General features: G+C 34.6%; 41 protein-coding genes and 4 tRNA genes. 9 read left to right on the forward strand and 36 right to left on the reverse strand.

From position 1 onward, the window contains the following. The first annotated feature begins 128 nt into the window (after nucleotides 1-128). Nucleotides 129-314: a hypothetical protein gene (locus ACNQGB_RS14695; protein WP_417948151.1), complete on the forward strand. Its 186-nt coding sequence runs from the start codon at nucleotides 129-131 to the stop codon at nucleotides 312-314. Between the two features lie 797 nt (nucleotides 315-1111). Continuing rightward, nucleotides 1112-1978, forward strand: a complete 867-nt coding sequence (locus ACNQGB_RS14700; RefSeq protein ID WP_472777132.1) for an NAD(P)-dependent oxidoreductase — start codon at nucleotides 1112-1114, stop codon at nucleotides 1976-1978. A gap of 117 nt (nucleotides 1979-2095) precedes the next feature. Here ACNQGB_RS14700 and ACNQGB_RS14705 read toward each other — a convergent pair whose 3' ends face one another. Then, nucleotides 2096-2323, reverse strand: coding sequence for a CDGSH iron-sulfur domain-containing protein (locus ACNQGB_RS14705; protein ID WP_166138710.1), 228 nt, complete (start codon nucleotides 2321-2323; stop codon nucleotides 2096-2098). A 381-nt stretch (nucleotides 2324-2704) separates the two neighbouring features. Between ACNQGB_RS14705 and ACNQGB_RS14710 the strand changes: the two genes are divergently transcribed. Both ACNQGB_RS14710 and ACNQGB_RS14715 read left to right on the forward strand, forming a co-directional pair. Then, nucleotides 2705-3772 (forward strand): glycosyltransferase family 9 protein, encoded by a 1068-nt coding sequence (locus tag ACNQGB_RS14710; RefSeq protein WP_417947230.1) that lies wholly within the window; start codon nucleotides 2705-2707, stop codon nucleotides 3770-3772. 379 nt (nucleotides 3773-4151) lie between these two features. Beyond that, on the forward strand, nucleotides 4152-4661 hold the full coding sequence (locus ACNQGB_RS14715; RefSeq protein ID WP_417947228.1) for a pyridoxamine 5'-phosphate oxidase family protein: 510 nt from the start codon (nucleotides 4152-4154) through the stop codon (nucleotides 4659-4661). Nucleotides 4662-4724: 63 nt separating this feature from the next. On the opposite strand, the gene ACNQGB_RS14720 is transcribed toward ACNQGB_RS14715, so the two are convergent. The 5 genes from ACNQGB_RS14720 to ACNQGB_RS14740 form a co-directional block, all read right to left on the reverse strand. Further along, complete coding sequence (locus ACNQGB_RS14720) at nucleotides 4725-6179, reverse strand: LysM peptidoglycan-binding domain-containing protein (protein WP_417947226.1); 1455 nt, start codon at nucleotides 6177-6179, stop codon at nucleotides 4725-4727. Nucleotides 6180-6888: 709 nt separating this feature from the next. Next, nucleotides 6889-9156 carry an aconitate hydratase gene (locus ACNQGB_RS14725; protein ID WP_472777133.1) on the reverse strand — a complete coding sequence of 756 codons (2268 nt, stop codon included), beginning with the start codon at nucleotides 9154-9156 and terminating at the stop codon, nucleotides 6889-6891. A 141-nt stretch (nucleotides 9157-9297) separates the two neighbouring features. Continuing rightward, nucleotides 9298-12069, reverse strand: a complete 2772-nt coding sequence (locus ACNQGB_RS14730; RefSeq protein ID WP_417946883.1) for a bifunctional aconitate hydratase 2/2-methylisocitrate dehydratase — start codon at nucleotides 12067-12069, stop codon at nucleotides 9298-9300. A 328-nt stretch (nucleotides 12070-12397) separates the two neighbouring features. Then, nucleotides 12398-13351, reverse strand: coding sequence for an AAA family ATPase (locus ACNQGB_RS14735; RefSeq protein WP_309759348.1), 954 nt, complete (start codon nucleotides 13349-13351; stop codon nucleotides 12398-12400). Between the two features lie 119 nt (nucleotides 13352-13470). Continuing rightward, nucleotides 13471-14880 (reverse strand): peptidylprolyl isomerase, encoded by a 1410-nt coding sequence (locus ACNQGB_RS14740; RefSeq protein WP_417946882.1) that lies wholly within the window; start codon nucleotides 14878-14880, stop codon nucleotides 13471-13473. 582 nt (nucleotides 14881-15462) lie between these two features. Here ACNQGB_RS14740 and ACNQGB_RS14745 point away from each other — a divergent pair. Continuing rightward, on the forward strand, nucleotides 15463-17052 hold the full coding sequence (locus ACNQGB_RS14745) for a peptide chain release factor 3 (RefSeq protein WP_417946887.1): 1590 nt from the start codon (nucleotides 15463-15465) through the stop codon (nucleotides 17050-17052). A gap of 85 nt (nucleotides 17053-17137) precedes the next feature. Here the strand turns inward: ACNQGB_RS14745 and ACNQGB_RS14750 are convergent, their stop codons facing one another. The 18 genes from ACNQGB_RS14750 to rpsU form a co-directional block, all read right to left on the reverse strand. Then, nucleotides 17138-17500, reverse strand: a complete 363-nt coding sequence (locus tag ACNQGB_RS14750) for a hypothetical protein (RefSeq protein WP_417946880.1) — start codon at nucleotides 17498-17500, stop codon at nucleotides 17138-17140. A 354-nt stretch (nucleotides 17501-17854) separates the two neighbouring features. Continuing rightward, the gene (locus tag ACNQGB_RS14755) at nucleotides 17855-18166 is read right to left on the reverse strand and encodes a DUF3467 domain-containing protein (RefSeq protein WP_417946878.1); all 312 of its coding nucleotides are present in this window, start codon (nucleotides 18164-18166) and stop codon (nucleotides 17855-17857) included. Nucleotides 18167-18169: 3 nt separating this feature from the next. Continuing rightward, complete coding sequence (rpoC, locus tag ACNQGB_RS14760) at nucleotides 18170-22483, reverse strand: DNA-directed RNA polymerase subunit beta' (RefSeq protein ID WP_417946876.1); 4314 nt, start codon at nucleotides 22481-22483, stop codon at nucleotides 18170-18172. 302 nt (nucleotides 22484-22785) lie between these two features. Continuing rightward, entirely contained in the window at nucleotides 22786-26598 is a 3813-nt protein-coding gene (rpoB, locus tag ACNQGB_RS14765) for a DNA-directed RNA polymerase subunit beta (RefSeq protein WP_417946904.1), read from the reverse strand. 273 nt (nucleotides 26599-26871) lie between these two features. Then, entirely contained in the window at nucleotides 26872-27240 is a 369-nt protein-coding gene (rplL, locus tag ACNQGB_RS14770) for a 50S ribosomal protein L7/L12 (protein WP_035670434.1), read from the reverse strand. A 90-nt stretch (nucleotides 27241-27330) separates the two neighbouring features. Continuing rightward, the gene (gene rplJ, locus ACNQGB_RS14775; protein ID WP_417946902.1) at nucleotides 27331-27843 is read right to left on the reverse strand and encodes a 50S ribosomal protein L10; all 513 of its coding nucleotides are present in this window, start codon (nucleotides 27841-27843) and stop codon (nucleotides 27331-27333) included. A 22-nt stretch (nucleotides 27844-27865) separates the two neighbouring features. Further along, the gene (rplA, locus tag ACNQGB_RS14780; protein WP_039111376.1) at nucleotides 27866-28555 is read right to left on the reverse strand and encodes a 50S ribosomal protein L1; all 690 of its coding nucleotides are present in this window, start codon (nucleotides 28553-28555) and stop codon (nucleotides 27866-27868) included. Between the two features lie 13 nt (nucleotides 28556-28568). Continuing rightward, the gene (gene rplK / locus ACNQGB_RS14785) at nucleotides 28569-29006 is read right to left on the reverse strand and encodes a 50S ribosomal protein L11 (RefSeq protein WP_035639405.1); all 438 of its coding nucleotides are present in this window, start codon (nucleotides 29004-29006) and stop codon (nucleotides 28569-28571) included. Nucleotides 29007-29074: 68 nt separating this feature from the next. Further along, the gene (gene nusG / locus ACNQGB_RS14790; protein WP_417946899.1) at nucleotides 29075-29626 is read right to left on the reverse strand and encodes a transcription termination/antitermination protein NusG; all 552 of its coding nucleotides are present in this window, start codon (nucleotides 29624-29626) and stop codon (nucleotides 29075-29077) included. A gap of 10 nt (nucleotides 29627-29636) precedes the next feature. Further along, nucleotides 29637-29834 carry a preprotein translocase subunit SecE gene (gene secE / locus ACNQGB_RS14795; RefSeq protein WP_417946898.1) on the reverse strand — a complete coding sequence of 66 codons (198 nt, stop codon included), beginning with the start codon at nucleotides 29832-29834 and terminating at the stop codon, nucleotides 29637-29639. 17 nt (nucleotides 29835-29851) lie between these two features. Next, nucleotides 29852-29922: transfer RNA gene (locus tag ACNQGB_RS14800), tRNA-Trp, on the reverse strand. Nucleotides 29923-29980: 58 nt separating this feature from the next. Then, nucleotides 29981-31168 (reverse strand): elongation factor Tu, encoded by a 1188-nt coding sequence (tuf, locus tag ACNQGB_RS14805; protein ID WP_417946896.1) that lies wholly within the window; start codon nucleotides 31166-31168, stop codon nucleotides 29981-29983. Between the two features lie 54 nt (nucleotides 31169-31222). Beyond that, nucleotides 31223-31294: transfer RNA gene (locus ACNQGB_RS14810), tRNA-Thr, on the reverse strand. A gap of 74 nt (nucleotides 31295-31368) precedes the next feature. Then, a tRNA-Tyr gene (locus ACNQGB_RS14815) sits at nucleotides 31369-31449 on the reverse strand. Nucleotides 31450-31481: 32 nt separating this feature from the next. Continuing rightward, a tRNA-Thr gene (locus ACNQGB_RS14820) sits at nucleotides 31482-31555 on the reverse strand. A gap of 90 nt (nucleotides 31556-31645) precedes the next feature. Further along, complete coding sequence (gene hpf, locus ACNQGB_RS14825) at nucleotides 31646-31948, reverse strand: ribosome hibernation-promoting factor, HPF/YfiA family (RefSeq protein WP_309757925.1); 303 nt, start codon at nucleotides 31946-31948, stop codon at nucleotides 31646-31648. A 34-nt stretch (nucleotides 31949-31982) separates the two neighbouring features. Beyond that, the gene (locus tag ACNQGB_RS14830) at nucleotides 31983-32879 is read right to left on the reverse strand and encodes a tyrosine-type recombinase/integrase (RefSeq protein WP_417946894.1); all 897 of its coding nucleotides are present in this window, start codon (nucleotides 32877-32879) and stop codon (nucleotides 31983-31985) included. 72 nt (nucleotides 32880-32951) lie between these two features. After that, on the reverse strand, nucleotides 32952-33146 hold the full coding sequence (gene rpsU, locus ACNQGB_RS14835) for a 30S ribosomal protein S21 (RefSeq protein ID WP_035670421.1): 195 nt from the start codon (nucleotides 33144-33146) through the stop codon (nucleotides 32952-32954). Nucleotides 33147-33248: 102 nt separating this feature from the next. On the opposite strand from rpsU, the gene ACNQGB_RS14840 reads away from it, so the two are divergent. Further along, the gene (locus tag ACNQGB_RS14840) at nucleotides 33249-34316 is read left to right on the forward strand and encodes an endonuclease/exonuclease/phosphatase family protein (RefSeq protein WP_417946892.1); all 1068 of its coding nucleotides are present in this window, start codon (nucleotides 33249-33251) and stop codon (nucleotides 34314-34316) included. A gap of 85 nt (nucleotides 34317-34401) precedes the next feature. Here the strand turns inward: ACNQGB_RS14840 and ACNQGB_RS14845 are convergent, their stop codons facing one another. Both ACNQGB_RS14845 and ACNQGB_RS14850 read right to left on the reverse strand, forming a co-directional pair. After that, a complete protein-coding gene (locus ACNQGB_RS14845) occupies nucleotides 34402-35571 on the reverse strand; it encodes an acyl-CoA dehydrogenase family protein (RefSeq protein WP_417946890.1) in 1170 nt (389 codons plus the stop codon). Nucleotides 35572-35749: 178 nt separating this feature from the next. Further along, nucleotides 35750-36637 (reverse strand): ComEA family DNA-binding protein, encoded by an 888-nt coding sequence (locus ACNQGB_RS14850; RefSeq protein ID WP_417946889.1) that lies wholly within the window; start codon nucleotides 36635-36637, stop codon nucleotides 35750-35752. A 249-nt stretch (nucleotides 36638-36886) separates the two neighbouring features. On the opposite strand from ACNQGB_RS14850, the gene ACNQGB_RS14855 reads away from it, so the two are divergent. Beyond that, entirely contained in the window at nucleotides 36887-38338 is a 1452-nt protein-coding gene (locus ACNQGB_RS14855; protein WP_417946796.1) for an amino acid permease, read from the forward strand. A 74-nt stretch (nucleotides 38339-38412) separates the two neighbouring features. On the opposite strand, the gene ACNQGB_RS14860 is transcribed toward ACNQGB_RS14855, so the two are convergent. The 7 genes from ACNQGB_RS14860 to ACNQGB_RS14890 form a co-directional block, all read right to left on the reverse strand. Continuing rightward, nucleotides 38413-38640 carry a PspC domain-containing protein gene (locus ACNQGB_RS14860; protein WP_309757950.1) on the reverse strand — a complete coding sequence of 76 codons (228 nt, stop codon included), beginning with the start codon at nucleotides 38638-38640 and terminating at the stop codon, nucleotides 38413-38415. Between the two features lie 56 nt (nucleotides 38641-38696). Beyond that, entirely contained in the window at nucleotides 38697-39977 is a 1281-nt protein-coding gene (locus tag ACNQGB_RS14865) for a DUF2851 family protein (RefSeq protein ID WP_417946797.1), read from the reverse strand. A 119-nt stretch (nucleotides 39978-40096) separates the two neighbouring features. After that, nucleotides 40097-40579, reverse strand: coding sequence for a 3'-5' exonuclease (locus ACNQGB_RS14870; RefSeq protein WP_417946799.1), 483 nt, complete (start codon nucleotides 40577-40579; stop codon nucleotides 40097-40099). 125 nt (nucleotides 40580-40704) lie between these two features. Beyond that, on the reverse strand, nucleotides 40705-42066 hold the full coding sequence (locus ACNQGB_RS14875) for a pyridoxal-phosphate dependent enzyme (protein ID WP_417946801.1): 1362 nt from the start codon (nucleotides 42064-42066) through the stop codon (nucleotides 40705-40707). A gap of 204 nt (nucleotides 42067-42270) precedes the next feature. Further along, nucleotides 42271-44229: a putative porin gene (locus ACNQGB_RS14880; protein ID WP_417946802.1), complete on the reverse strand. Its 1959-nt coding sequence runs from the start codon at nucleotides 44227-44229 to the stop codon at nucleotides 42271-42273. Between the two features lie 105 nt (nucleotides 44230-44334). Next, a complete protein-coding gene (locus ACNQGB_RS14885) occupies nucleotides 44335-45729 on the reverse strand; it encodes a RagB/SusD family nutrient uptake outer membrane protein (protein WP_417946803.1) in 1395 nt (464 codons plus the stop codon). 13 nt (nucleotides 45730-45742) lie between these two features. After that, nucleotides 45743-48700: a SusC/RagA family TonB-linked outer membrane protein gene (locus tag ACNQGB_RS14890; protein ID WP_417946804.1), complete on the reverse strand. Its 2958-nt coding sequence runs from the start codon at nucleotides 48698-48700 to the stop codon at nucleotides 45743-45745. Between the two features lie 196 nt (nucleotides 48701-48896). Here ACNQGB_RS14890 and ACNQGB_RS14895 point away from each other — a divergent pair, with 196 nt between their 5' ends. After that, entirely contained in the window at nucleotides 48897-49556 is a 660-nt protein-coding gene (locus ACNQGB_RS14895; protein WP_417946806.1) for a ribonuclease HII, read from the forward strand. 21 nt (nucleotides 49557-49577) lie between these two features. On the opposite strand, the gene lipB is transcribed toward ACNQGB_RS14895, so the two are convergent. The 3 genes from lipB to ACNQGB_RS14910 form a co-directional block, all read right to left on the reverse strand. Continuing rightward, nucleotides 49578-50282 carry a lipoyl(octanoyl) transferase LipB gene (gene lipB, locus ACNQGB_RS14900; RefSeq protein WP_417946807.1) on the reverse strand — a complete coding sequence of 235 codons (705 nt, stop codon included), beginning with the start codon at nucleotides 50280-50282 and terminating at the stop codon, nucleotides 49578-49580. Between the two features lie 277 nt (nucleotides 50283-50559). Further along, entirely contained in the window at nucleotides 50560-51714 is a 1155-nt protein-coding gene (locus ACNQGB_RS14905) for a glutathione-independent formaldehyde dehydrogenase (RefSeq protein ID WP_417946809.1), read from the reverse strand. Nucleotides 51715-51931: 217 nt separating this feature from the next. Beyond that, nucleotides 51932-52729 carry a hypothetical protein gene (locus tag ACNQGB_RS14910; protein WP_417946811.1) on the reverse strand — a complete coding sequence of 266 codons (798 nt, stop codon included), beginning with the start codon at nucleotides 52727-52729 and terminating at the stop codon, nucleotides 51932-51934. Between the two features lie 256 nt (nucleotides 52730-52985). Between ACNQGB_RS14910 and lysS the strand changes: the two genes are divergently transcribed. After that, nucleotides 52986-54695: a lysine--tRNA ligase gene (gene lysS, locus ACNQGB_RS14915; protein WP_417946813.1), complete on the forward strand. Its 1710-nt coding sequence runs from the start codon at nucleotides 52986-52988 to the stop codon at nucleotides 54693-54695. Nucleotides 54696-54816 lie beyond the last annotated feature (121 nt).

Here is a 54816-nt window from a genome sequence, read left to right on the forward strand (position 1 = left end):
AAACAAGTAGAATTATCAATTAATAACAGACCCATTAGAAAATTCAATTACCTTAGTCCTATTGAAACTCTAAATAATAAGTTTGTTGCACTTATGAGTTGAACACAGCTAATTCTTAAAAGAAGAAAATGAAAAAAATAATAAATAGAAAATCAGTAATTCTAATGTCAAGTGGAATATTCATAATTGCAGTTTCGCAAATCTTTTCTCATTTTGTCGAATTACCTGATTTTACAAAAGGTTTATTTTTTGGAATTGGAATTGGAATATTATTATTGGCAATAATTTTTGGCAAATATAGAACTGCTCAATAAAATTAAGTTTAAATCCAAAGTTAAAATATGAAAATAATATTGTGAGAGCGAAAGAAAATGGATCGAAGCAAAAAGTAAGAACGAACAACAGCGGTTTGCCTCAATGGCTTAATTCTGTGATTCTTTAGAAAACAAACTGATAACGCAAAATCTGGTTTATATTTATGATTGTTTGGTGAGAGGACGCCACTGAGACAAGCTACAGAACGTCAGGCTGTGAAAAAACTATTTAAAAAAAAATTAAAAATATGCAAAAAGAAGAACACTCGAACAAAACGGACAAACAGTTAAAATCTACCTCTAGTTTGTATTACGGACTTTTGATTTTAACTGTTGTGTTACCAATTATTCTTACAATATCTGGTTACTTTTTGACTGGAAAGACCTATTTTAATACTATTATTCACTTTGTTGTCATAATGATATTTCTTTTGCTCTCAAAGAAAAGATTTAATAATTATAACGACTAAACGATATAAAATACAAGTTAAAATCTCAGTGATTGTACACTGCTGAAAAGATAAAGAAGTTAAGTCTCTTATTTTAAAATTACCCACTGGCGCTCGTTTTCCACGAGTGCCAATTTTAATTTAGAGCATAATCGTAGCGTTTGCATCGTGATTATTATATCTTTTAGCATTAATTCCCCACAAATAGGAGAAAATAAAAAAACTAAATGCGATTGCTTCGTTCCTCGCAATGACTTCGATACCGACAGCGCTGATATACAACAATTGGTAGCGCATTTTTGCAAACTGTACCCTTAATGAACAAATAATATAAACAACACAAAAATCATGAATACATTAAAATTAGGATGGACAGGTCTTGGCAATATGGGAAATCCAATGGTGATGAACCTACTCCAAGCAGGTTTTGAAGTATCGGTTTTCAATCGTACTAAAGATAAAGAAGCACCTTTACTGGCTGCAGGAGCAAAATCAGCAAGCAGTTTACAAGAGCTAATGGAAACCTGTGATGTTGTTTTGACCATGTTATCTAATGACGCAGCTGTCAAAGAAGTTTTTGAGGGACCAAAAGGTTTATTGTCTGCAGCATCTGCTGGAAAAACCATTATCAATATGAGTACGGTTGCACCGGAAACCTCGCGTTATTTAAACACCATTTGCAACCAACATCACGTTCATTTCATAGACGCTCCCGTATCTGGAAGCGTAAAACCGGCACAAGACGGAACTTTGGTTATTCTTGTGGGCGCTTCAAATGAAGATTTTGAAGTAGCAAAACCCATATTTGACGTTTTGGGTAAAATTGCCATTCACGTTGGCGAACCAGGTGTGGCAAGTTCGGCTAAATTAGCCATCAATTACTTACTTGGACTAAATCTTCAAGGAATAGCTGAGACGGTTTTATTTGCCGAGAAAAACGGCGTGAGCAAGGAAGACATGCTCAACATCATCAACCAAGGCGCTTGCGGAAACGGAATCACGAATATCAAAACACCTTCTATTTTAAACGATTCTTTCCCTGCCGCATTTGCTTTGAAACATTTAGTGAAAGATTTAAGACTGGCCAAAGAAGCCGGTCTCGATACTCCGCTGATTCATCCATTGTATGACAGTTATGCTGCAGCAGAACAAGAAGGATTGGGCGATCAAGATGTGATGGCGATTATTAGTAGTTTGAAGGACAAATCATTTTAGAATAGCAGTAAATTGAGTTAATAAAACAGTGTATTTAATTGGTTTAAAAAATAAACAAGAAAAGCTTAATCCGCAAAGATTTAGCTTTTTCGTATATAATCGAATTAGAAAACGATACTACTTTGTTTTTACGGGTGGCAAATCAAACGCTGCAGGTTCATGCTCAAAACCATTGCGGTGTGCTCCATCGCAAAAAGGTTTGTTGGCAGATAAACCACAACGGCAAAGACCCAAAGCGGTTCTTCCTTCTAAACCGTAGGTTTGACCATTGCAATCTGTTATTTCAAAATCGCCTTCTATTTTTATCGAACCATTCTTATTAATTGTTAATTTAGTCGTGCTCATAATACTATTGTTTTAGATGTCAAAGGTTATAAATATTTTAAAATCCTAGCGCATCACGCTCCTTTTTTATGATATCAAAGTCTAATTTACATCAATTCTATTTTGTAAGCGGTGTTTTAAACCTCTCTTTTTCTAGTTTATTTTTAAGTAATCCTTTTGTTTTCATAGGGTTGTAAATTACTCCGAAATAAGCAGCTGATATCTATCACAATAGTATAGGGCAAAACCCCATAAATATTTATTAGTTTCTAAATTGTATCTTTGTTACTTTGAGAATTTTTTCGAAGTAGTAGAACTGCTGACAGTTGCTGCCAAAAGAATAAAAACCGATTTAAATTTTAGATCAACACCCATTTCAGTACCATATAGTATCATAAAAGCATGAGCATCTTAAAAACAGTAAATGTTTACCGCAGAATATTAACCAAAAGTCTGACTAAGAATATTGGTAATTCGCATCGCAATCAAACCATAGATTTAAGTCAAAAAATTGAAATCAAAAGGGTTTTAATCTCTAGACCCAATCATCGATTGGGAAACCTCTTGTTGGTTACCCCGCTGGTACAAGATGTAAGTGTTACTTTTCCTGATTGCAAAATTGATTTATTTGTAAAAGGTGGCTTGACACCCATTATTTTTGAAAACTACAAAAACATAGATATCATAATTGAACTTCCCAAAAAACCTTTTAAAAATTTAATTGCTTATTTTAAGGTTTGGGTGCAACTAAAAAGTGCCAAATATGATATTGTAATCAATGTAAATAAAAATTCGTCATCCGGAAGATTATCTGCTCAATTCGCTGATGCCAAGTATAAATTCTTTGGAGCAGAAAATACTACTTTAGAAGCGAAATATAGTGATTATGGTCACATTGCAAAGTACCCGGTATATGAATTTAGACGCTTTTTGACCGAACTGGGTTTTCCTGAAAATGCAAATTCGATTCCATCATTAGATCTAAAATTGAGTACTAATGAATTAGCTATCGGTAAAAAAACGGTAGACGAAATTGTTCCTGCAGCCAAAAAAACAATATCCATTTTTACCTATGCAACAGACGACAAATGCTACTCTACAGCATGGTGGGATGATTTTTACGCAGCATTACTACAAGAATTTCCCAATTACAACATCATCGAAATTTTACCCGTAGAAAATGTTTCGCAAATAGGATTTAAATCCCCTACGTTTTATAGTAAAGACATTCGTGAAATTGGAGCCGTAATTGCAAATACTGAGATTTTTATTGGCGCTGATAGTGGCATTATGCATTTGGCTAGTGCTTCCTTGAAACCTACTGTAGGTTTGTTTTCAAGACCCAATCAAGTTACTTATGCACCTTATAATAATGACAGTACCGCTATAAATACGAATAGCAGTTCAACCGAAACATCCATCAAAATAATAAGAGATATTCTTGCAAAACGGTTATTACAACAGAAATAAAAACAACTCTAAAGTTTACTTACTTTGAATTGCTACTTACTCCATCAAAAAGTCCAATTTCAATTCATTTAAAGTGTAGTAAAAAAATTATAAATTTTTAAATGAACTCCATTAAATTGCTAGTTTTCCAAAAATCTGACGGTCCTTTTGACTGGTTTATCTAACGTATTTCAAATTAAAAACAATTTTTACTTTTCGATCTTTCTAAAGACCGGTTCTTGTAAATTTTCACCACAATACGCTTTAAAACACCTAATGTTACCGTTTTAATACGTGAAAAATGAAACTTTTCTTCTTAATTGTATAATGCGATTCGCACCTTTGTTGACCATCTTTGTAAAACAAAACAGCAAAATTCAATTCAAATAAAACTAGGATTATGAGCGATACAAAAAATGAATATACAGTTGAAGGAGTAGACAAACTTAAGAGCCTTGTTAAAGATATCAATACCTGTCTTTTTTGTACTAATCTAGATAAAAATGATGGAGCGACTGCAAGACCAATGGGTGTAGTTGATGTATGTGACGAGGGAAACATTTGGTTTTTTAGTGAAAAAAATAGCGATAAAAATAAAGAAATAGAACACGATGCTGCTGTTCAACTATTTTTTGCCCATCCCGGAAAAGGGAGTTATATGGTAGTAAATGGTGAAGCCAGCATCAATACTGATCCAGCAAAAATTGAAGAGCTTTGGACTCCTATAGTGAACATTTGGTTTAAAGAAGGAAAAAAAGACCCCAACGTATCCCTCATTAAAGTCAAACCCACTAGTGCCTATTTTTGGGACGTTGATGGCAATCAAATGATCAATTTTCTAAAAATGGCAGCCTCTGTAGTCACGGGCACTAATTTAGTAGGCGGGAATTCAGGTGAAATAAAAATTTAGTAGTAATAAAAAACGCTTCAGTAGTTGAAGCGTTTGCAATAATACGGTAGACAAGGCACCAAATTATTGTAATACTCTATTGATTTGAGAGAAATTTTTCTCGTAATACTTTTCTTTAGTAGATGAAATAATCACACCGTTGCTGACAGAAGAGTGAATGAATTTTATTTCTCCCTCACAAACTTCAACCACCATACCTACGTGATTAATTTGGCTTCGGCCGTTTGTTTTAAAAAATATAAGATCTCCTTTTTGAGCTTCTTCGGTATTAATTCTAGTACCAATACTTGATTGTTCTCTCGATGTCCTTGGTAATTTTATGTCAAAAGCTTCAAAAGTAGAGCACATAAGACCTGAGCAATCAAAGCCTGCTTTTGAAGTTCCTCCAGAGCGGTATCGAGTTCCTATATTTTCTGAAGCCCGCTGAATCAATTGATCCAGAAAATCGTGATTAAATGTTGGTTTTAATCCATTGTTAAAATCAATTTTAGTATTCTCAATAGGAGCGGCATTTATTTGATCTGCGCTAACAATTACATTATTTTGTATGGGCTCATTATTAGCACGAATGCGTAGTTTATCTCCTACACGAAGTCCGTTTTTAACGGTTGGATTTTGATTTTCTAGTTCTTTTACCGTTAGTCCATATTGTTTAGCAATACCGTATTTAGTTTCTTTTGGTAAAACTTCCCGAGTTACAATACCCGAAGGTTCAGTCTCGGTATGTTTTGCATCAGCAATAGCAAGGCTTTTTGGTTGAAACAGTTCTGTTTTTTGTTCTAAAACTACTGCCTCTTCTGATTTTGATACTTCTTTGACTGGTTCAGCAACAACTACCGTTTCTGGAGTTGACACTTCTTTATTTTCTGGAACAGCAACAATTGTTTCACCCGATTGAATTCCATTTCCTGGAATTGTTATTTTTTGACCAACTCGAAGTGCTTTAGTTCCTATTGTTGGGTTGGCTCTATCTAATTCTTTTACTGTAATTCCGTATTTTCTGGCGATTGAATATTTGGATTCTTTAGGCAAAACGGCAATTGTTGTTTGTTCTTCAGTGAAATTTCCTGTTTCAGTAAACTTTGCGGCAACTGCTATTTCAGGTGAAGATTCTTGAGCCGGAAGTATAATTTTTTGACCTATTTTTAATCCAGTGGCTTCTAATGTTGGATTGACTTCGTTTAATTCTTTCAGCGAGATTCCGTATAGTTTAGCAATTCCGTACGGTGTTTCTTTGGCTAAAACTTCGTGCTCTTTGCTGGAATAATTTGTTGCAATTTTAGATTTTACATTGGACTTTTTTGAAGCGGCAACTGGAATTAATAAAATGGAATTGAGTTTTAAAAGATTTTTTGCTTTTGGATTTAATTTAAAAATAGCACTCTGTTTTACGTCATATTTCTCTGCAATACTTGAAATTGTTTCTCCTTTTGCGATAGTGTGTTTAGTGGTTTTCTCCTGTGAAAAAAGAACGATACTATTTAATACAAACAATGTTACAATTAATCTTAAACTCATATTCATCTATTTCAAATTACCTACCCCATTTTTATTCTACACAGCGATTTCGGGATATAATTATTAAATCTCGCTCTGGTTTTGCTTTTTTACTTTTCTTTTTAAAAAATTGTAAAAATGTTCCTCATCTCTTTCAAAAAAAAGAAATTCGGAATGTGTCCATTTTAAATTCTGATTAATTTTCTATTTCAAATTCGTAACAGTTGAAATAATAAAGCACTATTATCCGACCGGATTATTGCTTTTGAAATAAAATTTGAGAGAGAAGATGGGAACAAATTTATCCGATACTCTTCTGACAACTATTTTATTTAAAAAGCTAATATATGTCATTTGTTCAAAAATACCCAGACTTTTTCAAATTTTAACGCTCAAAAAACAAACTTTAACGCTTTTTTTTGACTTTTATCGATGATTTTACGTTCAAAAGCAACTGTAGGCATTGGCTTTTGAGGCCACTCTAAACGTCATTTTTACTCCTTTCTTTTTAGCCCTGATGAAAGTGAAAAGCCTTTTGAAATCCAATTGCTATTTTTTTCCTGTGTATAAAGAGCGACTGAAAAAAGCTCCTTTATGCGCTGGAAAAAAGCAATTGGATGAAAAAGCTTGAAACGCTCAGCAGGAAATAGCTCCTAAGAAAAATAGGAACCATACAAAAAAAACGCCCTAGTTTCCTAAGGCGTTTTGAGTATAAAATAGCAGGCTTGGTTTATGCGTTTCCCGCTGCTGCAATTAGATTTAAGGCAGAACCGGCAACAAACCAACCTATTTGACCTTCGTTATAGGTATGATTTGCCAAAATACTATCTGTAGTCCCATCGGTATGAACGAACTCTAATGTTAGTGGTTTTTCTGGAGCAAAATCGACTAAATCTATAAAATTGATCGTGTCATCTTCTTGAATTTTATCGTAATCAGATTCCGTTACGAACGTCAATCCCAGCAAGCCTTGTTTTTTTAGATTGGTTTCATGGATCCGTGCAAATGACTTGACCAAAACGGCTTTGACACCTAAAAAACGAGGCTCCATAGCAGCATGTTCTCGAGAAGATCCTTCACCATAATTGTGATCGCCAACAACAATAGAAGGAACTCCAGCCGCTTTATAGGCGCGTGCAACAGCAGGAACCGCATCGTACGCCCCCGTTAGTTGATTTTTAACAGAATTTGTTTTTTGATTGAAGGCATTAATGGCTCCGATTAACATATTATTAGAAATATTATCTAAATGCCCACGGAAGCGCAACCACGGACCTGCCATTGAAATGTGATCTGTGGTACATTTCCCAAATGCTTTGATCAGTACTCTAGCTCCCAAAATATTTTTCCCGTCCCAAGGTAAGAATGGCGCTAATAATTGCAAGCGTTCTGACGTGTCACTTACTGAAACTTGAATTCCAGAACCGTCTGCAGCTGGTGCTTGAAATCCTGGATCTTCTACATCAAATCCTTTTGGTGGTAATTCGTCGCCTGATGGTGCATCCAGTTTTACCTCATCCCCATTTTCATTAATTAATGTATCCGTTAATGGATTAAAACTTAAATCTCCTGCTATGGCTAAGGCAGTAACTAGTTCCGGCGAACCCACAAAAGCCAACGTATTGGGGTTCCCATCAGCTCTTTTTGAGAAGTTTCTATTGAATGAATGTACGATTGTATTGCGTTCTTCCTTTTCTGCGCCTTCTCTATCCCACATTCCAATGCATGGTCCACAAGCATTTGCAAAAACAGTTGCTCCCATTTTATCGAAAACATCGATAAATCCGTCACGTTCTATGGTGTAGCGAACCATTTCAGAACCTGGTGTAATGGTAAATTGGGATTTTATTTTTAAATTTTTGTCGGTAACTTGTTTCGCGATAGAAGCCGCTCGTGCAATATCCTCGTAGGATGAATTGGTGCAAGAGCCAATTAAAGCTACTTCGATTTTTAAAGGCCAATTGTTTTTAATGGCTTCCTCTTTTACTTTTGATATTGGCGTTGCCAGATCTGGCGTAAAAGGACCATTTAAATGTGGTTCTAATTCGTCTAAATTGATTTCGATTACTTGATCAAAATACAGCTCCGGGTTTTCATAGACGGCAGCGTCGCCAGTTAAATACGGTGCAATTTTATCTGCAGCATCTGCAACATCAGCTCTATCTGTAGAACGCAAATACCTACTCATAGATGCATCATAGCCAAAAGTAGAAGTCGTTGCGCCAATTTCGGCACCCATATTACAGATTGTTCCTTTTCCTGTGCAAGACATAGCGGTTGCGCCATCGCCAAAATATTCAACAATAGCGCCTGTTCCTCCTTTTACGGTAAGAATTCCAGCAACTTTAAGAATTACATCTTTTGGAGCAGTCCATCCCGATAGTTTACCCGTTAATTTTACTCCAATTAATTTAGGAAACTTTAATTCCCACGCCATTCCTGACATGACATCTACCGCATCAGCACCACCAACACCAATAGCTACCATTCCTAAACCACCTGCATTTACAGTATGTGAGTCGGTACCGATCATCATTCCACCAGGAAAAGCATAATTCTCTAACACCACCTGATGAATAATTCCGGCGCCTGGTTTCCAGAAACCAATTCCGTATTTATTAGAAACGGAAGAAAGGAATTCAAACACTTCATTGCTTTGAGTTTTAGCTCTAGCCAAATCGGTGACTGCATTCACTTTGGCCTGAATCAAGTGATCACAATGCACTGTTGTAGGAACTGCCACTTTAGATTTTCCTGCATGCATAAATTGCAATAAGGCCATTTGAGCCGTTGCATCTTGACACGCCACTCTATCTGGAGCAAAATCTACATAATCTGCACCTCGCGTAAAAGCTTCAGTTGGCATTCCATCCCAAAGGTGGTTGTATAAAATTTTCTCTGTTAGCGTAAGCGGACGCCCAACTATTTCGCGTGCTTTATCTACACGAGTGGTCATGTTGTTGTACACTTTTCGAATCATTTCTATATCAAAAGCCATATCAAATTGTTTTTTGTTGCTACACGTTAGTAATTATTGAATCATTACAAGGTACAAAAAATAGAGAAGGCATACTCATAAAAAAAGCCTAAGTCTTTTATACAGACTTAGGCTTTTAGAATTATTTATTTTACAATTTTGCTAATTTGCCAATAATTTGTGAGAGGGCGCAAACTGAGTTAGGTTAATTCCTTTCACGGCAGCTTTGTATTCTTCAATCGTTGGCGTTCTCCCTAAAATGGTCGAAAGTACCACAACTGGTGTTGATGAAAGCAAAGATTCTCCTTTTTTACCCTCTGAATCTTCAACGACTCTTCCTTGGAAAAGACGCGTAGAGGTTGCCATCACCGTATCTCCTTTCGCTGCTTTTTCTTGGTTACCCATACATAAATTACAACCAGGACGCTCTAGATACAAAATATTTTCATATCCAGTACGTGCAACGCCTTTTGGAGCATTATCATCAAATTCGAATCCAGAGTATTTTTGTAACACTTCCCAATCTCCCTCTGCTTTCAATTCGTCTACGATGTTGTAGGTTGGCGGTGCTACCACTAGCGGTGCTTTAAACTCTACTTTACCATATTGTTCGTCTATATTTTTTAGCATTTGAGATAATATCTTCAAATCGCCTTTGTGTACCATACAAGATCCTACAAAACCAAGATCTACTTTTTTCACACCTCCGTAAAAAGAAAGCGGACGAATCGTATCATGCGTATAACGCTTAGAAACATCTGCATTGTTTACGTCTGGATCTGCAATCATAGGTTCTGCAACGATATCTAAATCAATAACCACTTCGGCAAAATATTTTGCATTGGCATCAGGAGTCAAAGCTGGTTTAGTACCTGATTTAATTTCTTCAATTCTATTATTGGCAATCGCAATCAATCCTTTTAGAACTTGCTTTTCGTTATCCATACCTTTATCGATCATGATCTGGATTCTTCCTTGCGCAATTTCTAGTGATTTGATTAAAGTATCGTCTTCAGAAATACAAATCGAAGCTTTCGCTTTCATCTCAGCCGTCCAGTCTGTAAAGGTAAAGGCTTGATCTGCGGTAAGTGTACCTAAATGCACCTCGATAATTCGACCCTGAAAAACATTTTCTCCGCCAAATTGTTTCAACATTTGAGATTGCGTAGCATGAACAACATCACGGAAATCCATGTAATTTTTCATGTCGCCTTTAAACGTCACTTTTACTGATTCTGGAATTGGCATAGACGCTTCTCCAGTAGCAAGTGCTAGCGCAACGGTACCGGAATCTGCACCAAACGCAACTCCTTTTGACATTCTAGTATGCGAGTCACCACCAATAATGATAGCCCACTCATCTACAGTAATATCATTTAAAACTTTGTGAATAACATCGGTCATGGCGTGATATTCTCCTTTTGGATCCCGAGCCGTAATTAAACCAAAATCATTCATAAACTTCATCAATCTTGGAATATTCGCTTTCGATTTATTGTCCCAAACTGATGCAGTATGACAACCGGATTGGTAAGCTCCATCAACAATTGGTGAAATCACAGTAGCCGCCATCGACTCTAATTCTTGAGAAGTCATTAAACCAGTCGTGTCTTGAGACCCTACGATGTTTACAGTAACACGAACGTCAGAACCTGCATGAAGCACTTTTCCTGGCGTATTACCCACCGCATTTTTATTAAATATTTTTTCAACTGCCGTTAATCCTTGTCCTTCAACAGAAACTTCTTTTGATGGAGCAAAAACGGGAACAATTGCGATTCCTAATGTTCTAGAAGCAAAAGTTTGTAATTTTTTTCCAAAAACAATCGCATACGATCCTCCAGCTTTAATGAACTCCATTTTTTGAGGAGTAAATGCTTTAGCAATATCGATTAATTCTGTATCGCCATTGTATAATTTTTTTGTTTTGGTATTGATGGTTAATACCGTTCCAGTACCAACCGAATAGGCTTCTTCCAGCACAACATCGCCACTTTCGTTACGAATTGGATCTCCATTTTGATCTAACTTTTTTACCCAGTTTTTAAGATCTAGACCAATACCACCCGTTACATCAACAGTAGTAAGGAATATTGGTGAAATTCCGTTTGTTCCTGCTACAATAGGCGCAATATTTATAAATGGAACGTACGGACTTGCTTTTTTACCGGTCCAAAGCGCCACATTATTAACACCTGACATTCTTGATGACCCTACACCCATAGTTCCTTTTTCAGCGATAAGCATCACACTTTTATCTGGATGTTGCGCTTGCAAGGCTTGGATTTCGTCTTGTGCTGCTGGAGAAATCAAGCATTTACCATGAAGTTCACGATCTGATCTAGAGTGTGCTTGGTTTCCAGGCGACAATAAATCTGTTGAAATATCTCCTTCGCCAGCAATATATGTTACCACTTTTATTTCTTCAACTACTTCTGGAAGCTTTGTAAAAAACTCCGCTTTAGCATAACTTTCTAAAATAGCTATAGCAATTGTATTTCCATTTTTATAGGCTTCTTCTAAGCGATTCGTATCTGCTTCATATAGAAAAAACTGTGTTTTCAGTACCTCAGCAGCCTGCGTGGCAATTTCGATATGGTCTCCTAAAGCTAAATCTAATAAAACTTTAATAGAAGGCCCCCCTTTCATGTGTGATAATAATTCAAATGCAAAAGCGGGAGTAATTTCATTAACTACTGCTATTCCTTGAATAATTTCCTTTAAAAAAACAGCTTTTGCACCAGCTGCAGGCGTAGTACCCGGCACGGTATTGTAAATGAAAAAATGTAATGATTCGGCACGATCGGCGTTTTCAATATCTTTTATTTGTGTAATGATTTCGCTTAGTAATTCAGCACCATCAATAGGTTTTGGATGTAATCCCTGCCCTTTTCTTTCTTCGATTTCTCTTAAATAATCGCTATAAATGCTCATAATAGATTTTTTTCAATGTTAGTGGCTAATTGCTTTGATTCACACAAAATTAAAAGCCAAAATAGCTCAATTTTTATTTATCTCGCAAATTTAGTTATTTCAAATGATATTTAAAAAAATTTAGGGGATGCAGTGATTTGAAAACATATTATTACCTAATACTGATTTTTGATGCGTATAATTGATAAAATTTTAAAAAATTAACATTATACTGTTTAATCCATACTGAATTATTTACAACAGCTTCATTTTTGAAAAACAAAAAGAACGACGACTAAGAAATCGTTATAGTTGAGACAAAAAACGTGTGAAAAGCAAGTCGAAATTTTTAAAACAATTTTTCAATAATCATTTCTTCAGTAATGCCTTCAGCATCTGCTTTGTAGTTTTTTATGATTCTGTGACGCAATATTCCAATGGCTACCGCTTTCACATCTTCGATATCTGGTGAAAATTTACCTTTAAAAGCAGCATTGGCTTTGGCAGCTAAAATTAAATTTTGAGAAGCACGAGGTCCCGCTCCCCAATCTAAATAATTTTTTACAAACTCATTAGACAACGGATTATCCGGACGGGTTTTACTAACCAATGTTACCGCGTATTCAATTACATTATCTGCAACTGGGATTCTACGAATTAACTGTTGAAAATCAATTATTTCCTGAGCGGTAAACAATGGGTTTATTGTATTTTTTATATCCGAAGTGGTTTGCTTTACCACTTGAACTTCCTCTAAAAACGAAGGATATCCTAGTTTTATAGCAAACATAAATCGATCTAATTGTGCTTCTGGCAAAGGATACGTTCCTTCTTGCTCAATAGGATTTTGAGTAGCTAGCACAAAATACGGCAAGTCTAGTTTATGGTTTTCACCCGCAATTGTTACTGACCGTTCCTGCATAGCTTCCAGCAGTGCGGCTTGTGTTTTTGGTGGTGTTCTATTGATCTCATCTGCAAGAATAATATTTGAAAAAATAGGTCCTTTTATAAATTTAAAATGACGATTTTCATCCAATATTTCACTTCCAAGAATATCCGACGGCATCAAATCTGGCGTAAATTGGATTCGCTTGAAATTAAGTCCTAATGCCTGCGAAAGTGTATTTACCAATAGTGTTTTGGCCAATCCTGGAACTCCAACTAATAATGCATGACCTCCAGAAAAGATGCAAAGCAAAATTTGGTCTACAACCGCATCTTGACCCACAATGATTTTGGCTATTTCTGTCTTTAATTCGTTTCGTTTTTGAACTAAGTTATGAATTGCTGCTACGTCTGACATGTAATGAGTATGTTTAAAATTAAAAAGAGTTAGCTTTATGAAAACATAAAACTAACTCTTTTATTTGTTTATCGAAAATATTTTATCCTTAATTCTAAGCTCGAAAACGATTTGCGAATCTATTTTTTTAACCAATTGTTAGTAAACGTACAATCTCTATATTCTCCGATGATTTTGATGTATGTTTCTTTAATTTTTTCGTCAAACCATTTTCCAATAGCATTAATTCGTTTACTTTTTAAAGCCAAGTCTTTGATCTTGATGTAATCCTTTGCGTAGTCCGCTGCATGTTCGTCAATTCGATTAGTTACAGTAACAATTTTAAATTTTTTCTTTCCTTCTTCACCTTGATCCAATATTGGAGCCGAAACTTCACCCTCTTTCAAATTGGAAACTTGGCTGTAAAAAGTAGGATCCATTTTGGTCAATTCAAAACGCGTGTCTTGGGTTTGTGGATTGATTAATGCTCCACCATTTGCTCTTGTTTCTTTTTCATCCGATAAGGTTCTTGCTGCTTCTGCAAAAGTGATTTCCTTATCTTCAATTCTTTTTTTGATTAACGCAATTTTCTCTTTAGCCTCACTCAACGACTCTTCGGTAACTGTTGGACTCAACAATATATGACGTAATTCTATTTCTTGCCCTTTGATTTTTTCAACTAAAATGATATGATAACCAAAAATTGTTTCAAATGGCGCCGAAATTTCTCCTTCTGCAAGACTGAAAGCGACATCTTTAAATTCCTTTACAAAAGGTGTCTTGCGATTCATCTTGTAGAAACCTCCATTTGACCTTGAGGCAGGATCCTGGGTATACAAAACTGCTTTTGTAGAAAAGCTAGAACCTTCCTCAATTTCCTTTTTGAAACCATTTAGTTTATCAATTACTTTTTGCTTGTCGGCATCGGAAACTTTTGGAGTAACCACAATTTGAGCTACTTCTAATTCAACACCAAAAAACGGTAAATCTGCTGCTGGTATTTTTTTGAAATAATTTCGAACTTCTTCTGGAGTGATTTCTACACCGTCTACAATTTTCTTTTGCATTTCTGAACTCAACTTCCCTTCTTTTAAAATATCAGAGAAGTACGTTCTAAATTCCTCTTCAGAATCCTTCTTGTAATACTTCACAACTTTATCTAAAGAACCAATTTGCTCTACCATATAACTCAGTCGGTCTTCCATCATACCCTTCACTTCTGCATCAGTGACTACAATACTGTCCTGAATGGCTTGATGTGCATACAATTTGTCTTCTAATAACTTCCCTAACATTTGGCATCTTGTAATATCTTTTACAGATCCGCCTCCCGCTGAAATTTCAAGATACGATTTGTCAATATCTGAATCTAATATGATGTAATCTCCAACAGTAGCAATGACACCATCTATTTTTTGTTTACCAGTTGATTGTATTTTCTTGATTGGAACAATCACAGAGTCCTTAATAATTTCTTGGGCACTTATTGTAACACATGTAAAAAGTAAAAGAAAAAAAGTAAATACAATTCTATTATTAATGGATTTCATTTCTGTTTTATTTATTGGCATTATTCTAATTTATATTTGTCGTAAAAAGGTAGTTATTCTATTGTTCTTAAACTTTTTGATAGCTGCCTGATTAATTTTGGCAAATATACACTTTAAGAATCAACAACTGAATTGAAATTTTACAATACAATTCTTAAGTATTCTTTAAATTTAAAACGAACAAAAATAGCAATTCAATTACATAATACAAGTTTCCATCTTACTATTAACAAAAAATTATAAACGCATTTGTTTATTCGAATATTCGATTGTTAAAGTATAAACAAAATGAATATTGGAAAAAAAATCAAAATCTAAAATACTAACGGTTACTTTCATTTCTTATTTAAAAGTGTGTACTATTGATAGTCTATTTGGTCAATCAATATGTAACAAGTAAAGATCATCGAGGCTGTCTGAAAAGACGGCCTTCTTTTTTATCATTTATTAAATCATCACATTTCTAATATTGAACTATAATCCTATGAATTGCAACTTCAAAACCATCCCACTCCAATTAGCGGATACAATTTTTTTAATTGGCATATATAAATAGTACTTTTGCAAACTATTTATACAAATATGGGCTTTTTAGAAGAAATACAACGCAGAAGAACTTTCGGGATTATCTCACATCCTGATGCCGGAAAAACAACACTTACAGAGAAACTCCTCCTTTTTGGTGGTGCAATTCAAGAAGCAGGTGCTGTAAAGAATAATAAAATTAAAAAAGGTGCTACCAGTGACTTTATGGAAATTGAACGCCAGAGAGGTATTTCGGTTTCCACTTCGGTTTTAGCATTCAATTATAAAGACAAAAAAATAAATATTCTCGATACACCGGGACATAAAGATTTTGCCGAGGATACTTTTAGAACCTTAACTGCTGTCGATAGCGTTATTGTTGTAATTGATGTGGCCAAAGGTGTCGAGGAACAAACAGAGAAATTAGTTGCGGTTTGTAGAATGCGAAAAATCCCAATTATTGTATTCATTAACAAATTAGACCGAGAAGGAAAAGACGCTTTTGACTTGATGGACGAAGTGGAACAAAAACTGGGTTTAACAGTTACTCCATTGAGTTTCCCAATAGGAATGGGGTATGACTTTCAAGGAATTTATAACCTTTGGGAACAAAACATAAACTTATTTAGTGGCGACAGCCGTAAAAATATTGAAGAAACGATTGCTTTCTCCGATGTTCAAAATCCTGAATTAGAGAAAATAATTGGTCAAAAACCAGCCGATCGATTGCGTGAAGAATTAGAATTGATAGATGAAGTATATCCAAAATTTGATCGTCAGGATTATTTAGACGGAAAACTACAACCTGTATTTTTTGGTTCTGCATTGAACAATTTTGGAGTCAGAGAATTATTGGATTGTTTTGTTCAAATTGCTCCTTCACCAAGACCCAAAGATTCAGAAACACGATTGGTAGATCCTAAAGAGGAGAAAATGTCTGGATTTGTTTTTAAAATCCACGCCAATATGGATCCTAAACACCGAGATCGTTTGGCCTTTATAAAAATTGTTTCTGGAACGTTTGAAAGAAACAAACCGTATTATCACGTGCGTCAAAAGAAAAACTTAAAATTTTCTAGTCCAAATGCTTTTTTTGCTGAAAAGAAAGAAATTGTAGATATATCGTATCCTGGTGATATTGTTGGCCTACATGACACTGGGAATTTCAAAATTGGAGATACGTTGACCGAAGGGGAAATCATGAGTTTCAAAGGAATTCCAAGTTTTTCTCCAGAACATTTCCGATACATCAATAATGCCGATCCAATGAAAGCCAAGCAATTGGATAAAGGTGTAGATCAGTTGATGGATGAAGGTGTTGCTCAGTTATTTACTTTGGAAATGAACAACAGAAAAATCATTGGAACGGTTGGTGCACTTCAATATGAGGTAATTCAGTACCGTTTAGAGCATGAATATGGCGCAAAATGTACCTATGAAAATTTTCCTGTTCACAAGGCTTGCTGGGTAAAGCCAAATGATTTAAAAAGTGAGGAATTTAAAGAATTTAGACGAATAAAACAAAAATTCTTAGCTCATGATAAGTACGGACAATTAGTATTTCTAGCTGATTCTGACTTTACAATCCAGATGACACAAAATAAATATCCGAATGTGAAATTATTTTTTACTTCAGAATTTGAGTAAATCACATTTTTTTGAAATAGTTACAAAAAAAACGCTAATTTTTCAATTAGCGTTTTTTTATATCCCTTTTAAAATAAATTTCTACTTAAGAAACCATACTGCCTGTATCAACCGCTTTCTTTAAAAAAGCTTTGATTAACAAACGGTTTGGAGCAGAACCAGATGTTATAACCTGTATTTTTGCACTTGAACTTTCTTTAGATATTGTACTGTTTGGATCTTGTTTAGTACCCATAAACCATAAAACAAAATTCATACTGTTTGATTGAGTGGAAACTGCTGAGACATTTTCTTTTTTTGCATTACTGTTAACTTCAATCGTACTATCATCTACTAATTTTTGTGCAGACTGACCAAATACAGATACGTTTGACAGTAATATAAAAACAAACAGTATCAAGAGATTTGAAATCCCTTTAGTGTTAGCTTTTAAAGTAAAATATTTCATAACAATTCGTTTTTTTTTTGGATAGATGGTGTTTAATTCCCTATCTCGAGAACGAAAGTATATCATTTATTTACCAGCAAAAAATATTTTCGATGAAGCACCTTAATAATCGTTTAAAACACAAAATTGTTATTAAACACCTGAATTTAAAGATTTCATAATGTCTATTTATCAAATAAAGAGTAATGTATAATTTTTATAGAAATTGAACATTCAGGAACGAATAATAGAGAAATATTGAAGTGATACTTATATGAATCTTAAAATTAAAAAAACACAAAGCTAAAAGTCACATTACAGAAGAAAGATTTAATCCATAAAAAAAGGCTCCATTTCTGGAGCCTTTTAAAAATATTATGCTTGTCCTGCCGGACCAAAATTAAGCGGTATTGGTGCCTGTTCAGTGTCTTTTATTTCGCCATGAGCGACTTCAAAACGATGAATATTTTCTCCTATTGCTTTTAACAGCCTTTTAGCATGTTGCGGCGTCAAGACAATTCTTGATTTCACCTTAGCTTTAAGAATACCTGGCATAATGCTTACAAAATCTAAAACAAACTCTGATGAAGAGTGATTTATTATTGCCAAATTGGAATAAATTCCTTCAGCGATTTTTTCATCTAGCTCAATATTAATTTGCTCTTGTTGTTGATTAGAATTACTCATATCTTAATAAATATATTCTTCTTTGTTAGCCATCATATCATTATAATCTTCTTTCGAACCTACAATTGTATTGTCATATTCTCTCATACCTGTTCCAGCAGGGATTCTATGTCCTACAATTACATTTTCTTTCAATCCTTCTAAGTAGTCAATTTTACCTGCAACAGCAGCTTCATTCAATACTTTAGTGGTTTCTTGGAAAGATGCAGCAGAAATAAACGATTTAGTTTGAAGCGATGCTCTTGTAATACCTTGTAAAACTGGCGTTGCTGTTGCAGTAACAACATCACGAGCTACAACAAGATTTTTATCTGTACGTTTCAATAAAGAGTTTTCATCACGCAACTCACGAGGCGTAATAATTTGTCCTTCTTTTAATGCACTAGAATCTCCAGCATCTTCAACTACTTTCATACCGTATAATTTATCATTTTGAACGATAAAATCTTTAGTGTGAATTAATTGATCTTCTAAGAATAAAGTATCACCTGGATCCTGAACTCTTACTTTACGCATCATTTGACGTATTACTACTTCAAAGTGTTTGTCATTGATTTTTACCCCTTGTAAACGGTATACTTCTTGAATTTCATTTACCAAATACTGTTGAACAGCTGCTGGTCCTTGGATTCTTAAAATATCATCTGGAGTAATTGCACCATCAGATAAAGGTACCCCTGCTCTTACAAAGTCATTTTCTTGAACTAGAATTTGGCTTGATAATTTAACCAAGTATTTTCTAACGTCACCAAATTTAGATTCGATAACAATCTCACGGTTTCCTCTTTTGATTTTTCCAAAAGAAACAACACCATCGATTTCAGAAACAACAGCTGGGTTTGAAGGATTACGAGCTTCTAACAACTCTGTAATTCTAGGTAAACCTCCAGTAATATCTCCTGATTTAGAAGAACGACGTGGAATTTTTACCAATACTTTACCTGCTTTAATTTTCTCACCGTTTTCAACCATCAAGTGGGCTCCAACTGGTAAGTTATAAGAACGAATAAGTTCTCCTTCTTTACCGTAAACCAATAAAGTAGGAATTAATTTTTTAGCTCTAGATTCAGAAATTACTTTTTCTTGGAAACCAGTTTGCTCATCAATTTCAACCATGAATGATTGACCTTGCTCTAAATCTTCGTAAGCAATTTTACCAGTAAACTCAGAAACGATAACTCCATTATATGGATCCCATTTACAAATTACATCTCCTTTAGCAACAGATTGACCGTCTTTAACGAAAATACTAGAACCGTAAGGAATATTATTTGTACTTAATAAGATACCTGTTCTTTCATCAATTAATTTCAATTCCGTAGAACGAGATACAACAATATCAACCGAATTTCCTTCGCTATCTTCACCTTTTACAGTTTTCAAATCTTCGATTTCAAGCTTACCAGCAAATTTGGTAATGATACTTGATTCCTCAGAAATACCACCCGCAACACCACCAACGTGGAATGTACGTAGTGTTAACTGTGTACCTGGTTCTCCAATAGATTGTGCTGCGATAACACCAACTGCTTCTCCTCTTTGTGTCATTTTACCAGTAGCTAAATTTCTACCGTAACATTTTGCACAAATACCTTTTAACGCTTCACAAGTTAATGGTGAACGCACTTCCACTTTCTCGATTGGAGAAGCGTCAATTGCTTTCATTATAACTTCAGTGATTTGTTGTCCAGATTGAATCAAAACTTCATTATTCAAAGGATTAATTACGTCTTGTAAAACAACACGTCCTAAAATTCTTTCTCCTAATGATTCAACAATTTCCTCATTTTTCTTCAATGCCGAAACTTCAACACCTCTTAAAGTACCACAATCTTCGATGTTAACAATAACATCTTGAGATACATCATGCAATCTTCTTGTTAAATATCCTGCATCGGCAGTTTTCAATGCCGTATCCGCAAGACCTTTACGCGCACCGTGAGTAGAAATAAAGTACTCAAGGATAGAAAGACCTTCTTTAAAGTTAGAAAGAATCGGATTTTCAATAATTTCACCACCACCAGCAGTAGATTTTTTTGGCTTAGCCATCAAACCACGCATACCGGTTAACTGACGAATTTGTTCTTTGGAACCCCTTGCTCCAGAATCAAGCATCATATACACTGAGTTGAAACCTTGTTGGTCTTCTCTAATGTTTTTCATTGCTAACTCTGTCAATTGAGCATTTGCTGAAGTCCATACATCAATAACTTGGTTGTAACGCTCGTTATTGGTAATAAGACCCATGTTATAATTTGCAGAAATACCTCCTACTTGCTCTCTTGCGTCGGCAATTAATTTAGGTTTCTGATCTGGAATTCTAATATCCCCAAGAGAGAATGACAAACCACCTTTGAAGGCAAATTTGTACCCCATGTCTTTCATGTTATCCAAGAAAGCCGCTGTTGTAGGTACATCAGTTGAACTTAAAACATGTCCGATAATGTCTCTAAGGTTTTTCTTAGTCAATACATCATTGATATATCCAGCTGCTTCTGGTACTACTTCATTAAATAATACACGACCCGCAGTAGTTTTAATGATTTGGTAAACCAACTCACCTGCTTCATTAAAATCTTTTGCTCTAATTTTCACAGAAGCATTCAATTCTAATCTACCTTCATTCAAAGCAATATTTACTTCTTCAGCAGAATAAAAAGTGATTCCTTCTCCTAAAATTTTAAGCTCTGGAGTAGATAAACGTTCTTTGGTCATATAATATAGACCCAAAACCATATCCTGAGAAGGTACCGTGATAGGAGCTCCATTTGCAGGATTCAAGATATTGTGAGAACCCAACATTAATAGTTGTGCTTCCAAAATTGCTTCTGGTCCTAACGGTAGGTGAACTGCCATTTGATCCCCATCAAAATCCGCATTAAATGCCGTACAAACTAAAGGGTGCAATTGGATTGCTTTTCCTTCAATTAATTTTGGTTGAAATGCTTGAATACCTAGTCTGTGCAAAGTAGGAGCACGATTCAGTAATATTGGATGACCCTTAATTACATTTTCAAGGATATCCCAAACCACAGGCTCTTTCTTATCTATTATTTTCTTAGCTGATTTAACCGTTTTTACAATTCCTCTTTCGATCAATTTACGGATAACGAAAGGTTTGTACAATTCTGCTGCCATATCTTTTGGGATACCACATTCAGACAATTTCAATTCAGGTCCAACAACAATTACCGAACGAGCAGAATAATCCACACGTTTTCCAAGTAAATTTTGACGGAAACGTCCTTGTTTACCTTTAAGGGAATCAGATAATGATTTTAATGGTCTGTTTGATTCCGTTTTTACTGCAGATGCTTTACGCGTATTATCGAAAAGTGAATCTACAGATTCTTGCAACATACGTTTTTCGTTTCTCAAGATAACTTCTGGAGCTTTAATCTCCATTAATCTTTTCAAACGGTTGTTACGGATGATTACACGACGGTATAAATCATTTAAATCCGAAGTTGCAAAACGACCTCCATCAAGAGGCACAAGCGGACGCAATTCTGGTGGGATAACTGGTACCACTTTCATAATCATCCATTCAGGACGATTCTCACGGTTCAGGTTAGACTCACGGAAAGATTCCACAACTTGTAATCTTTTTAAAGCTTCCGTTTTACGTTGTTTAGACGTTTCATTGTTAGCATTATGTCTTAATTGGTAAGACAAGGCATCAAGATCTATTCTTGCTAATAAATCCATAATACATTCTGCTCCCATTTTGGCAACAAATTTATTTGGATCAAAATCATCAAGATATTGGTTGTCAGCTGGAAGCGTATCTAAAATATTTAAATATTCTTCTTCTGTCAAAAAGTCAAGTCTTTGTAATGATTCTCCTTCTGCATTTTTAGCAATACCAGCTTGGATTACTACGTATCTCTCGTAGTAAATAATCATATCTAATTTCTTAGATGGAAGACCAAGGATATAACCGATTTTATTTGGAAGAGAACGGAAATACCAAATATGAGCAATTGGCACAACAAGATTGATGTGACCTACTCTGTCTCTACGAACTTTTTTCTCAGTTACTTCTACACCACAACGGTCACAGATGATCCCTTTGTAACGTATTCTTTTATACTTACCACAAGCACATTCAAAATCTTTTACTGGTCCGAAAATACGTTCACAGAAAAGACCATCACGCTCAGGCTTGTGCGTTCTGTAGTTGATAGTTTCCGGCTTCAATACTTCACCTCTTGATTCTTTCAAGATCGATTCAGGAGAAGCAAGTCCTATTGAGATTTTATTAAACCTTTTTACAGGGTTTTTATCTTTATTGTTATTATTTCTATTATTCATCATAGTTTTTACTATTGATTTATTTGCAATTAAAAAATTAATTTTATTTCAGTCTTAAAGTCAAATGTCATAAAGTTTTTAAAGCCACGGATGACTTTAGACTTTAGACTTTCAAACTTTTGACTTAAACATTACCTCGAGTTACTTCTCTAAACTTCAAATACAATTTTTGAAGTGCTAATTACAAAACCTATCAGGTCTTAGTAAAAAATCGGAACGAGTTACGGGTATAAATCCTAAAAACTTATATAAATGCCAAAGTAGAGACGTTACAATGAACCTCTCTACCAGTGACAAATTATTATTTATTCTTCTAAACGAATGTCTAGTCCAAGACCTTTCAATTCATGCATCAATACATTGAATGATTCTGGTAATCCTGGTTCTGGCATTGATTCACCTTTTACGATTGCTTCGTAAGTTTTTGCTCTACCAATAACATCATCAGACTTCACAGTCAAGATTTCTCTAAGAGTACTTGATGCCCCATAAGCTTCAAGTGCCCAAACCTCCATCTCTCCAAAACGTTGACCTCCAAATTGAGCTTTACCTCCAAGTGGTTGTTGTGTAATCAACGAGTATGGACCTATAGAACGTGCGTGCATTTTATCGTCAACCATGTGTCCAAGTTTCAACATGTAGATAACTCCTACTGTTGCCGCTTGATGGAAACGTTCTCCTGTACCACCATCATATAAATGTGTATGTCCAAAACGTGGTATTCCAGCTTCGTCAGTTAATTCATTGATTTGATCCAATGTTGCTCCGTCAAAAATTGGTGTAGCAAATTTTCTACCCAAGTTCATACCAGCCCAACCAAGTACCGTTTCATAAATTTGACCAATGTTCATACGTGAAGGTACCCCTAATGGGTTCAATACGATATCAACTGGAGTTCCATCTTCAAGGAAAGGCATATCTTCATGACGAACGATACGAGCAACAATACCTTTGTTACCGTGACGTCCCGCCATTTTATCCCCAACTTTCAATTTACGTTTTTTGGCAATATATACTTTCGCTAATTTCAAGATTCCTGCTGGCAATTCATCTCCAACAGTAATAGTGAATTTCTCTCTACGTAATGCACCTTGTAAATCGTTCAATTTAATTTTATAGTTATGAATTAAATCATTAACCATTTTATTAGTTGCATCATCAGCAACCCATTGACCTTTACTTAAGTGAGCAAAATCTTCAACAGCATAAAGCATTTTTTGAGTGTATTTTTTACCTTTTGGTAAAACTTCTTCACCCAAATCATTCATTACACCTTGAGATGTTTTTCCGTTTACGATCAAGAAAAGTTTTTCTACTAATTTGTCTTTTAATTCAACAAATTTAACTTCAAACTCCATTTCAAGTGCTCCTAAAGCATCTTTATCTTGCGTACGTTTACGTTTATCTTTTACTGCTCTTGCAAACAATTTTTTATCTAAAACAACACCATGTAAAGAAGGAGATGCTTTTAATGAGGCATCTTTTACATCACCTGCTTTATCCCCGAAGATTGCACGAAGCAATTTCTCTTCTGGAGTAGGATCTGATTCTCCTTTTGGAGTAATTTTTCCGATCAGAATGTCGCCAGGTTTAACCTCTGCTCCAATTCTAATCATACCATTTTCATCTAAATCTTTAGTAGCTTCTTCAGAAACGTTCGGTATATCGTTCGTTAATTCTTCGTTACCTAATTTAGTATCTCTAACTTCTAATGAATAATCATCCACGTGAATAGAAGTAAAAATATCGTCACGAACTACTTTTTCAGAAATTACAATCGCATCCTCAAAGTTGTACCCTTTCCATGGCATAAATGCAACTTTTAGGTTTCTACCTAAAGCCAATTCACCATTTTGAGTCGCATATCCTTCAGATAATACTTGTCCAGGAACCACTCTATCCCCTTTTCTTACGATAGGTTTAAGGTTGATACTTGTACCTTGATTGGTTTTTCTAAATTTAATTAGATTGTATGTTTTCTCATCTGGCTCAAAACTCACCATTCTTTCTTCTTCAGAACGATCGTATTTGATAGTGATGATATTGGCATCTACATATTCTATAACTCCATCTCCCTCAGCATTAATCAATACTCTAGAATCAGAAGCAACTTGACGCTCTAAACCAGTTCCAACAATAGGAGCTTCAGGACGAATTAATGGTACGGCCTGACGCATCATGTTAGATCCCATCAAGGCTCTATTCGCATCATCGTGTTCCAAGAAAGGAATCAAAGACGCTGATATAGAAGCAATCTGGTTTGGCGCAACATCGGTATAATCTACTCTTGTTGGTTCAATTACAGGGAAATCACCTTCTTGACGTGCAATTACGTCTTCGGCAGTAATTTTTCCAGTGGCATCCATTTGAATGTTTGCCTGAGCAATCATCATTCCTTCTTCTTCTTCTGCGCTTAAGTACACTGGAGTAGACACTAAATCTACAGTTCCATTGGTTACTTTACGGTATGGTGTTTCAATGAAACCCATTCCGTTTACTTTAGCATAAACCCCAAGAGATGAAATCAAACCAATGTTTGGTCCCTCAGGAGTTTCAATTGGACATAAACGTCCGTAATGCGTATAGTGAACGTCACGTACTTCAAATCCGGCTCTTTCTCTCGAAAGTCCACCTGGTCCTAGTGCAGATAGTCTTCTCTTGTGCGTAATCTCGGCAAGTGGATTCGTTTGATCCATAAACTGAGACAACTGGTTTGTTCCAAAGAAAGAGTTGATAACAGAAGATAATGTTTTTGCATTAATCAAATCTATTGGTGTAAACACCTCGTTATCTCTAACGTTCATTCTCTCACGAATGGTTCTAGCCATACGCGCTAAACCAACACCGAATTGTTGAGACAATTGTTCTCCAACTGTTCTAACACGACGGTTTGATAAGTGATCAATATCATCAATCTCTGCTTTAGAGTTAATCAATTCGATCAAATATTTTACAATAGTTATGATATCTTCTTTGGTCAAGACTTGCTTTTCCATAGGAGTATCTAAACCTAATTTTTTATTTATTCTATAACGACCTACCTCACCTAAGTTGTAACGTTGGTCAGAAAAGAACAATTTATCTATAATACCACGAGCCGTTTCTTCATCAGGCGGTTCAGCGTTACGTAATTGTCTATAAATATGTTCAACAGCCTCTTTTTCAGAGTTTGTTGGATCTTTTTGCAATGTATTATGAATGATAGCATAATCACCTTGATTAGCATCTTCTTTGTGTAACAAAATAGATTTAACGTTAGAATCAATGATTTCCTCAACATTATCTTTGTCGATAATTGTATCTCTATCAAGGATTATTTCGTTACGTTCGATAGAAACTACCTCACCAGTATCTTCATCAACGAAATCTTCATGCCATGTATTCAATACACGTGCAGCTAATTTTCTACCGATGTATTTTTTAAGTCCTGTTTTAGAAACTTTAATTTCCTCTGCAAGATCAAAAATCTCAAGAATATCCTTATCTCTTTCGAATCCAATAGCACGGAATAAAGTAGTAACAGGTAACTTTTTCTTTCTGTCGATATAAGCGTACATTACACTATTAATATCTGTTGAAAATTCTATCCAAGAACCTTTAAAAGGAATTACTCTGGCAGAATACAATTTTGTTCCATTTGCATGGAATGATTGACCAAAGAAAACACCCGGAGATCTGTGTAATTGAGAAACAACTACACGCTCAGCACCATTAATAACAAAGGTACCACTCGGTGTCATGTAAGGAATTGTACCAAGATAAACATCTTGAACAATAGTTTCAAAATCTTCGTGTTCTGGGTCTGTACAATATAGTTTTAACCTTGCTTTTAAAGGCACACTATAAGTAAGACCTCTTTCTATACATTCTTGAATTGTATAACGTGGTGGGTCTACAAAATAATCAAGGAATTCTAATACAAAGTTATTTCTTGTATCAGTAATTGGGAAGTTTTCCATGAAGGTGTTGTAAAGCCCTTCGTCACCTCTTTCGTCAGATTTAGTTTCTAATTGAAAAAAATCTTTAAACGATTTAACCTGAACATCTAGAAAATCTGGATAGTCAGGAATATTTTTTGTGGAGGCAAAATTCAATCTTTCAGTCTGATTTGTTAGCATCAATGGACAAAATTTTGATTAAAAAAGTAATTTTTGGTGTAAATAAAAATTTATTTACGTTTAAATTTTACAACCATTACATCTTTAAAAAATCAATTTAAGATAACTACTTTCTTATTATCTATTGATTTATTTTCTCGTAATGGATAAAATTATTGTATTAAAAGTATAAATTGTAATAATACAAGCTAGACTTTTGTTATACGAAAAATGGTTTAGGTCATTGGGTGACTAAACCCAAGACCTAAACCTTATTCTTCAAACTGAGTTTAACTATTTAAGCTCAACAACAGCTCCAGCTTCTTCTAAAGATTTTTTAAGACCTTCAGCCTCTTCTTTAGAAACACCTTCTTTTACATTACTTGGTGCGCTATCAACTACGTCTTTAGCTTCTTTCAAACCTAAACCTGTAAGTTCTTTAACTAATTTTACAACTGCTAATTTAGAAGCACCAGCTTCTTTCAATACAACTGTAAATTCTGTTTGAACCTCTTCAGCAGCAGCTTCACCACCACCTGAAACTACTACAGCTGCAGCAGCTGGTTCGATTCCGTACTCATCTTTTAATATTGTTGCTAATTCGTTAACTTCTTTTACCGTTAGGTTAACTAATTGTTCTGCGAATTGTTTCAAATCTGCCATTTTTTCTATCGTTTTAAAATGATTTGTAAAAATATAATTTATTTATTGTGCGCTTTTTAAAATAAAACTTAGACTATAAAGTCGTTTTTATTATGCTTCCACTTCTTCTGTAGCCTCTTCGCTTTTAGCGAATTGGTTTTGAAGAGCAGAAATAACTCTTTGAGCTGGTGATTGAAGCAATCCAATGATTTCGCCGATAAGCTCTTCTTTAGATTTAATAGTTGCTAATGCATCTAATTGATCGTCTCCAATATAAATTTCAGCATTTATGTAAGCTCCCTTTAATACAGGTTTAGCTGATTTTTTTCTGAAATCTTTAATTATTTTTCCAGGTGCATTTGCAACATCTGAAATAAATATAGCACTATTACCTGTCAATACAGATGGTAAATCACCATAATCATTATCAGAAGCTTCCATTGCTTTTGCAAGCAAAGTGTTTTTTACAACCTCTAATTTTATACCTGCTTTAAAACAAGCTCTTCTCAAGCTTGAAGTAGTCTCTGCATTAAGTCCTGAAATATCAGATATGTATATGATATTTGTACCAGCTAACTGTGCAGTTAATTCTTCAATCGCGATTGATTTTTCTTCTCTAGTCATACTAAAAATTATTAACTACCAATTATACTGCTTTTGGATCCAATGCAATTGCAGGACTCATAGTGCTTGTAAGGTGAATACCTTTAATATAGGTACCTTTAGCAGCAGTTGGCTTAAGTTTGATTAATGTTTGAATAATTTCGTGTGCATTGTCATAAATTTGCTCAGCTCCAAAAGAAACTTTACCAATTCCTGCATGTACGATACCAGTTTTGTCAACTTTAAAGTCAATTTTACCAGCTTTAACCTCTTGAACAGCCTTAGCAACATCCATAGTTACTGTACCTGTTTTCGGGTTTGGCATTAAACCTCTAGGTCCTAAAATACGACCTAATGGACCTAATTTACCCATAACAGCAGGCATAGTGATGATAACATCAACATCTGTCCAACCGTCTTTAATTTTTTGAAGGTAATCGTCAAGACCTACATAGTCAGCACCAGCAGCCAAAGCTTCCGCTTCTTTATCTGGAGTAACTAATGCTAATACTTTTACATCTTTACCAGTTCCATGAGGTAATGTTACTACACCTCTTACCATTTGATTCGCTTTTCTTGGATCTACACCCAATCGAACAGCGATATCAACAGACTCATCAAATTTTGCAGAAGCAATAACCTTTATCAATGCAGCTGCATCTTTTAAAGAGTATAATTTGTTCTTTTCAATTTTTGAAGCAGCCTCTTTTTGCTTTTTTGTCAATTTTGCCATGTCTTTCTCTTAATTAAAAAGGAGAATCTCCTGATACAGTTATACCCATAGATCTAGCTGTTCCAGCAATCATGCTCATAGCAGATTCGATTGTGAATGCATTTAAATCTACCATTTTATCTTCAGCAATTGCTTTGATAACATCCCAAGTAACGCTTGCTACTTTTTTACGATTTGGTTCACCAGATCCTGACTTTAGCTTTGCAGCTTCCAATAACTGGACAGCCGCTGGAGGAGTTTTTACAACAAAATCAAATGATTTGTCTTTATACACAGTAATTTGTACTGGGCATATTTTGCCGGGTTTATCCTGAGTTCTAGCATTAAACTGCTTACAGAATTCCATGATGTTTACCCCAGCAGCTCCTAAAGCAGGTCCAACCGGTGGCGACGGGTTCGCAGCACCTCCCTTAACTTGTAGTTTAACTACCTTACTAATTTCTTTAGCCATTTTTTAAAAAATTTAACATTACAATCAATGGAAGCGATTATAATGGTTATTATAGATGTAACAAAAAATTATACTTTTTCAACTTGCATAAAACTAAGCTCTAATGGTGTTTTTCTTCCGAAAATTTTAACCATTACTTCTAGTTTACGCTTTTCTTCATTGATTTTTTCAACAGTTCCATTGAAACCATTAAAAGGGCCATCAACAACCTTAATTGTTTCTCCAATATTAAAGGGAATAGAACGAGTATCTGTATTTACAGCTAACTCATCTACTTTACCCAACATTCTATTGACTTCAGACATTCTTAACGGGACAGGTTCTCCACCTTTGATTTCACCTAAAAAACCAATAACGCTTGTTATAGACTTGATAATATGAGGTATTTCACCAACAAGATTAGCTTCAATCATAACATAACCCGGAAAATAAACTTTGTCTTTGACTATTTTTTTCCCCTCTTTTACTGTAACTACTTTCTCAGTAGGAACTAAAACTTGAGATACATAATCTTCCATTCCAAGTCTTGCTATTTCAGTCTCAATATAAGCTTTTACCTTATTCTCTTGACCACTGACCGCTCTAACGACATACCACTTCTTAATATTATTATCTGCCATAACGAGGGAATTACGCTTTAATCCAGTTAAAAAATCCAGCCAAAGCTTTCGCAAAAATTTCATCTACTCCCCAAGTTGCCAAAGCGAATAAAACTGAAAAAACAGCAACAACAATCGTAAGACGTTGCACCTCAGACCAAGCAGGCCAAGTTACATTTGACTTTAATTCCTCAAATGCTTCTGATATGTAATTAACAACTTTTGTCATTATGATTTATTTTTTTGCACGGGCGGAGGGATTCGAACCCCCATCAACGGTTTTGGAGACCGCTATTCTACCCTTGAACTACGCCCGTAGAATAATAAGTAGTGTCATCGTTAAACGACACTACTTTTTTGAATATATTTAATGGATTAACCTACTATCTCAGTAACTTGTCCAGCACCTACAGTTCTACCACCTTCACGGATAGCGAAACGTAAACCAACGCTCATTGCGATTGGGCTTAACAAAGATACATTGATCGTTAAGTTGTCTCCTGGCATTACCATCTCTACACCTTCTGGTAAAGTAATAACTCCTGTTACGTCAGTTGTACGTACGTAGAACTGTGGACGGTAGTTATTATGGAAAGGAGTATGACGTCCACCTTCTTCTTTTTTCAAGATATAAACCTCAGCTTTGAAAGTAGCGTGTGGTTTTACTGAACCTGGCTTAATGATAACCATTCCTCTTTTGATAGATTCTTTATCAACACCTCTTAACAATAAACCTACGTTATCTCCAGCTTCACCTCTATCAAGGATTTTACGGAACATCTCAACTCCTGTAATTGTAGAAGTTAATTTTTCAGCTCCCATACCAATGATTTCAACAGCATCACCTGTATTAGCAATACCAGTTTCGATACGACCTGTAGCTACAGTTCCACGACCAGTAATAGTAAATACATCCTCAACTGGCATCAAAAATGGTTTTGCAGTATCACGAATTGGCTCTTCAATCCATGAATCACAGGCAGCCATTAATTCAATGATTTTTGGAGTCCAAACTGGATCATTGTTTAATCCACCAAGAGCTGACCCTTGAATAACTGGACAATTATCTCCATCATATTCATAAAAAGACAATAAGTCTCTAATTTCCATTTCAACAAGTTCTAATAATTCCTCGTCATCAACCATATCCACTTTGTTCATGAATACAACCATTCTAGGAATACCAACCTGACGACCTAAAAGAATGTGCTCACGTGTTTGTGGCATTGGACCATCAGTTGCAGCTACTACAAGAATAGCACCATCCATTTGCGCAGCTCCAGTAACCATGTTCTTTACGTAATCCGCGTGACCTGGACAGTCAACGTGAGCGTAATGACGATTAGCAGTTTCGTACTCAACGTGAGATGTATTAATTGTAATACCTCTTTCTTTTTCTTCAGGAGCATTATCAATTTGATCAAATGATTTTGCTTGACAGTAACCAGCATCAGATAACACTTTAGTTATTGCTGCAGTTAATGTAGTTTTTCCGTGATCTACGTGCCCAATTGTACCAATGTTTAAGTGGGGCTTGTTACGGTTAAAGGTTTCTTTTGCCATTTTACTTAATTTTTAATCTAGTTTATATATTTATTTCAATTTCCTACTTAATTGAGCCAACTACGGGAATTGAACCCGTGACCTCTTCCTTACCAAGGAAGCACTCTACCTCTGAGCTAAGTCGGCAGAACCTCTTATCAAAGAGTTTAAATCACAGTTTTGGATTTTTCAATTCAATTACCACAATTTAATTTTCCTAGTGGGGAGAGCAGGATTCGAACCTGCGAAGTTTACACAGCAGATTTACAGTCTGCCCTCGTTGGCCGCTTGAGTATCTCCCCTACTTTTTCTATTACTAACCTTTACATTTTTGAGCCGGCGGAGGGACTCGAACCCACGACCTGCTGATTACAAATCAGCTGCTCTAGCCAACTGAGCTACGCTGGCAAATCAATAAAAAAAGTCCGCTATTTCTAACGGACTGCAAATGTAGAGATTTTATCTCTCATTCAAAACATTTTTTAAAAAAAAATAATTTTAAATGTGTGAACTTATTTTTTCTTTTCTTTTTATTAACATTCTCTCTAAGGATTCCGCCGAGAGCTCAACAGCTTCTTCAAAAGTTTTACATTGTTTTTTAACTAAAAAATCATCGCCAGGAACATTGATTTTTACTTCGGCAATTTTGTTTTCCTTATCACTTGTTTTTTCAACCTTCAAAAAAACATCTGCTGATACCACTTTATCATAGTACTTTTCCAACTTGTCCATTCTATCCTGAACAAAATCTACCAGTTTTTTGTCAACAGTAAAGTTAACCGCATGAACACTTACCTTCATAATTTTTTTTTTAATAGTTAAACATTTCTCCAAATTACTTTCGCATTCTAGGATGCGCTCCTTCGTATACACTTTTAAGCTCTGATAAACTATTGTGCGTGTATATTTGCGTTGACGCTAAACTAGAATGACCTAATAACTCTTTGAGTGAATTTAAATCTGCTCCATTATTTAACAAATGCGTTGCAAAAGTATGCCTCAAGATATGGGGACTCTTTTTTACTTTTTCAGAGACTCCACTAAAGTAAGAATTTATTAATCGATACACAAAGGATTCATTTAATTTTAACCCTTTTTTTGTTAGAAATAAATAATCACAATCAACAATGGAAATCAAGCGGTCTCGCTCTTCTAGGAACAGAAAAAACTGCTCTTTTATAATAGGTAAAATGGGTAAAATACGTTCCTTATTGCGCTTTCCCAATACTTTTATAGTACCACCAGCCAGATCTAAATTGACTATTTTCAAACCTATCAACTCTGCCCGACGCATCCCAGTAGTATAAAACAAATCTATGATAAGCTTATTTCGAATACCCTCAAAACCTGTAGTGTTATTCATTACATCTAAAACATCTACAACTTCTTTTTCTGAAAAGGGAATCTGAAGGATTTTTTGCGACTTTAAAGCTTTGTGTTTGAGTAGCGGACTTGCCTCTAACTGCTTGATTTTTAATAAAAACCTATAAAATGCTTTCAAGGAAGCCATTTTTCTATTGACGGAAGTATTGGACAAACCAGCATTAACAAGAAATACAATCCAAGTCCTTATTTGATTGTAATTGGCCTGATCTATATTTTTTTGGTCAAAATGTATTGTATTGTAGGATTCGAAAGAAGAAATGTCATTGCAATACGCTATTATGGTATGTGGAGAATATTTTTTCTCCAATTGCAGGTAATTCCGAAATGCATCTATATTTGTAGTCATAAAAAAAACCGTTAGCATCAAAGTTATAAAACTTCTGATGACTAACGGTATTTTATTTTGAATAGATATTGACTAACTCTCTAAGTTATCTCTCATATTTTGGATATAAGCCGCTTTTTGAATTTTGATTCTATTCGTTACTGAAGGTTTAATAAAAGCTGTACGCGCTCTTAATTGACGAACAGTTCCTGTTTTATCAAATTTTCTTTTGTAACGTTTTAACGCTCTATCGATATTTTCTCCGTCTTTAATTGGTATAATTAACATAATATAGACACCCCCTTTCTTTAGTTTGCAAAAGTAGGATAATAAAGTGAACTAACAAGTATTTGCATAATTTTATTTAATTTTACCAACAAAATAAAGTTTATGTGGTTTATCATAATTTCTACTCTATTACTTATTGCAAGTTTTTTACCCTATATGCCACTTACACATTGGTTCTATAGATTTTTTGAGTTTGGAAAAATTCAAATACTTATTTTACAGATTACGGCTTTAGTCTTTAGCTTTATCTTAATAAATGAATCAGATGTTTGGATACCGATTCTTCAATTTTTGACTTTATTAAGTATTATAAGTCATCTTGCAGCCCTTTACAAGTATACTTCTTTTCACAAGTCAGTACAAAGAGAACCTTGTGATGTTTCTTCAGAAATAATCACAGTACTTTCAGCCAACGTATTTCAAGAAAATTTAGAATACGCAAAATTTACAGCTTTAGTTCACAAATACAATCCAGATATTGTTTTAACCATGGAATCTGATGAAAATTGGGAAAAAGCACTCTCAGTTTTGGATCAAAAATACAAATACAATATCAAAGTAGCCTTAGATAACACCTACGGGATGCATTTATATTCTAAATTAAAAATAACAAAACACAGTGTTCATTATTTTGTGGCGGATGACCTGCCCAGTATTGAGGCAAAAATAACAACAGCTGACAATTTTAAATTCACTTTTTTTGCCGTTCATCCGCCACCACCAAGTCCTACTGAAGAAGAAAATTCTAAAGAGCGTGATGGAGAACTTTTGAGTATTGCAAAAAAAATAAAACAAAACTCCGATACCTGTATCGTAGTTGGAGATTTCAATAATGTAGCTTGGGCAAAATCCTCTATACTTTTTAGAAAAACCAGCGAGACTATCGACGGAAGAATTGGTCGAGGATTCATTTCAAGTTTTCATACCAAATATTGGTTTTTAAGATTTCCAATTGATTTAATGTTTCACACACCAGATGTGTTTATTGATGAATTAAGAAGTTTAGAATATTTCGGATCTGATCATTTTCCGATATATGCAAAGTTTTTCATCAACAAAAATACTTCAAAACAAGAGCATCTAAAAGAAAAGCTTGAAGAGGGAGAACATGAGATTGTTCAAGAAATAATAGCAGACGGAATAAATGAAAAAAGCGATAATCGAAATTGATTATCGCTTTTTTTAAGCTTGTCTATAAAATAATTCACTAAAAAGTCGCGAAATATTTCATGCTTGTTACCCTGTATTTGAGATGTTATTTAACTGCTGGCTCGTAATTTTGTTGATCAATGATCATTTTTCCTAATATCTCTTTGAGGATTTCTGATGTTCCACCACCAATAGGCCCTAAACGGCTGTCTCTCGACAAACGCGCTAGAGGATATTCTTCCATGTAACCATAACCTCCTAGCATTTGTAAACAACTGTATATAGTTTCATCAGAAACTTTGGTAGATTTTAATTTAGCCATTGTAGCCTCCTTAACTACGTACTCGCCTTTGTCTAATCTTGCCACGGCCGCATAATTAAACACTTTGCAATGTTCTACTTCTGTGGCATGCTCGACCATAGTATGTCTCAATGCCTGAAACTTGCTGATTTTTTTTCCAAAAGCCTCTCGTTGCGACATGTATTCGATAGTATAATCAATTGCGTACTCTGCTCTAGCATGAGCATTAATAGCCATGATCAAACGCTCTAAAGCAAAATGCTGCATAATATAAGGAAACCCTTTACCCGCTTCACCCATCAAATTTTCTACTGGAATTTCTACATCATCAAATGCTAACTCTGCAGTATCTGAAGCTCTCCAACCTAATTTATCCAATTTGTTAGCAGTAATACCTTTCAAGTTGCTATCCATCAAAAAGATGCTAATTCCCTTATTCCCAAGTTCAGGACTTGTTTTTGCAGCCACAATGTAGTAATCTGCATACACCCCATTTGTAATAAAAGTTTTTGAGCCATTTATTACGTACTTATCGCCCTTTAACACCGCATTAGTTCGCATACCCGCTACGTCACTACCACCAAAAGGCTCTGATATACACAAAGCACCTATTTTTTCACCAGCAATACTTGGCGCTAAATAATCTTGTTTAATTCGTTCATCGCCTTCGGCGTTCAAATGGGTCATTGCTAAATATGAATGTGCCCACATCGCAGCTGCAAAACCAGATGATTTAATTTTTTGAAGTTCTTCAAGAAAAATAACGGTGTAAAACAAGTCTAAGTTTAATCCTCCGTATGCCTCAGGATAAGCAATACCAAAATAGCCCATTTCACCAAATTTCTTCCAAATAAAGCGTTCAATAGTGCCAGTTTTTTCCCATTTCTCAATATGTGGCACAACTTCTTTTTGTAAAAAATCTTTTAAACTTTCTCTAAATGATTGGTGTTCTTCTGTAAAATAAATTGAATTCATATAACTAATACTTTTTTTTTAACAAATTGAATGCGTTGAAACAAAACAAATTGATTTATGTTTAGAGGTTAGATTTTTGATCGCTAGATAATAAAATGATAATTTAAAAAATAGATGGTAATAATACAGTCATTTTTTAAAAAAATCAAATGAATTTAAAGCCGCAAGTTACCGAATTTTAATTAAAGTCCAAATATAACCCGATTAAATTTGCTTTATCAACAGGAAATCCCTTGATTTTTGTTAAATCCTCAATATTGTTGATTTTTCCTTTCATACTTCTATAAGTAACTATTTGTTTTGCCAAAGCGTATCTAAAATAATAAAACTGAGTAAGCTCTTTTAAAGATGCGTTATTAATATCTATTTTCTTAAAGTCAGGAAGTACAGAAACTTTAAAATGGGTATTCAAATTTTCTATTACTTCTGGAGATAATCTCCACACATCATTCATTTGCTCCATGGAAACAAATCCTCCCAAAAGTTCTTTTTGTTTTAAAATCCGAAGAGAAATAGCATCGCCAATTCCATAGATTTTTACTAAATCCTCTTTCGTAGCCTTATTTATATCAATTAGAACAATATTTTCCTTTTTGGCGAAAGCCGGATTTGAATACTTTTTATACTGTCTTGGCGCATTTTTTTGGTTTACCCAATCTGGAAATTTGAAATAAGGAGCCATGACATTTAATAAAGAATCTGACACCTTTGTCACATTTTGAAATTCTTTTGCTGAATTCACATACTTATTTTCTTTTCGAAACGCAAAAAGCCGATCAATCTCTGATATTGACATTCCTAACTTATACCCTTTATAATCGGTTATAAAATTAGGGTTAAAGAGATACATCTTATTAGTTTCCCCATTTGCATCTTTTTTTAAAGCATCAACCTGAGATTGAAGGGAAAGCCATTTCTGTTTCTCAGGATTATCTTTTGGCTCAGAATAAAAGGGTGCAAAAAAATAAATAATTTGCAACACAATAATAATTCCGAACAATATAAAAATACCGCTTCGCTGTTCGCGAGTAAAATTAAAATAAGACTGAATAACTTTTGAACTCATTGGTTACGTTTGCGAGCTTAATACATAATAATTATAAAAGTAAAGAATAAATATGAAATGTCTAAATGCTCACAACAAAACATTTTTAATATGAGCTTAATCAAATATATTTTATTTACGTAAACACTGATAAATTGATAAAAATAAGTTGTTCACACATTTTTTAGTACTTAAACTTAAATAATAATTTTTATTTTTTACAAAAAAGAATACATTTGAAGCTTAATAACAAACAAAACCATATAACCCATGTCAATTTGGAAAACTAAACCACTGTCGGTATTGCTAAATGAAGCATCAGAATCTGAAAAAGGATTAAAAAGGACTTTGTCTTCTCGTTCATTAGTAGCACTTGGAGTTGGAGCAATTATTGGAGCAGGATTATTCTCGTTAACGGGTATTGCTGCTGCTGAACATGCTGGTCCAGCAGTTACACTTTCATTTATTTTAGCCGCTGTAGGATGTGCTTTTGCAGGACTTTGCTATGCTGAGTTTGCTTCCATGATACCTGTAGCAGGAAGCGCTTACACATACTCATATGCAACAATGGGAGAATTTATGGCTTGGATTATAGGCTGGGATTTAGTACTTGAATATGCACTAGGAGCTGCTACAGTTGGTGTAAGTTGGTCTCGTTATTTACTTGAATTATTAAATAAGTATGGGATTCATCTCCCCCATAATTTAATATGTTCGCCCTGGGAAACATTAAAATTAAGCGATGGAACTATTATAGAGGGTGGTATGATTAATCTTCCAGCAATTTTTATTGTTTCAATGCTATCTTTATTATTGATAAGAGGAACCAAAGAATCTGCATCTATAAATAACTTTTTAGTTGTTGTTAAAGTAGTTGTAGTGATCATGTTTATCGTTTTAGGGTGGAGTTTTATTGACACAGCAAATTACACGCCATATATACCTGAAAACACAGGAGTTTTTGGAGAATTTGGATGGTCAGGAATTGCCGCAGGAGCCGGAACTGTATTTTTTGCATTCATTGGTTTTGATGCTGTTTCTACAGCTGCTCAAGAAGCAAAAAATCCACAAAAAGGAATGCCAATTGGTATTTTAGGGTCATTAATAATTTGCACCATACTTTATGTCTTGTTTGCACACGTAATGACTGGACTTGTACCTTACGGTGAATTTGCCGGAGATGCTAAACCAGCAGCTACAGCATTTGCCAAAACTGGATATACCTTTTTACAAACTGGTTTAATTGTTGCTATTTTAGCAGGATATACCTCTGTAATGTTGGTTATGTTAATGGGACAAAGTCGTGTTTTCTACACGATGAGTAAAGATGGTTTATTACCTTCATTCTTTAGTGACATTCATTCAAAATTTAGAACTCCATGGAAAACGAATCTTTTCTTCATGGTATTTGTAAGCCTTTTTGCAGGTTTTGTACCCGTAAGTGATTTAGGTCACATGGTAAGTATTGGAACGTTATTAGCGTTTGTATTAGTATGTATCGGAGTTTTGGTAATGCGTAAAAAAATGCCCGATGCACCAAGATCATTCAAAACACCATTAGTTCCTTATGTTCCAATTGCAGGTATTTTAATTTGTTTAGCTTTAATGTATTCATTACCAAATGAGAGTTGGGCAAGACTTGTTATCTGGATGGCATTAGGAGTTGCTATTTATTTCATCTATGGAAAGAAAAATAGCAAGTTGAACAATCCTGACAAATAAATTCATATCAAAATAAAAAAGGGATTATAAAGTATTTCAAGTACTTTATAATCCCTTTTTCAATTTAAAAATTTTTATAAGTCGAAAACTGAGGTACGCTTGGCACGTATTAGGTCTTTTAAACGCATCCAAAAAGCAAGCGTTAAATAAACTGCAAACCATAATCCTGCGGTAACGAATGATAAATAAATAAAAAATAATCGGACGCTACTGGCTCTCATACCTAAAGTATCAGCCAAACGCGAGGAAACATGAAAACCGTGTTTTTCAAAAAAAAACTTGAGTTTTATAATTGCAGACATCTTAAAGAATTATTATTTAGGTACAAAAATACAAAATTATCCAGTTGATGCCTTTACTAAACCACTACTTGTTTTTTAAGCAGCTCTATTCCTATACGGCATTCTAAACATTTACTTTTATTACAATATTCATTTTTGAGTTGAATCAATGATTGCGAATCAAACGCGCTTTTTGAACCAATTCCGAAAGAATTAAACTTATCAATAATTGCATTTTTTTCTGGTGATATTTCCTTTAAGAGTTGAATTAAATTCTCCGAAATTTCTTTTCCCTGACTTTTTGCATAAGCGAATTGTAACGGAATTATCGTGTTTATAACAATTAAATCGACAAAGGATTTAGAAAGTGATTTCTTTTTCTTTGGACTTTCTTTATCAAATTGATAATGATTCAGCCAATACTCAGAAACTGATATCTGAAACAAATCATAGATACTTTTTAAAGAATTTAGCGTGCTGATTTTCGAGAATAAATTCTGCTGATTATGATATAAATTGGCCAACTGAGACAGTCGAATCGTTGGAAAATTATCGGGACGATGCTTAAAAAATTGAACTGGCTCACTACAACTTTTTTCTAGTTGATATTTATGCAATAAATAGAAATGCCTGAATTTTAAATCTTTAAAATAATTATCTTCCTTTTCAGAATCCAATAATCCTGCAGTTCCAAAAACTAAAGCTTCCAGATTTTCGACCTCAAAACTTTCTTTTCTAACAATTGAAAAAGGAATATTTTGCGCTATTTCTAAAAAGATTTCACCATTCGTATTTAGTCCAAAATTCTTCGCCAAAAGACAAAACAATACTGCTTCCCAATCGTGATTGGTTTGTTCTAATAAATCAAATATCGGTTTTGATTTTCTTTCCAAACGTTCAAAAAATAAACGTTCCTGCCAATTTTTGAATGCAAATTCATCAATTTCTTGAATTTGCTTCTCACAGAAAATCCACGATTTAGGGGAAATTAAAGATTGATAATTGGATATTGTTGCAGCATCTACATATTTTTTAAGTTCTAAAACAGGAATCTCGGTATTGTTTTTTCTAAAAATTTCCGAGTCGTGTTCCCATACTACATGAAGAATTACGTTTTCGTAGGCTTCATCTCTTTCGTGATGATGCACATACCAATCTGAAGATTTAAGATGAATTTCGACATTTCCAGCCCATTTTTGATTCCCAATGGTTATTTGGGCATTGAAAAAATCAGGACCTGCAAGTTCTAAATATTGACCAACATTGATTATTGTGATTTCCTCTCCATTGAAGGTTTTCAAATTTAAGACATCAAACTTCTTAAATTTCCACAGATAATGAAGGAAATCTTCTTTCATATTAAACATATTAGATTGAAGACTAATGTAGTAAAAAAAGAAATAGCAAAATATCTAAATTAAAAATTTAAGAAATTTCACTAAAAAAAGAGAATGATAATTGAAAAATATAGACGTTTTTATCTCAACAAATATAACTTGGCACAAGCTCGAGCATCAGATAATGCTTCGTGATGATTTAAGGCGATATTCATTTCTCGGCAGCAATCACTTAATTTGGTTGGCTTTAACCCTTTGGCTTTATAAATTTTCACGGTACATTCCCAACGGGATGCAATATTCAAATCAGCATAATCAAAACCATAAAGCGCCATTGATTTAGCAAGTACATTTCTATCAAAACTCTCATTATGAGCCACAACCACTCTATTTTTCAGGCGTTTTTGAATTTCAGGAAATACTTGTGCAAATGATTTTGCATTCACCGTATCTCGAGGATATATTCCATGAACTTGAATTGTAAAAGGAGAATATAAATTATTTGGTGGCTTAATTAAACTAACAAACTCATCTGTAATTATCCCGTTTTCTACGGTAACAATACCAACGGAACATGGATGGAATGCAGTTGCAGTTTCAAAATCTATTGCAGTGAAGGTCATATTTTAGAATTTCGATAAACGAGTAAAGCTGTACGCAGAAGAAAATATATTCTTCAAATTAAAAGCCACAAACCAAATAAACGGATCCAGACTATGGAAGTGTACTTGATTTGTGGCAAAAAAAATTATTTTATCGACCCAATAATATCATATTTAGTTATTATATGGTGCTTTCCATTTTCTAATTCCACCAAAACAGCCTCGTTTTCTTTAGTGAATAATTTAGACACTTCTTCAATAGTTGTCCCGTGTTTTACGATTGGAAACGGTTTACCCATTACTTCTTTAATCGGTTTATCGGCTACATCTTTATCAGCAACGTAACTTTGAAACAAATCACTTTCATCCACAGAACCCACAAAACCATTAATATCAATAACAGGAATTTGAGAGATTTTGTATTTACGCATTCTTTCTATTGCATGCGAAACTAACTCTTCCGTACGAACCACGATTAATGGTTTATCGATATGATCTTTTATAACATCCTCCGCTTTTGTAATTTCTTCTTCTAGAAAACCACGTTCGCGCATCCAATCATCGTTGAACATTTTACCTACGTAACGACTGCCTGAATCATGAAACAAAACAACCACAACATCTTCAGGTTTAAAATGATCCTTAAGTTGCAACAACCCTTTAATTGCTGCTCCAGCTGAATTTCCTACAAAAATACCTTCTTCAAGTGCAATTTTACGAGTATAAACCGCAGCATCTTTATCAGTTACTTTTGTAAAACCATCAATTAAAGAGAAATCAACGTTTTTTGGAAGAATATCTTCTCCAATTCCTTCTGTTATATAGGAATAAATTTCATTCTCGTCAAAAATACCAGTTTCGTGGTATTTTTTAAATACAGAACCATAGGTGTCAATTCCCCAAATTTTGATGTTTGGATTTCTCTCCTTTAAGTATTTGGCAACACCAGAAATTGTACCTCCAGTTCCAACTCCCACAACAAAATGAGTGATCTTACCTTCCGTTTGTTCCCAAATTTCAGGACCCGTTTGCTCGTAGTGCGCTATAGCATTAGAAGGATTATCGTATTGGTTTACATACCAAGAATTTGGAGTTTCATCGGCTAATCTTTTTGAAACTGAGTAGTAAGATCTTGGATCAGTAGGTTCTACATCCGTAGGACAAACCACTACTTTTGCGCCAACGGCACGAAGAATATCCATTTTCTCCTTAGATTGTTTATCCGAAATTACGCAGATTAACTTATATCCCTTAATTATGGCAACTAATGCCAATCCCATTCCAGTATTACCTGACGTTCCCTCAATTATTGTTCCTCCTGGTTGTAAACGACCATCTGCTTCGGCATCCTCGATCATTTTTACTGCCATTCTATCCTTAACGGAATTACCTGGATTGAAAGTCTCAACTTTAGCAAGTACCAAGGCATTGACTTCAGCAGTTACTTTATTCAATTTTACTAATGGCGTATTTCCAATGGTGCCTAATATATTTTCTGCGTAGCGCATTTTATTATGAATTTAAGATTTTGATTTGTTGTAAATAATGTTGCAAAGATAGCATTTTGTTACAAAATATTCTTTCTTGCAGGATTTTGCGTTCGTGATAAAAGCGGCATCCTTTGCTTGCTTTCTTTAAGCAAGGAAAGATAGAGCGGATAGCACGGTACAACGCGCTAAAAAAAACTTTAAAATTTAAAATCTGAAAAGTTTTTAGTTAAAAAAGTTCCAAATTAATCCAAAACGAATTGTGAAATCTCTCGATGGATTATTGGGTGATGCATAGAAATTATTCCCTGTGAATGAAGAGTTAAAATGCTCCGCTTTAAAATAAATTCGGGTTCTTTGAACCTTTGCATTTATAAAAAAATCAAAATTAGGATGATTCCCAATTTTCTTATCATTTTGCACAAAAAACTCTCCAATTACTGGATTGTATTCATTTGCGTAATACTTTGAGAAATAGTTTAATACAATTCCTGTTTGTAAATACAATGCATTTTTAAACAAGTAATTAGAATAATAAAACGAATTTCGAGATACAATTTCAGGTACATTTAAAACTGCATTCTGCTGAATTACTTTTTGATACAATACGCTGTTGTCTAAAGCAAATTTTCCGAAAATAAATTCTCTACTAATTTTAGCAGAAAAGTAATTGATCGTTCCATCGTATTGAGAAGGAGCTACAATTTGAGTTTTAGCTAGAGCTTGTGCATCACTAGAAACATCATTGAAATACAAATGATCCTTTAAAATTGAATAGTGTACCTGCGCATTTAGCCAGGGAGTAATTGCATTTGCGCTTAATGAATTTATCTTTTCATTCTTGAATTCATTTGACCAATTGTATTGCACGTAGCTACTTTGATATAAATTATAGTTACTGTTGGGCAATTTATTCACATTTTGATACCTAAACGTAAATTGAATATCATCATTAAAATCATACCCTAATTTTGCATCAAGATTAGACAATGATTGGGCGGTGACTGATCTCGAATATAAAAAACTACCGTTCCAGTTCTTTTTTTGAAGCTCATACCGGCCTCCAACACTATTAATATTTTGACTGAACGCACTTGGAATAACATTCTGATTATCGAAAATTAAAATTTGGTTATAGTAATAATTAGACCTAAAATCATCTGCAAAAAATTGAAACCTACCTAAAGTAAAATTCTCATAAACGAGACCAACTTTATTATACATTTTGTTGTAACGAGTTTGATCGTTGATATCACTATTTTTAAAGGACTCACCAAATCTGAATACAATTGTACTACCTACCGAAGAAGGTACAGTAGCCTGATTGTACTCAAAAAATTTATTTTCATAATTAAATTGATGTGTGAGATACAAGTTGTTGCTTCCTTTTTTTGAATTTATTCTAAAATTATGATCTAGAAAAATTATTTTACCTTTCAAAAAAGACTTTGCATCAGTAAAATAAACTTCAAATCGTTGCCTATTGTCAAAATTAGGATTTTCACTTTCAAAATCATTTGTTGTAGTTATACCGCCATTTTCTTCATTTAAGATATCTTGAAACGTATAATGTGCTTTTGCGAAATAGCGTTTGTTTTTAGTATTGTAACTGGTCGTAAACCTAAAATTACCCGTACTTGATAATTGATTGAGGTATTCACCTTCAGATCGCAAACCTTTGTACGCAATTGAAAAATTAAAATTTTCAGCCGTGTTTAAAGTAATAAACGCATCTACAGATTGTCCTTTACTGATCGTTGTTTTAAAATATAATTCTGTAACTGGAGTGGCAACAGAATAATACCTAATTTGATTGGCTTCTAAAAAATTAAAATGCTTGGCTTTAAATCCAAATTCAGGATACGGATTAAACTCATTCAAACTGTATTGCAGTGTATTGTAGGTTTGTCCATCATTGGCAAACGGCAGTAAACCAAAAATATCTTTACGCAAATAATTGTGACTGTACTCTTTTTGAATAGTTAGAGAAGTATCAATATATGTTGTATCGTTTTCTACAGAAATTACTTTGTAAAGATCGATAGATGCGACTTTTTTATTTTTAAGTGTATCAACAACTCTAATTGATTTCCGTTGCTGTACACTAGTTTCATTATTTACTTGAGCAAAAAATAAAAAAGGGCATATTACTATAATATAAAAAAATAAAAGTCGCTGTTGCATGGAGGAGAGTATAAATTAAAACCTGTCATGCTACAAATGTAGATTATAAAAAAGAAGAAAAAAAAAAAAGGCTTCCTAATTAAAGGAAGCCTTAAAAGAATATTACTAATACCCACTATTTTGCGCTAGATTGGGATTATTATCCCTTTCTCTTTGAGGAATAGGAAATACAACTTTATCAGATGTTGGCGTAGATACAGCAGCACTAGGCATTCCAGCTGATCTTAAAGGAAGATTGTTTCTTAATAAATCCATTCTTCTTAAACCTTCAAAACAAAGCTCTTTTCTTCTTTCTACCAAAATATCATTTATCGAAGATATCGAAACCAACGGAGCTAAACCAGCCCTAACTCTTGTGCGATTTACATCAGACACTGGAGTTGCACCTATAGCAGAACCTGCTCTAAAATTTGCCTCAGCTCTAATTAAATACATTTCTGAAACACGTAGAACGTTGGGATCATCTTGATTACTTGTTCCATTAGGATATTTAGTTGTAAAAACAGAAGTTCTATTTTTAGCATCTACACCTGATCTTGTTAGGGTACTATAACGTAAATCCCCTGGTTCAGCAGCAAAAGCAGCTATTAAATTAGTTGAGAAAGGAGTATCACCTCTACCTCCAAAAGCTGTAGGGCTGTATAATTTTGAGAATGACTCTCCAGCACCAGCATCTCCTGCAACATTTTGCACTTGAAAAATATGTTCAGTACTTGGATTGTTGTAAAAAGTATAATTAGCAGCAAGTGATATACCCGCTGTACCAATTACAGTATTAGCAGCAGCAGCAGCTTCCGGGAAGCGCTCTTGGTACAAATACAATCTAGCCAACAGCGCATTAGCCGCAGCCACACTGGCTCTAGATTTTGCAGTGTTGGTAATTGAAGTTTTTGCAAACAATAAGTCATCTTCAATAGAAGCATACACTTCTTTCAACGTATTTCTTACTGGTCTTTGAACAACACCATTATACGGTTCAAGAACTAAAGGAATAGATAAACTATTACCTGTAGGATCTTGCTTCAACTGCTTTCCAAACAATTGCGAGAGTTTGAAGTGCATTAGCGCTCTTACAAATCTTGCTTGACCAATAAAATCATTTTTTTCCGCGTCAGTAAAAGTTGAACCTGGAACGGAAGGCACATTTTTTATAATCATATTAGCTTGATTAAGCGTAAAATAATGAGCGTTCCATACATTTAAAATAGAAGTGTTATCCGACAAGGTATTAAATGTGTAAATCTCATCAAACGTAGGGAATGACCCTACAAATTCTACATTATCTGCTTGCCATTCAGACATAGTATCTGGAATACCTGACAATGTATTTGAACTCTGTAAAGTACTGTACATACCCGTTACAGCATTACCTGTTAGTGCTTCTGTAGAAAAAATGACAGATGGCAGAAGTGAATCCTCAGGAACTAATTCTAAGGAATTATCACAACTTGCTACTGCAAACACAGACAAAACTAAGAGGATGTTTTTTATATTTTTCATAATATTTAGTATTTTAGAAAGTTAATTTTACACCTAGTAAATAAGATTTTGATTGCGGTGGTGTAAAGAAAGCTTCACCTTGAACTTGATTACCAATTGAATTTGTAGTCTCCGGATCAACACCCTTTAACTCTTTCTTTTTTAAGGTATAAACATTTGTTGTAGTAGCGAAAATTCTAGCCGAGGTAAAGAATTTAGAATCCTTAAAAATAGCTGAACTTAAATTGTATCCTAAAGTAACATTATTGATCCTTAAAAAAGAACCATCTTTTAATTGAGCAGTCGATCTACGATTGAATATTGCTCTTGTTGTACTAGTCAAAGATGGAGCATATGCAATTTGACCTGGAGTAGTCCAATAATCTAAAACAGCAGTAGATTTATTAAAATCACCATTTAAATTATCTGTAAATGCCTGACCACCATCATAAATCAGGTTACCAACACTAAAGTTTGCTAAAACATTCAAATCAAAATTCTTGTAATTAAAAGTATTGGTTATACCCCCTGTAAAATCAGGATTAGCAGTTCCTACACGTACTCTATCAGAATCTGTTGGGGCTGTAGTCACGTTTCCGTTTACATCTAACCATTCTGCATTACCTGTTTGTGGATTAACACCAACATATCTAACTAAGAAAAATTCATTTATGGATGCACCTTCGATTGCTCTTTGATTTGTTAACCCAATAAATCTTTTTCCATCGGCACCAAAAGAAGCCCCTGGTAATTCTAGAACTTTATTTTTGTTGATTCCTACGTTAATAGATGTTTTCCATTTGAAATTCTTTGTATCTATATTTACAGTAGCAAGATCAAATTCTAAACCTTTATTTTCCATAGAACCTGCGTTAGCAGCAAGTACTGTAAAACCATTTGTTCCAGGAATTGGAACGTTCAAAATCAAGTCTGTAGTTTTTTTAATATATGCATCTACAGATAATCTAATTCTATTGTTAAGGAAAGCAACATCCAAACCTAAGTTAGTGGTTTTAGATTGCTCCCATCTGTATTCACTATTTTCAGGTTGAGTGTAATTAAAACCGGGAGTACCATTATACGCTCCACCAGTACCTCCAGTGTACAATGGAAAAAATGCGAAATCATTCACACGGTCATTACCAGTAGTTCCGATAGAAGCTCTTAACTTTAATTCAGAAAATAATTTTACATTACTCATGAATTCTTCATTAGAAATGTTCCAACCTCCTGATACGGCCCAAAACTCTCCATACTTTCTGTTTTCTGCAAATCTAGAAGAACCATCTCTTCTACCTGAAACCTCCACTAGATATTTAGAATCAAAATCATACGCTAATCTTGCAAAATATCCGTTTAATCTAGAGTTAAAAGTTCTAGAATCGGTTGTTGTTTTGGTAGCACCCGACAACACGTTTAACTGCAAATCTGATGCGAAACCAGTAGCTTCAACTGTTGCAGATATTATATCATTTTGCTCGTACGTTGAACCTAAAACTCCTGATACATTATGTTTTCCAAAAGCTTTCTCATAACTCAAAGTATTGGTAACAACATATTTACTTTGAAAAACAGTATTGTAGTACCCATAACCCGTAGGAGAATTGATATCTAGAGAACGCTCTTTTTGCTGCAGCGTTAATCTATCGATACCAAAATCAGCTTTGTATTTCAATCCTTTTAAAAGTTGAACTTCTCCAAATATGTTACCAAAAGCTCTTGATGTTTTAGACTCGTTAGTGTCTAATGCCTCAATAGCGACAACGTTTGGAATAAAACCAGGAAGCCTTACAAAATTACCCGTTGCATCATAAGGAGAAACCCAAGGACTTAGTAGGTAAGCAGCAGTTAATGGAGCAAAAACACTGTTTTCAGAACCTACTCTATCATTAATAACCTCACTGTACGAAAGATTACCACCAATTTTAATTCTTTCATTAACCTCTGTATTCAAAGATAATTTTGCATTCGTACTACTCAGATTATTTCCAACCATAAAACCCTGCAAGTCAGATCTTCCAAATCCAGCATAATAAGTAGTTTTATCGCTACCACCAGAAACAGAAACATTAGTTCCTCTTGAAACACCATCTCTTAGTACACCTGCTTGCCAGTCATAATCATTATTCAAAAAATTAACAGGATTGTCTCCTCTTAAAGTCTTAAATTTTCTGTACTGTGTACCATCCATCATCGACAATAAATCAGTTGCTTTGCTAACTGAAAGTGTCTGTTCGAAAGTAACTCGAGCTTGTTGATTTTTTTTACCGGTTTTAGTAGTAATTAAAATTACACCATTAGAACCTCTAGAACCATAAATAGCAGTTGCAGCAGCATCTTTCAAAACGGTTTGAGTTTCGATATCATTTGCATTGATCTCTAACAATGGGTTTAAAGCCTGCCCTCCTTGAGCATTTGTAAATAAACCATCACTCATAGGTACACCATCAATTACATATAATGGTCTACCACCTGCTGTAATAGATGCATTACCTCTAATTTTAACAACAGTAGCAGCACCAAGAACTCCAGATGATTGAACCACCTGAACACCGGCAGCTTGCCCCTGAAGCATTTGCTGTGGAGACAAAACAGTAAGATTGTCCATCGAAGCATTTTCTATTACTTTTTGTGATTGCGTTACTTTTTTTCTTTTCTGAACACCATATCCAACTACTACAACCTCGGTTAAGGCCTTAGCTTCGTCCTGCATGGTAACATTCATAGAACTTGTAGCACCTACAGTTCTAGTAATTTCATTCATTCCTACAAAAGAATAAACTAACACATCACCCGTTTTAGCTTTAATAGAATATTTACCATCAAAGCCTGTTTGCACTCCAACTTTAGTGCCTTTTACTTGAACATTTACACCAGGAACTGGTCCAGCACCATCAGAAACTGTACCCGTGATCGTTCTTTCTTGTGCAAACGCAAATTGCATGGACAAAGCCATTAGCAATGAAAAAATCCATTTGAATTTTGATCTCATATTAAATAATTTGAATTAGTTATTTGACAAAAATCCTAATAATATCTTAAAGAAACAAGACTTTTAGATAATTTAACAAAATATAATCAATAACAGATTTACATAAAAAAAACACATACTTCAATACTTTAATCTTACTACACTTATTAATGTAAGTATTTAAATATATAATCATATTTTTGTCAAAATTAATTTAATGTTAACATCCTTTTATTTAACACCAAATTTAGAAGCCGGAACTGATGAAGCGGGCCGCGGTTGTCTTGCTGGACCTGTTACTGCAGCAGCGGTGATACTTCCTGACTATTTTTTAAACAGCACACTAAACGACAGCAAACAGTTATCTGAAAAGGCACGTGAAAAACTAAGACCTATTATAGAACAACAATGCATTTCATTTGCTGTTACCCATCTTGAGCCTTTACTAATTGATGAAATAAATATTTTAAACGCCTCTGTAAAAGCAATGCAAGAATGTATATTAAAATTAGATCCTAGACCTGTCTCTATTATTGTAGACGGAAATAGTCCTTTTATAGCAAAAGGTGGCATAAAAAATCGTGGTGGTCGAATTTTTACAGCTGCTGAAATAGAAATTTTAAATTCAATACCAAATGCAAGTATTATTAAAGGAGATTCAAAATTTATGAGTATTGCTGCTGCTTCTGTATTAGCCAAGACCTATCGTGATGAATATATGAATACAATTCATGAAGAATTCCCCATGTACAATTGGAAACAGAATAAAGGGTACCCTACTAAGGAACATCGTGAGGCCATTAGAAAATATGGAGTAACAAAATACCACCGAATGACTTTCCGATTATTGCCAGAACAATATTCTTTTGATTTTTGATTGCTGATTTACGATTTTGATTTAAGATTTCTCGAATGTAGCTTCGAACAAATGAGTGAGATGTTTCAGGATTTTATCTTTCACTTCTATTTCATTTACTTTTTCGGCTCCAAGTTCCACATTCAATGAAGTTACTGCTTTGCCTCGAATGCCACACGGAATGATATTATCGAAGTAACCTAAATCGGCATTTACGTTTAATGCAAATCCGTGCATAGTTACCCAGCGGGAAGCACGAACGCCCATGGCACAAATTTTTCTGGCAAATGGCGTACCTGCTCCTAACCAAACTCCAGTTTCGCCCTCGCTCCTACCGCAAATGATTCCGTATTCTTGCAACGTAAGAATAATAGCTTCCTCCAGAAAGCGCAAGTATTTGTGAATATCCGTAAAAAAATTTTCTAAGTCTAGAATAGGATAACCCACAATTTGTCCTGGTCCGTGATAGGTGATATCACCGCCACGATTGATTTTGTAAAAAGTTGCTCCTTTGGTTTCTAGTTGCTTTTCGGATAAAAGTAAATTACTTAAATCACCGCTTTTCCCTAAGGTATATACGTGCGGATGCTCCACAAAAAGAAAATAATTTGGAGTTGGTAATTCAAGATCTTCTCTTCGATTTCGAATTTTTAAATCGACGATTCCTTTGAACAATTCTTCTTGGTATTCCCAAGTTTCCTTGTAATCTTTTGTTCCTAAATCTTGAAGTTGGATGATTTTATTCATTTGTCATTACGAGGAACGAAGCAATCTCATTTCGTTCACTTATTTTTGAAGTACAAAGGTACAAAGGTTTGAAATACGAATGTTGAATAATGAATTAGGAATTTTTAAATTATGAAAATTAAACCCCAAATTATATTTTACCAGAACAAAAAAATGGATAATTATAATCCACTTGTATAGAATTATTATTATCCATTTAATTACTAACTAACACGGCACGAAACAAACACTTAAATCGGTAGAATATGTTGTGCAAAATCTTCAAAACATTTAAAATTTATTTTTTAGCATTTATCATCTCTGGTTTCAGTAACACCTTCGTCCATCCTTTATCGCGGGCATCGAAATGCTTGTAAGCATCTGGAGCCTCGTCTAATGAAAGTTCATGCGAGACAATTAATGATGGCCTTGCTTTACCAGCAGAAATCAAGGTAGAAAGCTGACGGTTATAGGATTTGACATTTGCCTGCCCTGTTGCTATTCGCTGTCCTTTCATCCAGAATTGACCAAAATCAAAATCCATGTGGCCTTCTTTTTGTAATTCCTCTTTAGATTTAGGATCTTTAGGAACAAAGACCCCTACAACACCTATGGAACCAGTTGCTTTTACGGCCTGTACAAGTTCGTTCATGGTTACATTTGAATGTTCCTTACCATGTTTATCACAACACTGGTACCCTACACATTCGCAACCTCTGTCGGCACCCATACCGTTGGTGAGTTCCAACACTTGCTCTACTGCTGACCCTTTTGAGAAATCAATTGCAATAGCGCCCAATTCTTCTGCAAGCTTCAACCGATCAGGATGATTGTCTACCACCATAATCTTACTGGCACCTTTGATACTTGCCGAATGTGCTGCCATTAGTCCAACGGGACCTGCACCATAAATCACCACAGAGTCACCAGGTTTTACACCAGCCAATTCCGTCGCATGATATCCTGTTGGAAAAATATCCGATAACATCACATAATCATTTTCCTTCTCTACGGCATCTTCTGGCAATTTGAGGCAATTAAAATCACCATGAGGCACCCGAAGGTATTCGGCCTGACCACCGCTGTAAGGACCCATCCCCGCAAATCCATAGGCAGCACCCGCGGTTCCCGGATTCATTGTAAGACAAAAACCCGTTAAGCCGCTTTCGCAATTTTGACAATGACCGCATCCAATATTAAATGGAAGACAGACCATGTCCCCTACTTTAATCTGAGTTACGGCTTTTCCAATTTCGACTACCCTACCCATATTTTCATGTCCTAAAATTTTGCCGGCTTCCATATCGGTTCTTCCTTCGTACATGTGAAGGTCGGATCCGCAAATATTTGTCGTCGTTATTTTAACCAGTACGTCCGTCGGCTGCTCAATTTTGGCATCCGGCATTTCTACGACCCTCACATCGCGGGGACCGAAATAAACAAGTGCTTTCATAAGATCATTATTTAAATTATTTTCTATTTACCTGATTTTGAACCATTACGATTTGAAAATTTGCTCTTTATCAAATATAGATTATATATTCGCCATCGTTTTTATAGAATTATTAATGATCTTTACATAATTATTACTATTAAATCACGCTACTTCTTCATGCCTCAATAGGATTAGATTTAATTACTAGATATTTCATATTTTTTTAAATAAAGTTTTAATTGACTTCATTTGTTTCCAAAACCACCTCCAGATTGGTGCTTTCGGGATTTTGCAGACAATCTGATAAAAGAAATTGCAATTCCAGTGATTTTTTGTCTTCGCTAATTTTTGCTTTTAGATTTGAAAACGACTTTATTTTTCTAGGGAAATGGTATTTCAAAATATAAGGCTGAATGATTTTAAATTTTGAAAAGCGAGTTTTCAATCCTTCGATTTCTTCTTGCTGCTTTTTTAATTCTACTGCATCTGTAATTTTGACAATTCTTTTAAATGTAGTGCCGTCAAAAGTAAAGCTGACACTGTAATAATGTTCTTCGGCAACCAATGCGTAATTATTCTCGATGTCATCTGCGTATTCCTCGGTTTTGTATAAATCAGCTACTTCGGATATTGTAGTGAAATTTTGAGTTATAGTTGTGCGGAATTCTTTGTCGAATGAGCTTTTCTTATTGTGTACTTTTACCTTATTGAATTTTTGAAAAATGGCTTTTTCAAGTGCTGGCAATCTGGAAAACGTTTCGTAATGCTTTGCTATCAATTCCTGAAAAACGTAGGTGGTATCCTTAAAAATTTCTTCCTTAGAATATTCTTCACCCATAAGCTGCATGTAACTTTGTTCTTCACGAAGTCTACTAATTTCAATTTTTCCAGTTCCGTCTTGGTTCAAATGGATGGTTTCTGTTACTTGGCAACTGTTTAGAAAGATGAATAGAAATAACACACTATATTTTTTCATTTGAATATTTGCAAAATGATTTGGTTTCAAATATACATTATTTGTACTATTTTTCATGTTCTTTTGAAAATAAAAATTGTACCATAGCCCCGATTACTTCACTATACATTTATTTTAATCGGAGTTCAGTGAACTTCGTTTGCAGCGGCATCCTTTTTTTCTTGTTTTTTTTTGAACAAGAAAAAAAGATAGAGCTAATAGCGGGACAAATCGTCTTGAAAAAACGAAATATTATGCTTCAAAAAACGATACATTTTAAACTTTAAATTTAAAAACTTATATAGTATCTTTGCGCTCTTAAAATCAGCATAAAATGGCATTATCCGAACAAGAAATATTACGCAGAGAAGCACTTACCGAATTACGCAATTTAGGCATTGAGCCTTATCCCGCAGCCGAATTTATTACAACCGCGTATTCTAGCGAAATCCTAGCCGATTTTGAAAAATATGAGGGGAAAGAAGTTGTTTTAGCTGGCCGATTGATGGGAAAACGCATCATGGGAAAAGCTTCGTTTGCTGAATTGAAAGATGCTGAAGGCCGAATTCAGGTGTATGTTTCTAGAGATGATATTTCAACTGATGAGGAAAAAACAATGTATAATGTGGTTTTCAAAAAACTATTGGATATTGGCGATTTTATTGGAGTTCGCGGAACGGTTTTCAAAACGCAAGTAGGAGAAATATCGGTTCATGTTTATGGATTGACGGTTTTGGCAAAAGCCTTGAAACCGCTTCCAGTAGTAAAAACAGATGCCGATGGAAAAACCTATGATGCCTTTGCCGATCCGGAACAACGTTACCGCAGACGTTATGTAGATTTAACGGTAAACGATCACGTAAAAGAAACGTTTATTAAACGCACCAAATTATTTAATGCCATGCGTAGTTTCTTTAATGATGCGGGATATCTAGAGGTAGAAACACCTGTTTTACAGCCTATTCCTGGTGGTGCTGCGGCGCGACCTTTTATTACACATCACAATTCGCTTGATATGCCTTTGTATATGCGTATTGCGAATGAGTTGTATTTAAAAAGATTGATTGTTGGCGGATTTGATGGCGTGTATGAATTTTCGAAAAACTTCAGGAATGAAGGAATGGATCGTACGCACAACCCTGAATTTACTGCCATGGAAATATATGTAGCCTATAAAGACTACAACTGGATGATGAAATTCACGGAAAACTTACTCGAACATTGCGCTGTTAGTGTAAATGGAACGAGCGAAGCTACTTTTGGCGAACATAAAGTAGACTTTAAAGCACCTTATGCCCGCGTAACAATGACTGATTCTATCAAGCACTTTACTGGCTTTGATATTTCTGGAAAAGATGAAACCGAATTGTTTGAAGCGGCAAGAGGTATGGGAATTGACGTGGATAAGACCATGGGGAAAGGAAAATTGATTGATGAGATTTTTGGTGCTAAATGCGAGGGCAATTATATTCAGCCCACTTTTATTACTGATTATCCAAAAGAGATGTCACCACTTTGCAAGCAACACCGCGATAATCCCGAGCTTACAGAACGTTTTGAATTAATGGTTTGTGGAAAAGAAGTAGCCAATGCCTACTCTGAATTAAACGACCCTATTGACCAAAGAGAACGATTTGAAGAGCAAATGCGTTTGTCTGAAAAAGGAGATGATGAAGCAAACGGAATTATTGATGAAGATTTCTTGAGAGCATTAGAGTACGGAATGCCACCAACTTCTGGATTAGGAATAGGAATGGATCGTTTGATGATGTATTTGACAAACAACTCCTCTATTCAGGAAGTGTTATTATTCCCTCAAATGCGTCCTGAGAAAAAACAGGTTAAAATTGAATTAGAAGAAGATGAGAAATTGATTGTTGTTTTATTACAAAACAACAACAACCAAATGGAGTTTGGCGCACTAAAAATGGCCTCTGGATTGAGCGGTAAAAAATGGGACAAAGCTATGAAAAACTTATCATCTATGGGATTGACTGAAGTAGTTGTTGAAGGAGATGTTAAGGCCTGTCGATTGAAAGAGTAATTTATTTTATTGTCTTGTCCTGAATAACCGATACAGATTATTAGATAAAAATATTTAATTAAACACTTGCAAAAACGTTTTTGCAAGTGTTTTTTGTTTTATATGTCCTCATTTTAATTTG

The organism is Flavobacterium frigidum (assembly GCF_048286795.2).

Bases quoted from the DNA above. Each gene is read 5' to 3' on its own strand.
- ACNQGB_RS14695 (WP_417948151.1), top strand. From the start codon at position 129: ATGAAAAAAATAATAAATAGAAAATCAGTAATTCTAATGTCAAGTGGA.
- ACNQGB_RS14700 (WP_472777132.1), top strand. From the start codon at position 1,112: ATGAATACATTAAAATTAGGATGGACAGGTCTTGGCAATATGGGAAAT.
- ACNQGB_RS14705 (WP_166138710.1), bottom strand. From the start codon at position 2,323: ATGAGCACGACTAAATTAACAATTAATAAGAATGGTTCGATAAAAATA.
- ACNQGB_RS14710 (WP_417947230.1), top strand. From the start codon at position 2,705: ATGAGCATCTTAAAAACAGTAAATGTTTACCGCAGAATATTAACCAAA.
- ACNQGB_RS14715 (WP_417947228.1), top strand. From the start codon at position 4,152: ATGAGCGATACAAAAAATGAATATACAGTTGAAGGAGTAGACAAACTT.
- ACNQGB_RS14720 (WP_417947226.1), bottom strand. From the start codon at position 6,179: ATGAGTTTAAGATTAATTGTAACATTGTTTGTATTAAATAGTATCGTT.
- ACNQGB_RS14725 (WP_472777133.1), bottom strand. From the start codon at position 9,156: ATGGCTTTTGATATAGAAATGATTCGAAAAGTGTACAACAACATGACC.
- ACNQGB_RS14730 (WP_417946883.1), bottom strand. From the start codon at position 12,069: ATGAGCATTTATAGCGATTATTTAAGAGAAATCGAAGAAAGAAAAGGG.
- ACNQGB_RS14735 (WP_309759348.1), bottom strand. From the start codon at position 13,351: ATGTCAGACGTAGCAGCAATTCATAACTTAGTTCAAAAACGAAACGAA.
- ACNQGB_RS14740 (WP_417946882.1), bottom strand. From the start codon at position 14,880: ATGAAATCCATTAATAATAGAATTGTATTTACTTTTTTTCTTTTACTT.
- ACNQGB_RS14745 (WP_417946887.1), top strand. From the start codon at position 15,463: ATGGGCTTTTTAGAAGAAATACAACGCAGAAGAACTTTCGGGATTATC.
- ACNQGB_RS14750 (WP_417946880.1), bottom strand. From the start codon at position 17,500: ATGAAATATTTTACTTTAAAAGCTAACACTAAAGGGATTTCAAATCTC.
- ACNQGB_RS14755 (WP_417946878.1), bottom strand. From the start codon at position 18,166: ATGAGTAATTCTAATCAACAACAAGAGCAAATTAATATTGAGCTAGAT.
- rpoC (WP_417946876.1), bottom strand. From the start codon at position 22,483: ATGATGAATAATAGAAATAATAACAATAAAGATAAAAACCCTGTAAAA.
- rpoB (WP_417946904.1), bottom strand. From the start codon at position 26,598: ATGCTAACAAATCAGACTGAAAGATTGAATTTTGCCTCCACAAAAAAT.
- rplL (WP_035670434.1), bottom strand. From the start codon at position 27,240: ATGGCAGATTTGAAACAATTCGCAGAACAATTAGTTAACCTAACGGTA.
- rplJ (WP_417946902.1), bottom strand. From the start codon at position 27,843: ATGACTAGAGAAGAAAAATCAATCGCGATTGAAGAATTAACTGCACAG.
- rplA (WP_039111376.1), bottom strand. From the start codon at position 28,555: ATGGCAAAATTGACAAAAAAGCAAAAAGAGGCTGCTTCAAAAATTGAA.
- rplK (WP_035639405.1), bottom strand. From the start codon at position 29,006: ATGGCTAAAGAAATTAGTAAGGTAGTTAAACTACAAGTTAAGGGAGGT.
- nusG (WP_417946899.1), bottom strand. From the start codon at position 29,626: ATGGCAGATAATAATATTAAGAAGTGGTATGTCGTTAGAGCGGTCAGT.
- secE (WP_417946898.1), bottom strand. From the start codon at position 29,834: ATGACAAAAGTTGTTAATTACATATCAGAAGCATTTGAGGAATTAAAG.
- tuf (WP_417946896.1), bottom strand. From the start codon at position 31,168: ATGGCAAAAGAAACCTTTAACCGTAACAAGCCCCACTTAAACATTGGT.
- hpf (WP_309757925.1), bottom strand. From the start codon at position 31,948: ATGAAGGTAAGTGTTCATGCGGTTAACTTTACTGTTGACAAAAAACTG.
- ACNQGB_RS14830 (WP_417946894.1), bottom strand. From the start codon at position 32,879: ATGACTACAAATATAGATGCATTTCGGAATTACCTGCAATTGGAGAAA.
- rpsU (WP_035670421.1), bottom strand. From the start codon at position 33,146: ATGTTAATTATACCAATTAAAGACGGAGAAAATATCGATAGAGCGTTA.
- ACNQGB_RS14840 (WP_417946892.1), top strand. From the start codon at position 33,249: ATGTGGTTTATCATAATTTCTACTCTATTACTTATTGCAAGTTTTTTA.
- ACNQGB_RS14845 (WP_417946890.1), bottom strand. From the start codon at position 35,571: ATGAATTCAATTTATTTTACAGAAGAACACCAATCATTTAGAGAAAGT.
- ACNQGB_RS14850 (WP_417946889.1), bottom strand. From the start codon at position 36,637: ATGAGTTCAAAAGTTATTCAGTCTTATTTTAATTTTACTCGCGAACAG.
- ACNQGB_RS14855 (WP_417946796.1), top strand. From the start codon at position 36,887: ATGTCAATTTGGAAAACTAAACCACTGTCGGTATTGCTAAATGAAGCA.
- ACNQGB_RS14860 (WP_309757950.1), bottom strand. From the start codon at position 38,640: ATGTCTGCAATTATAAAACTCAAGTTTTTTTTTGAAAAACACGGTTTT.
- ACNQGB_RS14865 (WP_417946797.1), bottom strand. From the start codon at position 39,977: ATGAAAGAAGATTTCCTTCATTATCTGTGGAAATTTAAGAAGTTTGAT.
- ACNQGB_RS14870 (WP_417946799.1), bottom strand. From the start codon at position 40,579: ATGACCTTCACTGCAATAGATTTTGAAACTGCAACTGCATTCCATCCA.
- ACNQGB_RS14875 (WP_417946801.1), bottom strand. From the start codon at position 42,066: ATGCGCTACGCAGAAAATATATTAGGCACCATTGGAAATACGCCATTA.
- ACNQGB_RS14880 (WP_417946802.1), bottom strand. From the start codon at position 44,229: ATGCAACAGCGACTTTTATTTTTTTATATTATAGTAATATGCCCTTTT.
- ACNQGB_RS14885 (WP_417946803.1), bottom strand. From the start codon at position 45,729: ATGAAAAATATAAAAAACATCCTCTTAGTTTTGTCTGTGTTTGCAGTA.
- ACNQGB_RS14890 (WP_417946804.1), bottom strand. From the start codon at position 48,700: ATGAGATCAAAATTCAAATGGATTTTTTCATTGCTAATGGCTTTGTCC.
- ACNQGB_RS14895 (WP_417946806.1), top strand. From the start codon at position 48,897: ATGTTAACATCCTTTTATTTAACACCAAATTTAGAAGCCGGAACTGAT.
- lipB (WP_417946807.1), bottom strand. From the start codon at position 50,282: ATGAATAAAATCATCCAACTTCAAGATTTAGGAACAAAAGATTACAAG.
- ACNQGB_RS14905 (WP_417946809.1), bottom strand. From the start codon at position 51,714: ATGAAAGCACTTGTTTATTTCGGTCCCCGCGATGTGAGGGTCGTAGAA.
- ACNQGB_RS14910 (WP_417946811.1), bottom strand. From the start codon at position 52,729: ATGAAAAATAGTACAAATAATGTATATTTGAAACCAAATCATTTTGCA.
- lysS (WP_417946813.1), top strand. From the start codon at position 52,986: ATGGCATTATCCGAACAAGAAATATTACGCAGAGAAGCACTTACCGAA.